This window comes from Lysobacter antibioticus (assembly GCF_000731095.1).
Lineage (GTDB): Bacteria > Pseudomonadota > Gammaproteobacteria > Xanthomonadales > Xanthomonadaceae > Lysobacter > Lysobacter antibioticus_B.
The window spans coordinates 1-46,489 of sequence record NZ_JMTZ01000026.1 but is presented as its reverse complement, the minus strand read 5'-3'; the positions used below and the strand labels follow the sequence as shown (position 1 = coordinate 46,489).

Genomic DNA, 46,489 nt, shown 5'->3' with positions numbered 1-46,489 from the left:
GACTGGCGCGAAAAGCGAGCAGGACAGCGGCGACGGCCCTTGCTCACTCCTCACTTATCCCCACTCACTTCTCGCCTTTTACTACCTGCTGGCGACTGGGGCGAAAAGCGAGCAGGACAGCGGCGACGGCCCTTACTCACTCCTCACTTCTCCCCACTCACTTCTCGCCTTTACTTGCCCTGCGCCGGCGCTGCCGCCTTCGGCGCCGCCGCCACACGGCCTCCCAGCGACTTCGACAGGAACGCCAGCAACCGCGTGTAGTACTCGCGCTGGTGTTCTTCGCGGTAGAAACCGTGGCCCTCGGTCTTGTAGTACAGCGTCTCGACCGGCGCGCCGGCCTGGCGCAAGGCCTTCTCCATCTTTTCGCTGTGCACGATCGGCGCACGCTCGTCTTCGCCGCCGGCGGCGAGGAACACCGGCACCTTGATGCGGTCGGCCAGACGCGTCGGCGACACCTTGTCGAGCGCTTCCGGCGAGCCCAGCCAGCTGCGCAGATAGGCCTCGCCGGAACCGCGGCGCTGGATGTCGCCGGTGGTGTGCATCATCGGCAGGTCGTACACGCCGACATAACCGGCGGCGCAGCGATACAACGCCGGCTCCTTCGCCACGCCCATCAGCGAGGCGTAGGCGCCGTAGCTCGCGCCGTACAGGCAGATACGCGAAGGGTCGGCGATGCCCTGCTCGATCGCCCAACGCGTCGCGTCGGTGACGTCGTCCTGCATCTTGCCGCCCCACTCGCGCTTGCCGGCTTCGAGGAAGGCGCGGCCATAGCCGCCGGAGCCGCGATAGTTCAACTGCAGCACCGCATAGCCGGCATCGGCGAGCAACTGCGAGTCGTCGTCGAAACGCCAGGCATCCTGGATGCCGAACGGACCGCCGTGCGGCATGACCACTAGCGGCAGGGACTTGCCGCTGCTGTCCTTCGGCGTGGTCAGCAGGCCCGACAAGGGCAGGCCGTCGCGCGCGCGCAGGTTGACCGCGCGCACCGGCGCACGCGTGGCCGGGTCGAACCAGGAACGGCGGCTCAGTACGTGCGCGGCATGCTTGTTGGCCTTGTCGAACAAGAACAGATCGCCGGGGCTGCGATCGTTCCAGACCTGGACCAGGGCCAGCTGGCCGTCGGCGCTCTGCGAGGTGATGCGCACCGCATCGCCGGGGAACGCCGCCTCCAGGCTGCGGTACTGGCGCGCCTCCGGCGAGGCGTTGTCGAAGAACACCGTGCGCGGCTTGCCGTCGGCGAAGAACACGCCGACCGGGATGCGGGTGTTGTTGCGATAGATGATGCGGTCCGGATCGGCGGTCTTGTCGCGCAGGACCTCCTTGCGGGTGCGGGTGGCGAGGTCGTAGGCGACGATCGCGTCCGGCCCCTGCGTCTGTTCGCTCTGGAAATACGCGACGCTGTCGTCGGCGGAGAAGCCGATCGGGTGATCCATGACCTCGTCCTGCGTATCCGAGCCCAGCAAAGCCCACTCGGCTTTTTCATCCGCACGGTAGAACAGCTTGCGTCGCAGATCGGTGCCGAAGCCGAGCGCGAAACGGACCACGCCGGCGTTGTCGGTCATGTAACGGGCATTGCGCACCGGCGCGATCGCGAGCCGGTTGCGCTGGCCGGTGATCGTGTCCAGGCGCTCGGCACGGGTATAGGCGTCGGCGCTGAACTGCTGCACCGAGATCACCACGCCCTTGTCGTCGGCCGGCAGATCGTCGACCAGAAAGCCGGCGACGTCCTCGACCTTCTTCGGCTGGATGCGCGTGCCGGCGCCGCGGCTCTGCACGCGGTAGCCGATCAGCACGTCGGCGCCGGTGCCGTTGGCGTTGATCGCGAACAGTTCGCCGGTGGGGATCGGCGCGTCGCGCGAGCCCAGCTTCTGGGCCATGCCGATCAACACACGGGTCGGGCTGACCCACCAGAAATCGTCGACGTGATTGTTCTTGCCCACCCGGAATACGCCGGTGCGTTTCATGTCGGCGCGACTGAAGATCACCAACGCGGTCTCGTCCTCCATCGGCACCGAGGCGGCGTAGAACTCGCCGGTCGGCGACAGTTTGACGTCGGTGAAGGTATCCGGTTTGACGAAGGCTTCTACATCGACGCCTTGAACGGCCGCTCCTCGAGCGGCGGCGCCTGCGCTCACCGCGTTTTCCGCGGCGCCGACATCCACGATCGGCGCAGCCAGCAGCCCCGCCAGCAACAGCGCGCTTCCCCAATGCTTCATTGCGATCCCCTGTAGTCCATGAATGGTTCCGCCGAGAACGGTTCCCTCGAGAACGGTTCCCTCGAAAGCCGGCGGCATCCGCCGCCGGTCGGCGCGGACTGCCGTCATGGAGGAACGCTCGCAAGCCGCGCACTCCCTACGTCTTCGCAGGCCGGGCTTCAGCCGGCCTGCCGGTCCGCCCTCGCCCATCCCCGCGGCGAAACGTCGGCCCGTCGCGTCCGCGACGCAGCGATCATAGAAGGCCGACGGCGCTCACACAATTGGGCCGCGGCAGTGTGCCGCGTGGCCCACGGAAGCGTGGCGATGCCGCGGACGCGCGGGTTCAGGCGGCGTCGAGCGTGGTCTTGAGAGCGTCGCGCCACTGCGGAATCGACAGACCGTACTCGGCTTGCAGACGGCTGGTGTCGAGCACCGAATAGTTCGGCCGCCGCGCGGGCGTCGGGTAGTCGGCGGTGGTGATCGGCAGCACCTGCGGGCGGCGCTCGATCAGGCCTCGGGCCTGGGCTTCGGCGAATATAGCTTCGGCGAAACCGTGCCAGCTGGTCTGCCCGCCGGCCACGATATGGCGCACGCCGGATTCGACGATGCCCTGGCCCAGCACCGTCGCCGCGGCATCGGCGAGCAACCAGGCCGGCGTCGGCGAGCCGTGCTGGTCGGCGACCACCCGCAATTCGTCGCGCTCGGCACCGAGGCGCAGCATGGTGCGCAGGAAGTTATGGCCGTGAGTGGCATAGACCCAGGCCGTACGCAGGATCAGATGAGAGGCCCCGCTGGCGCGGATCGCCTCTTCGCCGGCCAGCTTGCTCTCGCCGTAGACGCTCAGCGGGCCGGTCGGATCGCTTTCGAGATACGGACGCGTGCCGTTGCCGTCGAAGACATAGTCGGTGGAGTAATGGACCAGGCCGATGCCGTCGGCCGAGCAGAGCTCGGCCAGCCGCGCCGGCGCCTGAGCATTGACCGCGAACGCGAGCTCGCGCTCGCTTTCGGCGCGGTCCACCGCGGTATAGGCGGTGGCGTTGACGACATGGTCGGGACGCACGCGGCGCAGCAGGGGTTCGATCGCATCGGCCTGGGCCAGATCGAGGGTCTCGCAGACGCTGCCGTCGACCGCGAGCCGGCCGCTGCGGGTCGTAACGACCACTTCGCCGAGAGCGGCAAGGCTGCGGCGCAGTTCATGGCCGACCTGGCCGTCGCCACCGAGCAACAGCACCCTCATGGCGTGTAGACCGGCAGGCGGTCTTCGGCAACGTCCTTGAGCAAGGGCGCAACGGCGTCCTTGGCCGACAAGGACGGATCACCGACCGGCCAATCGATCGCCAGGTCCGGGTCGTCCCAACGCACGCCGGCATCGGCCTTCGCATCGTAGGTGTTGGTGCACAGGTAACTGAACACTGCGCGTTCGCTGAGCACGGCGAAGCCGTGCGCGAAGCCTTCCGGGATCCAGAAATGGCGCTTGTTCTCGGCGCTCAACACGACCGCGGTCCAACGCCCGAAGTGCGGCGAACCGCGGCGTATGTCCACCGCCACGTCCCACACCTCGCCCTCGATCACCGAGACGTACTTGCCTTGCGGGTTGGGCCATTGGTAATGCAGGCCGCGCAGCACGCCGCGCGCGGACGAGGAAACATTGCCCTGGACGAAGCGCGGGTTCAGACCGGCCGCCGCGAGCTTGTCCTGGTTGAACGATTCGTAGAAAAACCCGCGGGCATCGCCGAACACCTGCGGTTCGATGACGACGCAGCCGGGCAGATCGGTTTCGATAATCTTCAAGAGCGGTTCCTTTACGGCACGAAGCCACGCTCGGCCAAGCCGAGCAGATATTGACCATAGCCGTTCTTAGCCAGGGGACGAGCGAGCTCGGCCAGTTGATCGGCGTCGATCCAGCCATTGTTCCAGGCGATTTCCTCAGGGCAGCAGATGCGCAGCCCCTGGCGGGCTTCGATGGTTTCGATGAAATTGGAGGCTTCGAGCAGCGACTGGTGCGTACCCGTGTCGAGCCAGGCATAGCCCCGGCCCAGTTGCTCCAGGTGCAACGACCCCTCTTCGAGGTAAAGCCGGTTGAGATCGGTGATCTCCAGTTCGCCGCGCGCCGAAGGCTTCAGGCTCGCGGCGAAATCGCTGGCTCGGCCGTCGTAGAAATACAGCCCCGTCACCGCATAGTGCGAGCGAGGCTTGAGCGGCTTTTCTTCCAGGCCGACCACCCTGCCGTCGCCATCGAACTCGGCGACGCCATAACGTTCCGGGTCGCTGACCCAGTAACCGAACACGGTCGCGCCCTCCTGGCGCTGGTCGGCGCGCTTGAGGATCGAGGTCAGGCCGGGGCCGTGGAAGATGTTGTCCCCGAGCACCAAGCAGCTCGGCTGACCGGCGACGAACTCGCGACCGATCAGATAGGCCTGCGCCAGTCCGTCCGGACTCGGCTGCTGCGCGTACTCGATACGCATGCCCCAGCGCGAACCGTCGCCGAGCAGGGTCTTGAACAGAGCCTGCTCGTGCGGCGTATTGATGATCAGCACTTCGCGAATCCCCGCCAGCATCAGCACGCTGAGCGGGTAGTAGATCATCGGCTTGTCGTAGACCGGCAGCAGCTGCTTGCTGATGCCCTGGGTGATCGGATACAGCCGCGTGCCGGAGCCGCCGGCGAGGATGATGCCCTTACGGTTCATGCGTGGTTCCTCTTGAGCGGCCGCTTCAAGCCTGGCCGATGCGTTCCAGTCGATAGCTGCCGTCGAGCACGCGCTGCACCCAGGCCTGGTTGTCGAGATACCAGTCGACCGTACGGGCGATCCCCTCTTCGAAAGTGACCGTGGGCGCCCAGCCGAGCTCGCCCTTGAGCTTGTCGGCGTCGATCGCGTAACGGCGATCGTGGCCCGGGCGGTCGGCGACATAGGCGATCAACGATTCGCGGGCACGGCCGTCGGCGAGCGGACGACGCTCGTCGAGCAGCGCGCAGATGGTCTTGACCACGACGATGTTCGCGCGCTCGGCATCGCCGCCGACGTTGTAGGTCTCGCCGATGCGGCCGGCTTCGAGCACGCGCGAAATCGCGGCGCAATGATCGCCGACGAACAGCCAGTCGCGGACGTTGAGGCCGTCGCCATAGACCGGCAACGGTTCGCCGGCCAGCGCCTTGGCGATGATCAGCGGGATGAGTTTCTCGGGGAACTGGAATTGCCCGTAGTTGTTCGAGCAATTCGTGGTCAGCACCGGCAGACCGTAGGTGTGGTGGAACGCCCGCACCAGATGATCGGAAGCGGCCTTGGAGGCCGAGTACGGCGAGTTCGGCGCATACGGCGTGGTTTCGGTGAACTTGCCGGTGTCGCCGAGGCTGCCGTAGACCTCGTCGGTCGACACGTGCAGGAAGCGGAACGCGTCGCGGGCCGGCGCATCGAGTTGCTTCCAGTAGTCGCGCACCTGCTCGAGCAGGCTCAGCGTACCGACGACATTGGTCTGCACGAACGCCGCCGGACCTTCGATCGAGCGGTCGACATGGCTTTCGGCGGCGAAATTGACCACCGCCTGCGGCCGGTGTTCGGCCAGCAGACGCTTGAGCAGGGCAGCATCGCCGATGTCGCCCTGGACGAACACATGATTCGGGTTGCCGTCCAGGCTGCCCAGGGTGTCGAGATTGCCCGCATAGGTGAGGGCGTCGAGATTGACGACCTTGATCCCTTTGCGGACCGCATCGAGAACGAAGTTACCGCCAATGAATCCGGCGCCGCCGGTCACAAGCCAAGTAGGCACTCAGGACACTCCTTTATTGATCGACTGAGATCGAACCGGCCACGCGGAGCGCTTGTGGCCTGCAACACCGGAACGGCGCCTTGGGCGCGGCGTTCGCCAGCTTGCGCGGCAGGTTTCGACAAGTGCGGGATTGTAATGCCTATCGGGGCCCGGCCAGCAATTGAAGCAACCGGCGCTTAAGACGCCTTACAGCTTCCTAATCGCGGCCTTGCGCACGCTGCGATCGTGACGCTTGGCAGTCACCGACGACCACAAAACCATGACGCGCGGCAGTAAACGGCCCAAGCCTGCGTACGTCCCCCCTCCCTTGCCTCGCCAGGCTCGCGACCTCCGAGCGAGCCCCATGGGCAGCCCTGTTAATTTTGTTTTTTTCTTACATAGATTTTTTTATCCTCGATCTAATATGCAATAAGCACACTTGAATTATTTAGTTTCTTATGAAATCAACTGCCGCAACAAGCACACATGATCGAATTTAAATTCTTATAAAACATATACTTAATTATACAATCTGGTCAAATACCGACCTAATTACTATTGCACAATCCGCCAATGTCATCCAAAACATATATCAAAATATTCTAATAAATACTCAGGAAATTTAGCTACATTCCATCTCAACGACACGAATGTTCGCTACACGCAATCGCATCGCTGCATCGACATCAGCGATGGCCGATTCGAGATCAGGGAGATCGCCGGGCGGACAAGGTTGCATCACGAGGGGTATGGGGATGCTGGCTTTCCTGGATCACGCCGAACTGGACCACACCGAAACTCCGCGACAGCTGCGCTCTGCGCAGCCGCCCGCCTGCGTCCCAAGCGCAACTCGCTCGGACAGGGCCTGCGCCTTGCGGTTCGCAACGCCCTCACCCGTCCCCCTCGCGTCCCGTACCGCAGCGATTTACGTCCGGCACGGCTACGGCCTCCCCAGTCGGGCCTCGACGAAGCCCCTCTCCTGTTTTCGCGGGCTCGATTGGCATCGTCCCTCTCTCCCGATGCCAATCGACAGCCCGCGCTTCGACACCCGGCCCGCTCGTTACCACGCTACCGGCGCTGCCACGAGCGCATCGAGTCAGGATCGAGCGATGCGCATCTACGCGGCGAGCTCCCTGCCGCGGCAAGACGCGCAGCTACCGCACAACGAAGGGCGGATCCCTCCGGCGCCGCGTCGACTGCCCCCGACGCCCCGCGAAACCGAATCGACCGGCGCGCGAAAACGCTAGCCGCTCGACGACCGCCCTCCCCCACGGCGGTCTGCGCCGCAGTTCTTGCTCGGCGCTCCTCGGTGCCGCGCGCACCACCCCGGCCATCCGGGCACGAGAGCAAGCATTCGACGAGTCGCGCAACCAGCGCACGTCGCGAGTCTTCAACCAGGTGAAAGGGGCAGCCATGACCTATCGCGCGACCTGAGTTTCACGACCGCTTATCCACCGCACTTCGCGCGGCGCGCGGCCAGTGCGCTCCACAGCCGCCCGGAACCGCCGCGACGGATTCCATACGAATAAGAGAGAAACCCGATGCCAGCCAGAACTCCCAGCACGCGACTGATGCGCTCCGTACTCAGTCTTGCCCTCAGCGCCAGCCTGTTCTCCGGTGCCGTCATGGCCCAGAGCGCGATCGGCTCGATTTTCGGCCATGCCGCGCCCGAAGCCGTCATCAGCATCGAGAACGTCGGCACCGGCGCGAAACGCACCGTCAAGGCCGGCGGCGACGGGCGCTTCACCTTCAGCCAGCTGCCGCCGGGCGACTACCGCGTCAGCACCGGCAGCGACAAGCGCGACGTGCACGTACCGGTCGGCACCGGCGTGAATGTCAGCTTCGTCGCCAAATCGACGGCTGCCCCGGGCCAGGCGACCGATCTCGACGGGGTCGTAGTCAACGGTTCCAGGATCAACCCGATCGACGTCTCGTCGGTCGAGTCGACCACGGTGATCAGCGCCAAGGAACTGCTGAAGCTGCCGGTAGCGCGCGAACTCAGTTCGGTCGCGCTGTTGGCGCCGAGCGTGGTCAAGGGCGATGCCGGTTACGGCAACCTGGTCTCGGTCGGCGGCTCCTCGGTGGCCGAGAACGGCTACTACATCAATGGTTTCGACATCACCAACATGCGCGACATGTTGTCGTACTTCGACATGCCCTTCGAGGCGGTCAGCGAAATCCAGGTCAAGACCGGCGGCTACGGCGCCGAGTTCGGCCGCTCGCTCGGCGGCGTGCTCAGCGTCGTCACCAAGCGCGGCACCAACGATTGGAAGGGCGGTGCCAGCGTATACTGGGAACCGCGCTGGCTGCGCGAGCGCAATCCCAATCTGCGTCAGCGCGATCCGCACCTCGCCGCCGTCGGCAACGGCGACCAGGAAACGATGCCCTGGTTCAGCTACTCCAATCCGGCCAACGAAACAGAGAGCACCAAGTACAACGTCTACCAAAGCGGTCCGATCATCCGCGACAAGCTGTTCTTCTTCGCCCTGTTGCAGGGGCGCTACGACATCGACGAAAGCTATGGCTACAGAGATGCCGCCCACACGCGCAATACCAGCCCCCAAGGCGTGGTCAAGCTCGACTGGAACATCAACGATGACCACAGCCTAGAACTGACCGGAGTCTTCGCGCCCCGCGACGTCAGCAGACGCGATTATCGCGGCATCGATGCCGACGAAGACGGCTATCCCGATCGCCCCTTCGGCAGCGGACGCGATCTGGAGTTCTTCCAGAAGAAGGAAACCGGCGGCGGCGGGCGCATGGGCCTGCTCAAGTACACCGGCCGCTTCGGCGACGACTTCATCCTCTCGGCACAGGCAGGCCGACTCGATTCCATCCGCGACTTCGACAAGCAACTTCCGCGCGGCATCGAGTGCCCAGGCGCCTACGATTCGCGCGGGTTGAATCAAGGCAGCGTCAAGTACATAGGTTGCTGGAACCCTCAGTACCTGACCTACGTCGACGGCACGGTCAAGCAGAAAGACATCCGCGATGGCTATCGGATCGACGGCGAGTGGCATACCGACGACCATACTGTCCGCTTTGGCGTCGACTACGAGAAGAACTCGTCCAATACGCTCGTCGGCCAATACAGCGGCAACAACACCTACTACCGCTACCTCACCGCCGATGCCGGCGGACGAGTACTGGGCGTTTCCGGGTTCACTCCGGGCGGCGAGTACGTACGCTTGCGCAGCATGGAGACCGGCGCGGGCGGATTCAGCGCCACCAATACCGCGGTCTACCTGGAGGACAACTGGCAGGTCACCAAGAACCTGTTGCTGTACGGCGGCCTGCGGCGCGAAACCTTCGACAACAAAAACATGCGCGGCGCGACCTTCATCAAGGTCGACAACCAATGGTCGCCGCGCCTGGGCTTCTCCTGGGACATAAACGGCGACTCGAGCTTCAAGGTGTACGGCACGGCCGGGCGCTATTTCATTCCGATCCCGAACATGCTCGCGATCACCCTGTCCAACTACACCGACTTCGTCGCCTCCTACCACACCTACCAAGGTATCGATCCGGCCACCGGCGCGGCCGTCGGCCTGTCGGCTCCGCTGACGGTCAATACCAACGGGACCGTCGGCAGCCAGTTCCATACCTATAACGGCCCCCGCCCGCCCGATCCACGCACGATCACCGACACCGAACTCGAGCCGATGAGCCAGGACGAGTTCATCCTCGGTGCCCAATGGACGCTGGCTAACGACTGGACCGTAGGCGTGCGCGGCATCCGTCGCGCAGTCAACAACGGCTTCGACAACTACTGCACCTACACCCCGTATGTGGCCTGGGCCGAAGAGAACGGCTCGAGCCTGACGCGCGCCGATTTCATGCGCACCCAGTCGAGCTGCATCTTCATCAACCCGAACAAAGACGCCACCATCGGCATGCATCTGGACGGCGACATCAATGGCCCGCTGACCAACGTCACCCTGCCCGCGCGCTATTTCAATCTGCCCAGCTACAAGCGCAAGTACAACGCGATCGAGCTGATGCTGGAAAAAAGCACCCCGACGTGGTCCATCCAGGGCTCTTACACCTGGGCGCACAGCTACGGCAACGTCGAAGGCTATGCCAACTCCACCGAAGTCGACGGCGCCGTCGCCCACAGCATCGACTTCAACAACCGGAGCCTGCAGGAAGGCTCCTATGGCGATCTGGCCAACGATCGCCGGCATACCTTGAAGGTGTTCGGCAGCTATAACCTCAACGAGGAATGGCGCTTGGGCGGCAACCTGACGGTGCAGTCGGGCTTGCCGCGCAGTTGCCGCGGCCGCCTGCCCACCTTCGACCAGGACGTGCACAACGGCGAAGTGCCCTCTTACTACTCGGCCGAAGACATCATCGCCTCGCACGACGGCGGCTGGGTAACCCCGAGCACCAATTGGTGCCACGATCGGCCGTTTCAGGACAGTTGGACCGATACCTCGGGCAACGTCCACCAGTACACCAACTACGGCGTGCGTCTGAGCCAGCGCGGCGAGATGGGACGCACTCCATGGTGGTGGAACTTCGATTTCCAGGTCGCCTACATCCCGAACTGGGCGGACAAGAAGCTGACCCTGCAATTGGACGTCTACAACCTGTTCAACCGCCACAAGGCGCTGAAGCAGAACGAGGCTTTCGATCGCAGGATCAGCGTCGAAGACGATCCGAACATCCCCAGTCCCGATCCTGCATTGAACTCGGGCGACTACTTCGAGCTGTGGGGGCCGAACCCGAACTGGGGCCAGACCACCAACTTCCAGACCCCGCGCTACGTGCAGTTGTCGGCGCGTTACGAATGGTGACCTGAGGCAGCCCTTGCGGGCCACCGGCATCGCCGGTGGCCCGCGATCGCGCATACGGCCGAACACCATGTTTCCGCCCGACCTATCCGGACGGGCGCCAGAACCACAGCAACGGAGAATGATGCGATGAGAAAGCTATCCATCGGCCTGTTGGCAATGCTGTTCTGTATCAACGCCAATGCGACCGACCTCAGCCCGAATACGATCGGCGGCGGCGACATTCCCGGCAACTACGCCGCGATCGACTTCTACATGAAGAATCGCGACTGGGCGCCGACGCTGACCCTGTCCAACGACGCAGCCGATCAATCGACCGTCGCCATCCACACCACCGCCTCGATGAAGAGCAACTTGATCACAGGCAATACCGATTACCCCTTGAGTTCGTTGACCTTGAATACCGGCGACGAAGTGTCCTTCGTCTACCAAGCCTCCAAACAACAGTGGAGCATGAACGCTCCCAGCCTCAGCCCGAACAGCAACGGCGGCAGCGGCGCCATTCCCGCCTATACCAGCGGCAAGCTGCTCCGCTTCGATCTCGCCAACGGCAATTGGGCGCAGGCGGTCACGTTGCCGGCGAGCGCCCCCGATTGCAGCGTCATCGCGATCGCTTCCACTGCCACCTGGACTTCGCGGATCAATGCCCAGAACGTGATGTTCGCGGGCACCTTCAATATTCGCACCGGCGACCAGTACGTCTTCGTCTATCGCGCCAGCCTGCAACGTTGGGTCAGCGTCAAGACTCCGGAGCTCGCCTTGAACGCCGCCGCCGTCGGAGCGCAAATGGCCGCTCCGGTGGTTCCGTACACCAAGGTCAACTTCAGCAACGGCAATTGGGTTCCGGAAATCAGCCTGCCGGCCACGGCAGGCGATCGCGACCGCATCAGTCTGAGCTCCGACGCGACTTGGACGGCGAACATTTCGAATCAGAATCTGGAGGCTGCCGGCTCGCTGAAGCTGTATACCGGCGCGCGCTACGACTTCATCTTCATCAAGGAGAAGAACCGCTGGGTGCTGCAGTCGAGTCCGGAAACCGCCTACACCGCCAATAGCCTCGGCGGCTCACAGTTGCCGGACATGAAGTCGCCATCGGCCCGCTACACCGCTGCAGACGGCAACTGGACCGCGTCGCTGCGCCTGCCGGTCAATGCCTCGCCCGGCGACCGCTTGGTGGTCAAGAGCGATGCCAGCTGGGACTTCAGCGTCAGCGGCGAGAACACCGCCTTCGGCACCGTGCCGGTGCGCAAGGGCGAAACCTTGCGCTTCGTGCGCAACGCGGCCGGCGCGTGGGCGCTCGACACCCGCATCATCACCATGCTGTTGATCTACAGCGAGGAAGCCGCCGCCCAGCTCGGCGAGGTCGCGGCGCAGATGCGCCTGCACGAAGGCCTGCGGCTGACCAACGAGGCGCTGGAGAACTCGAAGGTCAATTTCTACATCAAGACAGTCGGCCTGCTCAAGCGTCAGTTTCAGGCCGAGACCCTGGGCGACATCCTCAATGTCGTGCTCAAAGACTCCGTAGTGGCGTCGATGCGCACCCAATCGGCGGCCGACGCGGTCTACTACGAAGGTACCGAAGACGGCTGCGGCCTGGCCGGGGTAAACGCCTCGAAGGAACACATGCTCGGTTCGGGATCCCTGAACTGCGGGATCACCGTGATGCGCCATGAGTTCGGCCACAACATGGGCCTCAACCACGGCGACGATTCGACCGGAGGCTCGGCGCCTTACGCCAAAGGCTACAGCCTGATCGGGGACATCATGGGCGGTAACGGCATCGCGTACTACTCGAACCCAAATCTGTACACCTCCGACTACAACGTCGCGATGGGGCTGCCGATGGGCATCGCCGATGTCACCGATTCGGCCCGCGCCTTGAACGAACGCTCGCTGGAAGTCTCGCAGTACTACTGATCGTCGGCTCGATCCGCCTGGCAGCTCGCCGCCTGGCGGATCGAGGATCAACTTGGCGGGGAAACGTCCGCATGCCCATCGGATGCGATCACTTGCAGAGCAAAGGTCAGGTCGCATACCCGATACGCCAGAAACTCGCACGAAGCAGTCGTCGAAGGAACGGGACGCATGTATGGCAGGAAGGCCGGATGCACCAGAACCAGGAACACGCGCAGCATGGCGAAACGCCAACCGGCACCCTGGAATCCCCGCAGTGGAGAACGATGAAATGAAGAGATTGTGTATCGGCTTGTTCGCGATGCTGTTCGCCATCAACGCCGCCGCCACCGACCTCAGCCCCAGCGCCGTCGGCGGCGGGGATATCCCGGGCGACTACCCGTCCATCGACTTCTATATCTCGAAGAACGATTGGGCCTCCACGCTGACGCTGTCGAACAGCGCCGCCGATCAATCCACCGTCACCATTCATTCGAGCACCACCAAGACCAGCAACCTGATTGCGAGCAACACCGACTTCCCGCTGACGTCGATGACGATCTACAAGGACGATCACGTCACCTTCGTCTATCAGGCGGCCAAACAACGCTGGGTGGTAACGGCGCCGAGCTATACGCCCAACTCCAACGGTGGCAGCGGCAGCATCCCCTCACCCGCAGTCGGCAAGTACACCCGCTTCGATATCGCCGACGGCGACTGGGCGCAGACCGTCACCCTGCCCGCCAGCGCACCGGACAACAGCGTGCTTGCGGTAAACTCCACCGCCACCTGGGGCAGCAAGATCAGCTCGCAGAACCTGCAGTTCGCGAGCACGTTCAACCTGCGCGGAGGCGACCAGTACGTATTCGTCTATCAGACCAAGTTCCAGCGCTGGTTCAGCGTCAAGACGCCGGTCACGACCTTGAACGCCGGTAGCATCGGCGCGCAGATGGCCGCTCCAGTAGTACCGAACACCCAGGTCAAGTTCGCCAACGGCAACTGGTCGCCGAGCCTCATCCTGCCGGCGACCGCAGGCGATCGCGACCGCATCGGCGTCACCTCCGACGCCACCTGGTCGGCGACCATCAGCAACCAGAATCTGGGTACGACCGGCACCTTGAAGCTGTTTCCGGGTGCGCGCTACGACTTCATCTTCATCAAGGAAAAGAATCACTGGACGCTGCAGTCGAGCCCGGATGTCGTACATACGCCCAATAGTCTGGGCAGCGACCAATTGCCGGACATGCGTACTCCGACGGTGCGTTTCAATGCGCTCAACGGCAACTGGTCGCAGAAGCTGTTGCTGCCGGTCAACGCGCAACCCGGCGACGAAGTGATCGTCAAAAGCGACGCCACGTTCGGCTTCGATGTCACCGGGCAAAGCACCACCTTCGGCTCGCTGCCGGTCAGCACCGGCGACATCGTGCGATTCGTCCGCGACAGCGCCGGGCGCTGGACGCAGGACACCCGCATCATCACGATGCTGATGGCCTACACCGACCGGGCCGTGGCCCGGGTCGGCGAGTCGGGAGAAAAGATGCGGCTGATCGAAGGCCTGCGACTGACCAACGAGGCGCTGGAGAACTCTAAGGTCAACTTCTATGTCAAGTCGGTCGGCTTCCTGAAGCATCAGCTCGCGGAAACCAGCTTGTCGGACGCCCTCAACGCGGCACAAACGGACCAGACGGTTCTGACCACCCGCCAACAACTTTCCGCGGACGCCTTCTACTACGAGGACTACTACAACGCCACCGCGGCATCGTGCGGCCTCGGCGTAGTCACGGCGACGCGCCGCGAGGTTATGGTCGGCATTGGCGCGTTGGAATGCGGGACTACCGTGATGCGCCACGAGCTGGCCCACAACATGGGCATCGCTCATGCCAACGAGAACAACGGCGCCACGGCCTATGCCAAGGGCTACCACATGATCAAGGAAATCATGAACGACAACGTGATTCCGTATTACTCGAATCCGCGTATCTACACGCCCGACCACGCTATCGCGATGGGCATCGAGAACGAAATCGATGCGGTGCGCGCGATGAATGAGCGTTCCAAGTTCGTTTCGGAATTCTACTGACTATTGCGTTCATCGCCTGCCCGGCCGGCCATCGGGGCCGGCCGGGCAGGTCCGTCAGTCAATCGCGAGGACAGTCATGCACGTTCAACGAAACCAGGCTCTGATCATGGGGCTCGTCCTGACCGGCGCGGCGACGGTCGGCCTGTTGCTGCACTTCCGAGCGGACCCGTCGACCGCGAGCGGCAGCCCGCAGGACTCGAGTTATGCCCCGCCCGGCAACACTGGGTCCGAGCAAGGCGGCGCGTCCGCCTCGCACCGCGATGGCGATATCGAACGCCTCGTGTCCAGGCGCAGCACCTTCTCCCTGGACCGGACGAAACTGCAGGCCGCACTCGGTAAGAAGGCCATCCTGCAATTGGCCGACCCCGACAAGGTGATCGCAGGCAGTTTGCGCCCCTCAGCCAAGCAGATTTCCGATGGCCGCCAATTCATCGCCTACGATCCCTACGTCGTCGAGTCCAAGGGCGTCGGCGACGATATCGAGGTCTATCTGCCGAACATCGGCCTGACCGCACACGGCGTCATCGACAACGTCGAAGTCAATGGCGACATCATCCGTTGGTCCGGACGCTTCGAAGACTTCAACTCGACCCAGAGCAGTTTCTCGATCAGCCAGACCATGATCGACCAGTACGTACTCGGCGTGTTCGAGACGCCGATGGGCACGTTCAACCTCGAAGCCAAGAACGGCCTGGGCTGGATCGTGGACCAAGGCACGGACTTCTATCTGCCGGCCGATGGCAAGGACTATGTCGAGCCCGAAGGCAAGCACTAAGCAAGCATTAAGTCCGCCTCACCGCACAGCACGTCCCAAGACAAAGGCAGGAAGCACGCTTCCTGGCTTTTCTCAGTGATCCTATGCGATGCGGGCAAACCGCGCCGACCGCCCCACAGCTAGTCCAGGTAGGCCGGAAAAACCGGCAGCGCGTTGAAATCGTCCATCGAATGCTGGATCACTACGCGGGCCCGTTGGTTTTTCACGATGCGCTCGATGCGGTCCATCGACGCCAGCGTCTCGCTACGGCTCACGTTGAACACCGGCATGCGCTTCCCGGCGCGGTTCTCGTGCGAGTGGTACAGATCGCCGGTCAACAGGACCTGGCCCGAACGCGGCAGCCGAAGCAGCAGCACCTGGTGCCCAGGCGTGTGGCCCGGCGCCTTCAGCAAACGCACGCTGCCGTCGCCGAACACGTCGTGATCGCCGTCGATAAGCATCGTGGCCGCCCGTGCCTGGGTTTCGATCAGCTTGAGGTTGGTGCGCGGCGGCGCCGGAACGGACTGGATCCACTCCAGCTCTTTTCGGTTCACGATCCAGGTCGCCTGCTTCAATGCATTCGCATTGCCGAGATGGTCGCCATGGCCGTGCGAGAAAGCGAAATAGTCGATGTCGTCGAAGCTCAGCTCCAACTGCGCGAGCTGAGCCGCAACCGGGGTATCGACTATGGCGCGGTAAAGCGGAAGCTGAGTCCCGCCCAGGGGTTCGGCGTAACGATCGCCCAGGCCCGCGTCCCACAGCAAGTCGCCCTTCGGGTGGCGAATCAGGAAGCACGGCGTCATCAGGGTACCGGGATGGCCGTCGTACTCCCCGGTATCGGCGAACGGCGCGAGATCCGCGAACTGCGCGCGGCCGCAATCCATGGCGTAAAGCTTGATGGCCGGCTCGGCCGCCGAGGCCTGCGAGAACACAGCGGACAATACGATCGGCAACACAAAGCGCTTCAACAACGAGGTCATGACGTTGATCCGAATGAGGCGACAGGTGGGGGCGATGCGATGCAACCGGCGCTTACGCGTCAGGCGCTTCGGCGTCGTTTGGCCGGACGCCGCTCGATCAGCATCCGTGCGATTTCTTTGGCGGACGAGGATGCCGCCGCCGAGCCGGTACGCAGCGCGGTCACGATCGCGCCGTCGATCAGCATCATCAGTTGGCTCGCCAGATCGCCGGCCGGGCGTATCTGCGCGTCCACGAGCAGGCGTTCGAGATAGGCGGTGACCTGTTGCTTGTGGTCGTGGGCGACCGCATGACCGGCGTGGTCGCGATCGGCCAGTTCGACGATCGAGTTGATGAAGATGCAGCCGCGGAAACCGCTGCTGTTCAAGCGCTCGGTTAGCGCGTCGAACACCGCCAAAGGGCGCGCGCCGGGGTCGTCGGACAGCCGATCGACCGCATCGGCCAACCATTGCCGCCAGGCCGCACCGAGTTGGCTCAGGACTTCGGCGACCAGATCGTTCTTGGAAGGGAAATGCTTGTAGAAGCTGGCCTTGGCGACGCCGGACTGATCGATGATCGTGTCGATCCCCACCGCACGGATGCCGTGCGCGTAGAACAGCTGCGAGGCGACCGCGAGGATGCGCTCGCGCGGAGGGGGCGGTACCGGCTCGGCGGTTTTCATGGCCGGAAATATACAGACAGGTCTGTCTATGTCAAGCGGAGGAAGCCACGCCCCTGGCCACGCCCTTCCGGGAGGGCCAGGGCAACGACCCGGGTCCTGCGTCCGCACGTGATGACGCCGAACTGTCGGCGACCCGATGCTCAATCCTCGAAACCAAGCCTGCGAAGTTCCCTTCGGCGATAGAAGGGCCGGCGGCGCCACTGCGATGCTTCGTAGCCATCGCAGCGTCGGGCTGTATCGGCGGCTGCGACCTCAAAGAGCGACAGACACCGCGTCTTCGCCAAGCTCATGCACCATGATGGAAAACGCGCCACTGAGCTCCGGCGACTTGCTCGTGGCCTGCAGATCGTACTGAGCAGGCAGTCGCGAAGGGCAAGCCTCGAATTTCTCGATGTATTCGAAAGAGCCTAGGGCGGCAAGAACTTCCAGCTCAGTCGCCGACAAACTGCGCGCGACGAGTTCCGATCCGTCCGCCGCATAGGCGGCTACCACCACCGAATCCAGATCTGCAGACTCGGGAAGCGGCTGAGTGTTGCTGATGCACACTCGGAACGCTCTTTTGCAGATCAAGCCGTCTTCCCACTCGTTGACGGGGAGGTCGTAGCAAGACTCGTCGGGCTCGGTGGGCTCCGCTGCCTCCCTCCTGATCCCCCGGTGCCTGAAACTCAGCCCCGCGTACCTTTCGAACTGTTCGACCGAACGATGTCGTCCAAGACCGTACCTGCCGAAGTCGACGGCCTCGTGATCTTCGGAAATACCCAGCAGCGACAAAGATCGCTCCAGCGCCAGAATTGCCCGGTCGGTTGCGCTTCCTTCTATCTCGCCACTCGATTTCCGCTCGTCGGTGTGGTCGTCCCACACCTTCCTGGCCCCCGAGTTGTACTGATGCCACAGCAGGGGGCGATGCGGGTGAAAGAAATCGTAGCCGTGGGTAAACGCCCTGACCGCCATGACGATTTCCTCGGTCGAGAAGAAATGCTCGGCATCGTTCATGACCTCCTCGACGAACCGGCCGTCCGAGAAGACGAAACCGCCGCTCATGAAGCGCGCCCTCATCGGTTCCGTACGTTCCTCCCAACCGGGCATCCTGGCCGCGCGATAGCTCACGATACCCAAGGTGGAGAACTTCCGGACCAGCATTTGCCCGACATGATTCTGCCGGCCCTCCGGGAAAACGGCCGGGTCGAAGGACGGGGGATAGCCGGTCAATAGCGGCTTCTCGTACCGGCCCCGCAAAGACTCGAGCATGTCGATCATGGCCGCATCCCAGTGCTCGACGAAGCGGTGATGCGCATCTATCTGCAGGTTGTAGCGCTCGCCGTCGTAATGCCCCTGGCTCGCGTTGCGCGCCCATCCGCAGCCTTTGGTGTCGAGGAAGTGGACATCGATCACTTCGACGATCGCTCCGTCCTTGTCCAACAGGTGGACGAGGTGCCCGTTACTGCGGGTGCTGCCCGAGTGGCGGAAGCCGGAATCGATGAAGTCGTCCAGGGATTCGTCGCTGTCGTGCTGCCAGCAAACCACGATGCGGAGCCCGCCGGGATCCGACGCGTTCTCCACGAGATCCGTCAATGTCGGGATGAGCTGCCTGTCGCGGTAGCTCGGCACTTGCACGAAGATCTTTCTCTGGATTTCCATATTCTGGTTTCTACAGGTTCGAATCAGGAACCCACCGTCGGCCAAGCGATCGCCATGCGACCACGCTCGCTAACGGCAGTCGTTTACGACGACGCGGTAATGCTTACAGGGCCATGACGCGAGGGGCGTCCGGCCGCAGCGCTGCCGCTCCCTCAAGTGCGCGGGCCGATACCGGGCGAGGCGTTCTTGCATCGATGCGACGTTCCCACGCGAGTGCGCTGCCGATGATCACATCGATATCGTCGTAACGCGGAACCCAGCCGAGCACACGACGGATTCTTGTTGCATCCGCGATCAGCAGCGGCACATCCCCTGGCCGTCGCGGCGCGTCGACGACCGGAATCGGGCCGCCATTGGCCCGTTCGACGGCGCGCAATACCTCGCGAACCGAATAGCCGCGCCCGTAACCGCAGTTCAACACGACCGATTCGCCGCCGCCCCTGAGGTAGGTCAAGGCGTCGAGATGCGCGCGGGCGAGATCGTCGACGTGGATATAGTCCCTGACGCCGGTGCCGTCGGGGGTCGCGAAATCGGTGCCGTAGATGGCAAGGTGCTTGCGCTTGCCGGTGGCGACTTCACAAGCGACCTTGGTCAGCAAGGTCGCGTTGCGGGTGCTTGGGCCTATGCGCCCACGCAGATCGCTTCCGGCGACATTGAAATAGCGCAGCACCGCAAAGCGCAGCCCACTGGCGGCCGCCTGATCGCGCAGCATCCATTCGCCCATCAGCTTGGATGCGCCATAGGGATTGAGCGGAGCGGCCGGCATCTGTTCGTCGGCGATGCCCGAGGCGGGCATGCCGTACACCGCCGCGGACGAGGAGAATACGAAATTGGCTACGCCGGCCTGTGCGCAGCACGACAGCAGGCTGCGGGTCGCACAGGCATTGTCGGCGTAGTAGCGCAACGGGTCTGCGACCGATTCCGACACGACGGTGCGGGCGGCCAGGTGCAGGACGGTATCGACCTGGCGCTCGCGCAACAGGCGCAGGACGCCGCGGCTGTCGGCGACATCGCCGACCACCAGTTCGGCGCCGATGACGGCATCGGCGAAGCCTGTGCTCAGGTCGTCCAGGACGACGACCCGTTCGCCTCTTTCCACCAACTGAAGTACTACGTGACTTCCAACATAGCCGGCGCCGCCGGTCACAAGTATGGAGCTCTTCATGAGCGAGAAGGAATTCCCTATTGACGCCAGTACCGACGGGACACGAAGCGTTCGCGCCTATCATCTGTGGGAAGCGGACGCAGTTCAACCAAATTTTTCTTTCGTTTTATGCCTATCGCGACAAATTAAATTTCGTTTTCTACCGCCTAAGCAGAAACACATATTTGGATTGACGCTCCAAATCGCCCCTTGCTAGTGTTCCGCGGCTGGCAAGAAGCCAGCCCATCAAACCAGTATCAAGGAGCGCACAGTGAAGTCGAAGATGATCGTCGGTCCTATGTTAGTAGGCGGATTTATTGCCGCGGCCGCGACGGCCGCAATCGCGGGGGATTCGGTAATCCTCAATGGACGCAAGTACACCTGCACGAACACCTGCAGCGTGACCACGACCTCCACTGGCTATCGCGTCACCGATTGTTGCGGTGGTCGGGTATCGATGACCATCGAACCCACCCTGCCGCCGGAGTGAGCCATAACTTCACTGGGGTGTTCGACACCCTGACGTGAAGCATCCCGCCGGGCTCCCTTGGGAGTCCGGCACTCATCCAGAGGTCGACCGTGAAACTTCATCCGGCATTCGTCGTGTTTGCGGCAACGTTGCTCGTCGGTTGTTCCGACAAGGCAAGCCAGTCCCCAACGCCCTCCTCCCAAGTCCCGGCAGCGCAGGTCGCGCCCGACTCGAAAGATCCCACCAAGGCCAACAGCGCTCCGGCCTTGGCCGATGGCACCAGCGGCACGAGCGACACCGCTGCCGCAAGCGCACCGCCATCCGCTCCTCCGCCGTCGCCCTACCTCCCTGCCGAAAGCAAGCTGTTGGCCGATGGCGGGCTGGCTACCGAAAGAGCCGCCACGCTCCTGCAGTCCGACAAACAATTTCAACAAGCGGCCCGCCTGTTCGATCAAGGCGCCGCGAACAATCCCGAGGCTCACGACCTGGCGGCTCACTACAAGGCCGCCATTTCGCGAGGCCTCGGCGACAAGGCAGTGCTGCGGGATTTCTCCTGCGGCCTGAGCCTGTGCATCGGCTCGATGCGCACGAAATCCGCCGACGACTACACCGCCTGGTCCGAACGCTTCGCCAAAGACACCGGCGCACCGACCTATAGCTTCATGGAAACCACCAAGAAATTGAGCGAGGGCGAGTACGAGAGCCGGTTCGTGTTCTCGACCGACCCTGGCGCAAATTCCATGAGCGTCCCCGGCAAACCCCGCTAAGCCCCGAAACAATGCCGCCCTGAAGCAGCAGCCCGACGGGAGCTGTTTCAGGGCGACAAGGCTATCGGGATCGGGTGTACCACGAAGATCGCGCCGGCAATGCCGGCGCGATCTGTTTCGTCAGAACTTATAGCCGACCGTGACGCTGTAGCTGCGGCCGAGGATGGTGGCGTAGTCGCTGGAGTCGCCGAGGAAGCTGTTCGGGTCGTAGAACGGCTGACGGTCGAACAGATTCTTGACGGTGAAACCGACGTTGAGCTTCTCGGTCGGACGCCAGGCCAGGCTCAGGTTAGCCGTCCACCAGGACGGCACGCCGTCGCACTGCGCTTCCGGCACCGGCAGGAACCCGGCGGTACAGGTTTCCGGGTTGTTGTCCTCGGCATCGACGCGGTCCCAGGCCCACTTGGTGTGGCCGACGTAGTTGACGAAGAAGCTGGTGGTGAACTGGCGGTAGTTCCAATCGGCGTTGATGGTGGCGCGCAAACGCGGATTGCTGTGATAGCCCACGGTGTTGCCGTAGTACCAGCCGTTTTCGTCGTCGAGGTAGGCCTCCTTGCGGCGCGCGATGGTGGCGGCCACGCCGACGTTCAGGCTGCCCCACTCGCCCAGCGAGAAGCGGCTGCGGGCATCGATATCGAAGCCATCGACCAGGGTGCGGCCGCGGTTCTTGTACTGGCCGACGACGCTGGCCACGTTGCCGGCGCTATAGCCCGGCAAGGTGCCCGGACAGCTCACGCCACTGGCCGGGTCGGCGCACATCGCCGCCAACGCCGCCTGCGCGGCGCGGTCGGAATCGGTGATCGGCGAACGGGCCATCGACACGATGTCCTGTTCCTTGCTGAAGTCCGGTGCGGCGATTTCGTTGCGGCGATAGATGAACCAGTAATCGGCCGACACCGACAGCCAATCGAGCGGCTCGAACACGAAGCCCAAGGTGGCGATCTTGGCCTTCTCCGGCTCCAGGTCCTGGTTGGGCTGGGTCATGCGCGCCACGGTGCGGCTGCAGTCGGCATTGAGCAGCGAGTTGCCCAGGTCCACATCGCCGCCGCGGCGCGACTGGCGCAACAGGTTGGCGATCGCGTTGGTCTCAGCGCAGCGCAGCTCGTCGCGGAAACCGCCGAGCTGGGCGAACACGCCGCCGGTACCGGCCTCGGCCAGGCTAGGAGCGCGGAAGCCTTCCGAGTAAGTACCGCGCAACAACAACTGCGGCAGCACCTGATACTTCAAGCCGATCTTCGGCGCCAGGTTGGCGCTGAAATTCGGGTACTTGTCCACGCGCAGCGCAGCGTCGAGCTCCAACTTCTCGGTCAACGGCGCTACGGTCTCGGCGAACAAGGCATAGGTGTTGCGCTTGCCGTCGAACCACGAACCGCCCTGCTGGGTGATCAGGCCGTTGGCCGCGTCTGCGTTGCCCGGGGTGTAGAAGGTCTCGCGGCTGATGTTGAAGCCGAACGCCGCGCGCATTTCGCCGGCCGGCAGGTTGAACAGCGGGCCTTCGATCTTGCCGTCCAGGGTATGCAGGCGAGTCCAGGACTGAATGTCGAAGGTCGGATAGGCCTCGCGCAGCAAGGCCGCGTTGGCTTCGCTGATCTCGCCGAACTTGTACGCCGGATGATCGGAGATGATCACGCGGCCGGTGCCCGGGTCGACGGTGAACGGGCCGAAGGCTTTACGGAAGCCGTCCAGGTTGACGTTGATGGTCTGGTAGGTAACCGAGTGCGTACCGGCGGTGGCGAACGCGGTTTCCCAGTTCCAGTCGCCGATCGCGCCGCGCAGGCCGAACAGCCCGCGGTAGCTCTTGTCGGTGTTGCGCTGGCCGAAGTAGTTGTCGCCGACATCCTGCAACAGATACTGCAGGCCCACGACCCCGCCGTTGATCGCCTTGAGCTGGGGGCTGGCGTGGTTGTATTCGTTGTTCGGCCCCAGGAAGGGATAGCGGAACTGGTTGACCGTATTGCCGGTATTGCGCGAGAACCAACTGGTCGGGTTGCCGGTGGTGGTGCCGAACGAACGCGGCGTGCCGCCGTTGGCGCGCAGGTCGATGTCGGTGTAGGTCAGCTCGGCGAAGGCTTCGGTGCTTTCGCCGACCAGGAAATGAGCGTTGACGTAACCGGTCATGCGCTCGGTTTCGGCGCCCGCGTCGATCTCGTTGTTCATCCAGGTCTGCCAGATGCAACGCGGGCCGGCGGCTTCGCCGGTCAGCACGTTGTTGCAGCCCGGTGCGGGTTCCTGCACGCGCGCGCCGGTCCTGGGGTTGATGGCGAAGTAACTGCCGGGATTGAACACACCCGGCTTGCTGCCGGTGCCCAGGCGCAGGTTCTTCAGATAGTTCGGGTTGTTGACGTAGTACTGATCGGGGCGCTTGTCGTAGAAGTCGCTCAACGGAATCGCATCGCGGCGATACAGGTTGACCGAGGCGTAGACGTTGTAGCGATCCTTGTCGAGGTCGCCGAAGCCGGCGGTGATGCTGGCCTGGTGCTCACCGTAGGAATCGATGCGCGAGGATTTGTCGGTGGTCACGCTGACTTCCGCGCCCTGGTAGTTGCGCTTGGTGATCACGTTGATCACGCCGGCCACTGCGTCGGTGCCGTACACGGCCGAGGCGCCGTCGGTCAGCACCTCCATGCGCTCGATCGCCGCGGCGGGAATCGCATCGATGTTGACGAACTGGGTCTGGAAGCCGGCCGGCGCGCCGTAGTACGACAGGCGGCGACCGTTCAACAGCACCAAGGTGCCCTGCGCGCCGAGGCCGCGCAGGTTGGCCTGCGAAGCGCCATCCGAACCGGTGAACAAGGAGCGCGAATCCTGCTGCGCCGGACGCGCCGCCGGCAGGTTGTCGAGCACCTGCAGCAAGGTGCGCGCGCCCATGTTCTCGATGTCCTGCTTGCTGATGACCTGCACCGGCGAGGCGGTTTCCACGTCCAGGCGACGGATATTGGAGCCGGTCACTTCGATGCGGGACAGCTCGGTGGTCTTGTCGGCGCTGTCGGTGCCGTTCGTGCTGCTCTGGCCATCCTGTGCGGCAGCGAAGGAAGCGTGGCCCAGCAGCGCGGCGGCGAGGGCCAACGACAGCGGGGTGGCGGTGATGCGGGATGGGCGATTGGCGCGTTGACGGCGCGGGCGGCGGCTTGCGGGCAACATCGGAACTCTCCTGGCGGATCTGCGGCGCGGATGGCGGACGAAAGGCAACAGCGATCCCGGGCCGCGGCCTGACGGCCGCAGTCGGTTGGAGCGGGGGGAGGAGCGGTGTACGCGTTCGGTGTTCGGCGTTACGTGTTCGGAGTTATGCGTCGGGTGTTCGGTGTACGTGTCGCGTGTTCGCTTGGTTCATGGCGGAAGGATGCTGGCGCTATCGCCCTCCTGGCCGATCAGCACGGCGTTGGCCCAGTTCGCACAGACCTGGGTGGGTTGGCTGCCTTGCGCGCCCAGCGTGCGCAGGCTCAGGGACGACAGCCCACGGATATCCAGCTCCGGCTTGACCACGCCGGGCGCTTTCACCAGGCCGCTGTCGTAGAGCAGGCGGCCGTCGCCCCAGACCTGGAATTGCAGGCCGCCGGCGGCGCGGCAGGCGTCGTCGATGCCGAGGTCGGCGCGCAGCAGGCGCCACTGGCCCTGCAGGCGCAAGTCGATGCGGCTGCTCGGGCCGACGCCGAGGCCGCGGCGGAACAACAAGCCGTTCATGCGCAGCGCATCGTCGCCGCGGAAGGCGTGATCGGCGCGGACCTGATCGGCCAGCGCGGCCGGCAACGGCAGCTCGGAGAGATAGCGTTGCTGTGCCGGCCGCTCCGGTTCCTGGTGTTCGAGGATGTGGAAACTCGACAGCGCGATCGGGCCGACATCGCGCGGTTGCAGCGCGTCGACCGCGCGCGCCGCGCCGCCCTGGGCGGCGGTGACCATCGGATCGGTGGCCGAGGCGCCGTCGCCTTCGGGGTTCTGCACGCTGAGCACGCGGAAGCGCAGCAGCCGGCCGGCGCGGGCCGGGAAGTCGATGCGTTGCAGCTCCTGCTTGAGCTGCAGACGGCCGCGCGCGATCGGCTCGCCCCACTCGCCGTTGCTGTCGCCCAGGTACACCTCGTAGTCGCGCACCTGGCCGTGCTTCCAGTTTTTGTCGTTGCGCGGCGCCAACTCGATGCCGTCGATCAACTTGCGCTCGCCGAAACCGACGGTCCACTCGTGCGCGCCGGTGCGCACGGCCTGGTTGCGCACGCTGCGAAACCACGTTTTCGCATCGTCGTCGAAAGCGTTTTCGAGCGCGTGGCCGGGCTCTTCGGCCGGGCGATTGACCACCAGCAGGCCGTCGGCCGGCAACGCGCGGCCCTGCGCCGGCGCGGCCGGGAAGGCGTCGTCGGCGAGCGCCGCGGCGGTGGCGAAGTCCAGCGCGAACTCGAGCGGTTTGCGGATATCGCTGGCGGCGCTGCGCACGTGCACGCTGCCCTTGCGCTCAGCCGCATCGAAATACCAACCCTCCGCCGCCGCTTGCAGCGCGGCGGCATCGGCCAGCTGCGGCAGCGCACGGCCGTCCAGCGAGACCGCGCGCGGCGCCTGGCGGCTGAGCACGCGCAAGGCGTAGCGGCGCTGCGGCAACTGCCCTTGGTATTGCCCCTGCACTGCGTCGATGCGCACCGTCACCGGGCCGCTGCCCTGCGCCGGCGCCGTCATCTTTATCTGTTGCGTGCTCGACTCGCCCTGCTCATGGCGACGGGTGTTGCCGTCGTCTTCGTACAACGCGTACTGCGAATCGCCCTGCGGGTACAGATCGAAGGTGACCTCGTCGAGCGGCTTTTCGCCATCGAACAGCATCGCCGGGTACATCGGCAGGATCGCACCGGCGCGCACGAACAACGGCAAGGTGGCGAGGTCGACCTGGCGATCGAGATCGCGGCCGGCCGCGTCGGCCTGCACGCTGCGCCCGTCCCAATAGTCGAACCAGCGCCCGGCCGGCAGATGGATGCCGCGCCGCCAACCGCGGCTCGCGGCCTGGCTGCGGTAGACCGGCGCCACCAACAGGTCGCGACCGAGCAGGAACTGATACTTGTAGGCCTCGTCCTGCGCGTGCGGGTCCTGCGGGTAATCCCACATCAGCCCGCGCACCGGCGGTGCGCCGGTCTGCGCGGCCTGCTGCGCCAGGCCGTACATGTACGGCGTCAGGCGCATCTTCAATTTCAGGTAATCGCGGTTGATGCTGCGGTACGGCTCGTCGAACCACCACGGGTGCTTGCGCGCATTCGACGACCAGCCCGACATGCCCATCAACACCGGCGTGAAGGCCTTCCACTGCAGGTCGCGGGTGTAGGTCTCGGCGCTGCCGCCGAAGATCGCGTCGACGTCGCCGGTGGCATAGGCCATGCCCGACAGGCCCGAGCCGATCAAGGTCGGCACGTGCCAGCGGATGTAGTCCCAGCTCGCGCTCTGGTCGCCGGTCCAGGCCACGGCATAACGCTGGATGCCGGCCCAGCCCATCACCGTCCACAGGAACGGGCGCGAATCGGAGTTGTGCAGGATGCCGTTGAACGCCGACTGATTCGCGTCCATGGCGAATTGATAACCCTTGCCGGTCCAGGCCACGTCGAGCTTCTGCACCCGGCTGCCGGCGGTGCCGACTTCCCAGGCGATCTTGTCGACGCCGTTCTCGGTCCACAGGCCGGTGCGGAAACCGTATTTGGCCAGGCCCTTCACCGTTTCGGGCAATTGCTTGTAGCCGCAGCCGTAGCCGTCGTTCGGCAGGATCCAGCCGCCGGGCATGTCGTGTTCGCGGTACTGGCGCGCCACGCTTTCGACCACGTCCGGCGTGGTGCCGGTGGCGCCGTCGTGCCAGCCTTCCGGCACGGTGCCGGGCTTCTTGCCGTTGTCGCCGTCGTTGTAGCAATCGGCGTCGCCGTACGACAGCGCCCAGCGCGCCAGCAGGCCGGGACGGCCGGTCAAACGGGTGTAGCGCTCGAGCAAGCGCGGCAACTCGCCGACGAAGTAATAAGCGTCGAAGCGGTCTTCGCGGTGCAACAAGGTGGTCTGATCGGGTTGCCGCAGGTCGTAACTGCCGTCGCTCCAGGTATTGCGCAACATGCCCCAGCCGCGCGAGCTCAGCAGCATCGGCGCCGGGCTGGGGCGGTCGCCCTCCTCCCAACCGCCGGAGTAAGACACTTCCAACTCGCGGCCCTTGAACTGATAGCGGCCGTTCTGCTGACCGCCGCCGTAGAAAGCTTCGTCGGCCTGCGAAGACAGCACTTGCACGCTTTGCGCCGCGTCCAGATCGAGCGGCTGCAATTCCTGCCACAGCGGCGTACTGCGCTCGCCGTCGATCCGCTCCAGCCGCAGCTTCAGCGGTTGCCGCTGCACATGCAGCACCAGCGCGCCGGTGCGCACCCGCACTTCGGCATCGTCTTCTTCCAGGCTGGCGGCGATCTTGGCTGCCGGCTGCGGCAACACGATCGGCGCGGCCTTGTCGCCGGCCGGCGCCAACTTGCCGCGGCGCCCCGCCTGCACGCGCACGATGTCGTCGGCCAGCACCTCGATGCGCAGCAGGCTGCCAGTGTCGGTGCTCAGCTCCCAGCTCGGCGTCGCGCCGGTGCCGGCGCGGACCGCGCGCAGGTTGCCGACGGGCTCGGCCACGGCCGGCAACGCCGACGCCATCAGCGCAGCCAGGATCGCAATCGACAGTCGCGGACGACACACGCGGAATTCCACCTTGCCCCCAGGCCCGCTCGGCGGGCTTCGAAATGTGCTGCGGCCGACTCTAGGGCAGGCTTTCGAAAGCTGTCAATGAATTGAAAGAAAAAAGGAAGAATTTATTTTATAAAACGAAAGTTTGTGCGATGCAATACTTTCTAAACTAGCCAAAAACCCCTGTTAATACCGCAACGAAAGCCAATAAAACTGAATCTTTCGTTTTGATTCCGTGTCACCGATCACTACACGAACTTGGTCTATTTCTTTTGTTTTACTTTCGATAATTGACTTTCCGAAAGAAAACACAGATCGTGCCCTCGCTCAACAGGAATCATCCATGGACGTCACCCCGCTCTCCGACTCCTCCGCCTGGCAGCGCCTGGGCGGAGCCGACACCGCCGCCGAGATCGCCCAGCAACCGGCCCTGTGGAATCGCCTGGCCGAGGATCTGGCGCAGGCCAGCGAACGCGTGCAGGCCTTTCTTGGCGACTGCTTGAACGATCCGCGCCAGCGCGTGCTGTTTACCGGCGCCGGCAGCTCGGGCTTCATCGCCGACCTGGTCGCCGATCGCATCAACGCGCAGTGGCCGGCCGAAACCCGAGCCGTGCACACCACCAGCCTGCTCACCCATCCTGCGCTGTACCTGCAACGCGACCGCCCGACCCTGCTGGTGTCCTTCGCCCGCAGCGGCTCCAGCCCGGAGAGCGTGGCCGCGGTCGAACTGGTGCGCGCCGAAGTCGAGCACGCGCGCTTTCTCGACATCACCTGCAATCCCGAGGGCGAACTGGCCCGTCGCGGCGCCGGCCGCGACGACACCTGCACCCTGCTGATGCCGGCCGACAGTTGCGACCGCGCCTTCGCCATGACCAGCAGCCTGAGCTGCATGCTGTTGACGGCGCTGAGCGTGTTCGACACCGCGCCCTGGCCGCAGCGCATCGAGCGCCTGCCGCAACTGGCCGCGTTGGCGCACGAGGGCCTGGCGCAATGGGACGCGCCCGCCGCGGCGCTGGCGCAACGCTCGTTCAACCGCGTCATCTATTTGGCCAGCGGCCCGCTCGAAGCGCTGGCGCGCGAAGCCGCGCTGAAGCTGCTCGAACTCACCGCCGGCCGCGTGCTCGCTTTGGCCAACACGCCGCTGGGCTTCCGCCACGGCCCCAAATCCACGCTCGACGGCGACACCCTGGTGGTGGTGGTGCGCAGTGCCCACGCCTTGGCGCGCCGTTACGAGCAGGACCTGCTGGACGAACTGCGCCGCGACGGCATCGCCGGACAAGTGCTGGCGATCGGCCCGCATTCCGACATCGGCGCCGACGACGACCACAGCTTGCGCGTGCCGCCGTTCGACGACACCTGGCTGGCGCCGGTGTGGCTGACGTTCGCGCAGATGTACGCGCTGCAGCGTTCGGCCTCGCTCGGCCTGACCCCCGACAATCCCTTCCCGGACGGCACCGTCAACCGGGTGGTCAAGGGCGTCACCATCCACCATGGCTGAAGCGCCCATGGCTGAAACTTCGGTCCCCGCGATTTGCTACGGCATCGACATCGGCGGCACCAAGATCGAACTGGTCGCCTGCGATGCCGCGCTGGAGGTGCGCCATCGCCGGCGCATCGCCACGCCGCAAGGCGATTACGCCGGTTTCCTGGCCGCACTCGAAGCGCTGATCGCCGCGGCCGACGCCGAGCTCGGACTCGTCGACACTCCGATCGGCATCGCCCTGCCCGGCGTGCGCGACCGCCGCAGCGGCCGCCAACTCAGCGCCAACGTACCGGCGCTGACCGGCGAAAGCGTCGCCGCCGACCTGCAAGCGCGGCTGCGCCGGCCGCTGCACTTCGGCAACGATCTGCAATGCTTCGCTTTATCCGAAGCCCACGGCGGCGCCGCCGAGGGGTACCCGAGCATGTTCGGCGCGATTCTCGGCACCGGCGCCGGCGGCGGTTATTGCCTGCACGGCCGGCTGGTGGTCGGTTTCAACGGCCTGGCCGGCGAATGGGGCCACTGGAGCGTGCCGGCGCATCTGCTGCAGCGCCACGGCCTGCCCGTGCTCGACTGCGCCTGCGGCCTGCGCGGCTGTATCGAACGCTATGTCTCGGGCAGCGGCCTGGTCGCACTGCATCACCACTTCGGTGGCGAGGCCGTCGATGCCGGCGCGGTAATCGCCCGGGCCGAAGCCGGCGATACACGTGCGCGCGAAGTGCTGGCCATCCATCTGGACCTGCTCGGCCACAGCCTGGCGGCCTTGGTGCTGGCGCTGGATCCGCACGTGATCGTGCTCGGCGGCGGCCTGTCGCAGCACGCCCCGCTGTACGACGTGCTGCCGTCCGCGGTCGCCGCGCATTTGTTCATCGGAGTGCAGGTACCGCCGATCGTGCCGCCGCGCTTCGGCGATGCCGGCGGCGCCCGCGGCGCCGCCCTGCTCGCCTGGCCGTCGGCGCTGTCCTGAGTTCGCTTGCCTGAGTGCTGGTTTGTTTGAGTGCTGGTTTGTTTGAGTGCTGGTTTGTCTGAGTGCCGGTTTGTCTGGGTGCCGGTTTTTCTAAGTTCTGGCTTGTCTGAGTTCCGCCTCGTCCTGAGTCGCGTTGGAGTTACCCCATGTCGCCCGTGCAATCGCTGATCGCCTCCCACCGCCAGGGCCGCAACGTCGGTCTGTACAGCGTGTGCTGCAGCAACGAACTGGTGCTGCGCGCCGCCATGGACGTGGCCCATCGTCACGGCACTTTGCTGCTGATCGAAGCGACCTCGAACCAGGTCGACCAGTTCGGCGGCTACACCGGCATGACCCCGCCGCAATACCGCGACTACGTGCTGGCACTGGCGCACGAAGAAGGCTTCCCGGCCGACCGCCTGGTGCTCGGCGGCGACCACCTCGGCCCCAACGCCTGGCAGAAGCGCCCGTCCGAGGAAGCGATGGCGCATGCGCGCGTGCTCATCGAAGCCTACGTGGCCGCCGGCTTCCACAAGATCCATCTGGACTGCAGCATGTCCTGCGCCGACGATCCCACGCCGCTGCCGGACGCCACCGTCGCCGCGCGCTCGGCCGAACTGGCGCGCATCGCCGAACGCACCGCCGCCGAACACGGCCTGCCGCCGCCGGTGTACGTGATCGGCACCGAAGTGCCGGTGCCCGGTGGCGAAGCCTCGCTCGCAGGCGGTCTCGCGGTGACCACGCCGCAAGCGGCCGAACAGACGCTGGCCATCCATCGCCAAGCCTTCGCCGCACCGGATTTGGCCGCCGCCTGGGAGCGGGTAATCGCGATGGTGGTGCAGCCCGGCGTCGACTTCGACCACAGCAGCGTGCACGACTACGACCCGGTCGCAGCCGAAGCCCTGGCCGACTTCCTCGAACGCCAGCCGCGCATCGTGTTCGAAGCGCACTCCACCGATTACCAACGCGAAGACGGCCTGCACGCGCTCGTGCGCGACCACTTCGCCATCCTCAAGGTCGGCCCGGCCGCCACCTTCGCCTACCGCGAGGCGCTGTTCGCGCTGGCCGCGATCGAGGCCGAACTGCTGCCTTCGGAGCAATGCTCGGAGCTGCCGCAGGTGTTGGAGCGCTGCATGCTCGACAACCCGAAGCACTGGCAGCAGCACTACCACGGCGACGAACGCGACTTGCACCTGCTGCGCCTGTACGCACTCAGCGACCGCTGCCGCTACTACTGGGGCGAGCCGGCCCTGGTCGCCGCCGTGCAGCGCCTGTTCGACAACCTGCGCGCGCATGCGCCGCCGGCGTTCCTGCTCAGCCAATACCTGCCCGAGCAATACCGCGCGGTGCGAGCCGGCACCCTGGCGAACACTCCGGAAGCGCTGGTCCGCCACCGCATCGGCCTGTGCCTGGACGAATACGCCCGCGCCTGTTCGGCGAACACTGCCGGCGAGCGTGCCGTCGGCGAGCGCGCGCCCGCCAACGCCGTCGCTGCGGCGAACGGCTAATCTTCGGTTTTTTCCTGCGGATCGAGAGATGGCCATACGCAATACCCGCTCCCGCCGACAGCAGATCCTGCAGTGCCTGATCGAACGCGGGTCGGTGCAGGTGGCCGAGTTGGTCGAGCGCTTCGACGTGTCGGCCGTGACCATCCGCGCCGACCTCAGCCATATCGAATCGCAGGGCTTGGCGACCCGCACCCACGGCGGCGCCAACCTGGTGCGCACGCCGCCGCAGGAACAGGACATCCACGAGAAGGACGCGCTGAACCTGCCGCTGAAGGAATCCATCGGCGCGCGCGCCGCGCAGCTGGTGCAGGCCGGCGACAACATCATCATCGACTCCGGCTCCACCACCATGACCCTGGCCCGCCACCTGCGCGGCCATCGCGACGTCACGGTGATGACCAACGGCCTGAACATCGCCTGGGAACTGGCCAACGCCCCCGGCGTGGACGTGCTGCTCACCGGCGGCCTGCTGCGCAAGCAATCGCTGTCGCTGCAGGGCAGCCAGGCCGAGGCCAGCCTCACCGCCTACAGCTTCGACACCTTGTTCCTCGGCGTGGACGGCCTGGACCTGCAGTTCGGCCTGACCACCCACGATGAAGCCGAAGCGCGCCTCAACCATCGCATGGTCGAGCGTGCGCGCCGCATCGTGGTGCTGACCGACGCCTCCAAATTCGGCCGCGTCAGCCTGCACCGCATCGCTCATCTCAACCAGGTCCACGCCATCATCACCGACGCCGGCATCGACGACCGTTACCGCGAAGGCCTGCAGCAACTGGGCATCGAATTGATCATCGCCGAGCCGCCACCGTGACCGAACTGCACCGCCTGCAAGGCCGCATCCTGACCCCCGAGGGTTGGCGCCGCGGACGCATCAGCTTCGACCATAAGATCCGTGCGATCGAAGAGGCTGTTGTCGAAGCAGGTGCGATCGATGGCATCGGCGGCGACGAAGCCATCGTCCTGCCCGGCTTCATCGACCTGCACGTGCACGGCGCAGCGGGCGTCGACCTGATGCAAGGCGGCGACGCCGCGCGCACCATCGCCCGCACTCACGTGCGCCACGGCACCACTGCCTTGCTGGGCACCACGATGACCGCCGCCGAGGCCGACATCGTCCACGCGCTGCGCGGCCTGGCCACGGCCATCGCCGAGCCCGACCCGGACGCGGCGCAGATACTCGGCGTGCACCTGGAAGGCCCTTTCATCAGCCCGCAGCGCCTCGGCGCGCAACCGCCGCTGACCGTCGAAGCCACCTTCGAGTCCGTGCAACGCCTGCACGCGCTGGCGCCGATTCGCGTACTGACCTTGGCGCCGGAAATCGGCCGCCACACCGAACTGATCCCGCTGTTGAACACGCTCGGCATCCGCGTCCAGATCGGCCACAGCGCCGGCACCTACGAAGAAGGCCTGGCCGCACTGCGCGCCGGCGCCGCCGGCTTCACCCATCTGTTCAACGGCATGACCGGCGTCGACCACTACAAACCCGGCATTGCCGCGGCCGCCCTCGCCCACGCCGAATACGCCGAACTGATCCCCGACCTGCAGCACGTGCACCCCGGCGCCATCCGCCTCGCCGTGCGCGCCATCCCGCGCCTGTACGCCGTCACCGACGCCACCGCCGCCACCGGCATGCCCGACGGCGAATACGCACTCGGCTCCCAACGCGTGCACAAATGCCTAGGCTGTGTGCGCCTCGCCAGCGGCTCGCTCGCCGGCAGCGCACTGACCATGGATCAGGCGCTACGCAACCTGGTCGAAGTCGGCCTGGACCTCGCCGATGCCGCGCATCGCGTCTCGACTTTCCCTGCCGATTACCTGGGCCTGACCGACCGCGGCCGCCTGGAGCCCGGCGCTTGCGCGGACTTGGTGGTGCTGGATGCGCAGTTGCGGGTAGTGCGGGTGGTGGTTGCCGGGCGGACTGTCGGGCTGGCTTGATTCGATCTCCCTGCTGCCCAACTGCTTCGCGTTTCAAGCGGGCGTCTCCAGCGGCAGCGCGAAGTTGATTACTTGGCGACCGATTGCTGCGAGCGAGCGAAACTGAGGCAGGTCGCGCAAACAATCCGGCGTGGGAGGATCGTCTTAGAAGACAGAGACTTCTGGTTGTGGCCGGAGTGCGTTTACCGGGAGGCGACACAAAAAATCGGCGCCCACCAAGGGCGCCGAGTAAGGAGGAGTTGGAGGGCGGGCAAAGCGTCGCCCGCCCTCGACTTTTTCGCTGCCGGTCAGGGCAAGGTGTTCAAGGTCGCCCGCACCGGCCTTGAGAAGATGAAACCATCGTGCCGGTCCCAATTGATCGACCAAGTCATGACGCCGCGGAAGCTGGGATAGGCCTGCTGGGGCCGGATGGTTCCGCAACTTTGCAGCCGTGTCAGGCAATTCAGGGCATTGGCGATCGTGGTCTGCGACGCCAGCCCGCTGTTGGCCGAGGAAGGTCCTGAGGGCAGTCCGAACGCCACCTGGTCCGGCCGCAGGCCGTTGAACACGACGCCGGTGTTGTTGTTGGTCCTGAAGCCCTCGATCAGCATCAGGCTGGCACCGACCAGCATGTCGACCGAACCCTCGGGCAAGCCGTTCTGGCTGTACGGCGAATACAGCGCGCCGTTGTTGTAGTACTGCACGTGGATCAGGTCCAGCTCCTGGCGCAGTCCGTCGATGATCGGCAGATAGGCGCCCCAGATCCCGCTGTACGCAGCAAAGCCGCCCTGGACATACGGGTGCTCGGGCGCCATCGACAGGTAGAACGAGGGACCGATGCGCGTATTGAGCTGCTTGATGGCCGTGACCAGGTTGGTCTGCACAGCCGCGCCGTGGTAGACGCCCGCGCCGCTTTCCAGGTCGATGTCCACGCCGTCGAAACCGTAGTAGCGGATCAGGTCCTCCATGCTGTTGACGAAGTTGGCGACCTGCGTCGCATTGTTCAAGGTCACCGTGCCGTTCTGGCCGCCCAGCGACAGCACGACCTTCTTGCCACGCGCGCGCGCCGCGGCCACGTCGGCCCTGAACTGCGCTTCGGTTCCGGCGCCCGGATCGACCGTGAAACTGACGGCGCCGTTGCCCGCATCGTCGCCGAAGGCAACCACGATGACGTCGAAGTCATTGGAGACCTGGCTGATCGGGAAGGTAGGGCCGGATGGATTGCTGAAGTTGTGCCAGTAGCCCACCAGCGCATGGCGCGGCAAGCTGTTGTCGCCACCGGCGCTGGTGGTCGCGCTGATCTGCGTGCCTTGCGCCGAGGCGTTGCCGGCGTTGTCGCGGGCGCGCACGCGGAAGGTGTAGGCCGTGGACGCGGCCAAGCCGGTGTTGCTGAAGGACGTACCGGCAGGCGAGCCGACCAACGTGCCATTACGGTAGACATCGTAGCCGGCGATGCCGCTGCCGCCCGCGTTGTCGGTGGAGGCGTTCCAGCTCAGGTTGACGCTGGACGACGTCACCGACGTCGCGGCCAGTCCGGCCGGCACGCTGGGTGCGGTGGTGTCGGGCGTCCCGGAATTGACGGTGATATTGGCCGCGGCCGACGTAGTGGTGGCGCCCTCGTTGTCGGTAGCGACCGCAGTGATCGCGTAGCTGCCCGCGGCCGCATTGGTCCAGATCGCGCTGTAGGGGGACGTGGTATCGATGCCCAACGAGGTGCTGCCACGGAAGAACTGCACCTGGGCGACGGTGCCGTTGGCATCGGCGGCATTCGCCGTAGCGGTGATGGTGGCACCTGCGGTGAAGGTCGCGCCGTTCGCCGGTGCGGTCAACACGACCGTTGGCGGCGGGTTGCCGCCCGCGCTGCAGGCACCCAGATCCTGGTAGTAACCGCAACTGGGGCAGTGCGTGGGCGGTGTATTCCAGATCGACATAGTCGCCTGGTACAGCCGCCCCTGATAGACGAGCTTGCTGCCTGCGTTATAGATGGTGGCCGCATTCCATTCGGCGATCCCCGCGCAGCTGACGCTCTGCGCGTGCGCGGGCGACAGCCCGGCCGCCAGCAAAAAGCCGGACAGCAAGATTCCTGTCAATCGGATGCTCATTAGGTGTGTTCTCCAGGTACCTGGTGGATAGAGAAGGAGGCGGGCGCGGAAGCGCCGACCTTTTCGAGCCACGCGGCAAACCCGTTGCGGCGCGGCCGTTCCCCCCAGAGAACAATGACGATCGTTGTGCGGTCAGTTGCTGATCCGCGCAGTGCGCTGCATGCATGTGCAGCGCTATAGGACGCTGCCGACTGTGGTGCGCGACGCCCCGCGTGTCAAGTCGTCCATTTCCGATTAATGCGGTGGTCGTCACGGTGATGACAACGGCTTGACCACCGCCTGGGAACTGGCCGATCCCCCTGGCGTAGACGTGCTGCTCGCCGGCGGACTGCTGCGCAAACAATCGTTGTCGCTGCAGGGTAGCAAGGCCGAAGCCAGCTTCACCGCTTACAGCTTCGACGGGCATGACCGGCATCGACCACTACAAACCCGGCGTCGCCGCGGCCGCCCTCGCCCACGCCGAATACACCGAACTGATCCGCGAGCTGCAACAGGTGCACCCCGGCGCCATGCGTCAGGCGAACCGATGACTGGGCACAGCGCCTAGAGATTGAACGCGTCGCTCAATGCTGTCTGAGCCCTTATGGGTCAGCCCATAAGAGCGCAACTGCGAAGCTGCACGGGCATGAAGAGGGTCGCTACACAAGGCTTGATTGTTTCGATGGCTGGAGCCACGGAAACCGGGTTCGAACCCTCTTGATGGGCTGATGGGGGCGTTTGGGAGCAGATGAAGGCAGTTGGGGGCCTATGAGGGTTATTGAAGGCGTCATCGAACTCGTCAAGCCACCAGCGGGCGAGTTCAGTCGATCATCCCCAGACCTTCTCGTATCCGCGGGATAGCTAAGGAAACGGTAGCTCGTCCGCGAGCTTGGGCCTCAATCGGCATCATCGGGATGACCTTGCTCGACGATGACCGCAAGGGGTCGAGCCGCGTCATCGAAGCACGAGTACATCGGGTCATCAACCAGTATTCGGAGATAGCTTAGCCGCGCCAGTCTGGAAGCGGCGACAGGCAAAATTGGCGAGGAGCCAGCCGATCTGCGCCGCTCCGGCAACCGTCGCTTCGGTCGCCAAGGCCAGCTAGGGCGGCAGGTAGAACAGGCGCTGCTCGCCGCCGTCCGGGCCGGCCTGGAGCGCGAGCCGGGCGGTGTCGCCGCCGATGCTGCGGGGAAAGAACAGCAGGCCAGGGTCCACGGCAGGATCGGGGCCGATCCAGGTGCCCCCGGTACTGATCAGCCAGAACTCGCCCGCGATTAGGTCGACGAGTACACCAAACCGCATCACACTGAAGCTAAGCGAGCCAACCCCGGGTATGGTCGCAACCGCGGCGCCGTTGTGCCAGATCTCCGAGTTCGCGAGATTGTCGGGCCTGCGGACGCCCATGCTGTTGGTGTCGTTGCCGAGTTGGCCGCCGATCCCGCCTGATCTTCGCGAATCCAAAGGTTCCGTTGGCAGCGTGCGCATTGGTGAGCCATGCGCACGGGAATCCGATCATCGTCGACGACGTAAAGCTGGTGTTCGACGTCGGCCGCAGCCCGGTCGGCCGATCCGGCCCGGTTCAGGCGTTAACTCAGTACCGTTGACCGAAATGGGAGGAGGAAATGGCTACGTTCTGGCTTTCTTTCAGAATCGCGTATGAAACTGTAGGCGGAAAAACTTACGAGACGCGCTACAACGACTTCACCAACACTCTTGCTGGTCTCCGCACGAAGTATTGGGAGGAGACATCCTCCTTCATGATCTTCGAGTCGGCTTTCAGCATCGACCAGATCGCAACTAAGGCAAAAGCCGCGTTCGCGCCCTCAACTGACATCTTTGTCATTCGTGATCTCAATCGTCAGACAGCGAGAGCGTGCGGCAACATCAAGGATCAAGACTTGTTCGTCTTGGCGCCATACGCAAAGAAGGTCTGATACACGTCCACCGGCACACGCAATTGAGGCGCTTTGTTACCGAAGATCGATCACGCTAACCAGATCGTGCCGAATTGGGCAACGCTCAACCACAGGGCGAAGACCTGGAAGATTGTCCAGACCACATAGAACGCTACAACCCAGCCTCGTTTTCGTCCACCCAGCGCGATGGACAGAAAAATTATGGCCTGTCAGACCAGCCCCCTCGATCGTCCCCTAACTCAGTCCCGCGCCCCCAGTCTGCTTTGGAACATCTTGCCACGGCGCCTTGCCGGCGGCCGATCCGGCCTACCTGCGCCGGTTGCGCTTGGGTCCGGGGCTGAACTTCGAGTCCAAACCCTTCCGCTCGCCGGCCACATCCGGGAAGACCTCCACGATCCTGTCAGTGGCCGCTTCCAGAATGCCGGCGCAGATAAGCATGGCTACGGCCAGGTACATGCGGTCGGGGTCGCACTCTAAGCCTGTTCCTCGACCATTGGGCTCCATGCGCAGGAACGAAACGGGGTGGATGTGGGAGTGCTGTGACCAAAGGTCCCACAGAATATCGAAGCCCGCCTTGTCCATTCCTACCAGCTCCACCAGCTGAGCTCGGTCTAGGAACCAGGCCTTCTTGCCGGCCAGGCACTGAGCCTGCACAGCCGGCGACAGTTTCAGGAAGAATGGAATGGAGCGCAGGCGGACTTGTAACTCGTCGCGCTGCTGCTCGAACCACGATCGCTGCAGCTCACTGCCGGCAAACATTTTCAATCGGCTGCAGCAGTCGTTGAGTTGAAGTAGCGTGATCCGCGCCCTGCCCTCGTCTAGGGACTCGTCCGTCCGCTGCATGAAATAAAAAAAGTACAAGTTGCCTTCCAGCAGGGCGCGGGCATGGCAGGCTAGGACATTGAACCCCCACTCTTGGTGGTCGGTTTTGACCCAACGAGAATGAGGTACAGCCCGCATCGCAGCTATGCCATGCGAACACATGCGCGCGAATAGATACGTCCCGTAGCCCACGCAAGGCGGCGCCATGCGCCCGGCTTGAGCTTGGCCCACGGCACTAGCCTCGCACACAGCCTTATCAAGGCATTCGAGTGCCAGCATGTAATCCTCTCGCGTCGACGACTTAGTCGTCATCAGACGCTGGGCTAGTGCATCAACGTCACTCATCCAGCCGCGCCTCCCGGTACTGCTTTGCCAGATCGCTGCCGCACAATGGCGTGTTCTTGGGGTGGGTATTGGCCACGGCGAAGGCCGCCACCTTCGTCATCTGCTTCAAGGCCTGCTTGGTCATGCTGTCCTCCGTCCAGTCCACGTGCAATGCGGCTGTCGCCGCCAGCGCTTCCTTGCCGGACAGGTACTGCATGCAGGTCCGCAATGACCATTGAGTGCCGGTAGCTTCGCGAAGGAAGCGGCCGGCGTCCTTGTCAGTCATGCGGTCAAACAATACGGCCGCCAGCGCTACCGACGCCAGCTTGACCTTGACTAAGGGCGGGAGCTTCTTCTTCGGCGGATTGAGATTGTGGTCCCTCACGGCTGACAATTCTCCGCTTAACCCGAACTCAACAGGTCGCTGTTCTCCAAATACTGCCGCAAGACCGACTCGGGCTGCTGACCATGAAATAGAGCTCGGAAGATCACACCCGCTAGCAACATTGTTTCCTTGCCAGCGAGTGAGAACATCAATCCCTTGCCCCGATGAACGATCGGCTCGACACCGGCGGCCTTCGCTCGCCCAAGCTCTTTTCGTGTCGCGTAGCGCACGTCCATCCCCGCCATCTCACACACTTCGATCAACCGTGGAATAGAAACAGCAACGCAGACATTCATGCGCCCGAAGACCAGATCCATCTTGACCTCATCCGCCAGAGCCCCGGAGAACACCGGCGGCGCCAAGGGGACATGCATGCAATCTGTCAATCGAATGATTTGGTAGTCCTGCTCCACATCCCCCTCAAGACTCAATGCCATGAGGAACATCATATGTCCGCGTGAAGCCAAATCGCCTGCGTAGGCGCCTAAGAAGATGGGCCCCTGCACGTCATAGGCCCAGCTCTGCGTCTCTTTCGCCTTCTCAGTGAGGTTTACCAGCGCCTCATCCCAAATTGCCATCTCAAAGAACGGCTCTGGAATTCGGACTTCCTCTCCTGTGTCTGGATCCTTCGCTCTACCCGTAGCCATGACATCTCGCAAGTGAGTCATGCGGGCTTTCTGACGTAACATACGCCTCATCTGCTTTACGGTCTTGGGGCTCTCCGTTTTCTCGACAATCTCGCGAAAATGCTCACAACCTGAGGCCTCGTAGAACATCGCTAGGTCCAGCACGTGCTTGTTGTGCTTCCCTTCCTTGACCTCGATGAACGAAGTACGCCGGTCCGCCGACACGCTCATGATGTCGCCCACCTGGACAAAGGAGGTCAGGTCGGTGATAAGCGGCATGCAGCCAGGGTCCTGCTCCCGAAGCTCCCGGGCCACACGAAGGACAGACTCGAAATTCGACTGGGACAGATCGGGCTGCCTCTGGGACTTGTAGATACGGCGCGCATAGCACAGCTGGCCGCCCAGCATTCCCCACGCGACGGTATCAGCGACTGCCCGGAACAACAGTTCCTCAGAAACATCCAAGGGTTCTCCCGTGGCGATACGAGCAGCCATCCTTTCCTGAGCCGCAAACATCCCCTCGTGGGCCAACTCGTGAAACTTGCGCCGAAAGTCCGCGTCCGCCTTGAGCCGCTCGGAGTTCAATTCATCCCACAGTTCGCGGCTACCTGCACACGCGAGCTCTAACAACTCGCACGCAAAGGGCTCCAAGTCCTTCCGAAGCGTCTTGAGCCTGAGACGTTTCTCGATCTTCTCTGGAATCTTGGGCTCGCTCATGTCATTCCCGCTCAGACGTCCAATGGCGTCCCATCCTCAACTCGCTATCGCCTTTCCGTTGCGCAGCACAGCGACGTCGTCAAAGTGCTCCACTGCGACAACATCTTTGCCAGATGTCGCCGCGGCAAGATGATGAAGCGCTCGGTCGAGTGCAGGATGGACCCGCGCTCTGAGGCCCCCTCCGTATTGTCTCTGGTCTTGACCAAATTGACTGATCCATCAACCCCAGGGCTCATCCTAAGGATTTAGCTCTCAAAACTTCAAGCTATCTATTTGGCTCTTAGATTTGCGAAAAAATCCGTAAATAACATCGGCTGCCTGCAGATCCGAGGGACATGACAACGGCAAAAGCACGAGCCGCCGACCACGCCTCAATCTCGCCGCTGCTAGTTTTGAAATGAAGAGCAGACTATGGATTTCGCAGAGTCTCGCGTTATGTCCAACCACCCATTCAGCACAGGGCAACTAAGCAGGAGCCTTAGGGCATCACCACCTCCGGCGCCGAGCTCTAGCCCCTAGCGGCCACACAAAAAAACGGGAGGCCGAAGCCTCCCGTTTTTCGATTAAAGCTATCGAGCGCGCCGACTCAGAACGGAATGTCGTCGTCCGCGAAATCGTCGCCGAAGTCGTTCGACTTGGCCGGGGGCGCTTCGCGACGCGGGGCGGAGTCCTGGCGACCGCCGCCGTAACCGCCGCCACCGCCGCCGCCGGACGGGCGTGCGGAACGCTCGCCACCGCCGCCGGAGGAACGCGCGGGGCGTTCGCCGCCACCGCCGCCCGCATCGCCACCGCCGAGCATCTGCATCTCGTCGGCGATGATGTCGGTGAAGTACTTCTCGACGCCGTCCTGACCGGTGAACTTGTCGTAGCGGATCGAGCCTTCGATGTAGACCTGGCGGCCCTTGCGCAGGTACTCGCCGGCGATCTCGCCGAGCTTGCCGAACAGCTTGACCCGGTGCCATTCGGTGCGTTCCTGGGTCTGGCCGTCCTTGTCCTTGCGGACGCTGGTGGTGGCCAGGCTGAGGGTGGTCACGGCCATGCCGCCCTGGGTGTATTTGGTCTCAGGATCGTTGCCGAGGTTGCCGACCAGGATGACCTTGTTGATGCCGCGTGCCATGGGATTCCTTACATATTGCCGGGGGTACGGCCGGGATGATGGATTATAGCGGCCTCCCCGGCCATCGGCGCCGGGCGCGGTTTGGGGTGGGGTTTGTCCGATGGTGGTGTCCGGGGGATGCCCTGACCGCAGGCGAGCTGAGCGGGCTGAGCGGGGCTGGAGGCTTGGCTGGCTTGGGTCTGTGGCTTGTGAGGTATGGATCTGGGCCAAACGGGGAGCCTGGGTTGGCCAGGATTCCGGTGGCCGTCGGGGCGTTGCCGGGATGGGAGCCTAGAACGGGCCTGGCTGGCGGAGGTGTGCGCGTGCGCCGTCGCGGGGCCTGTCTGTCAGAGGCCCGTCTCAGGGGCCGCCGTCCTTACGCAGTGGGTCGGGCATGGCGGTCGCGGCTTGCGGCGCTCCTACCCCGCGATAGTTCGCGGCTTCGATCAGTGACGTCGGGCAAGGCGATTTCTGCGCGTCCCTTGGTCGCGGCTTACGCCGCTCCTACAGGAGGCGACCGGGGTCGCCGCAAGGTTGAGACGGCGCGGTCGCGGCTCGTGACCGCAGGAAATCCAGTAGGACGCCGCTCCTACCCTGTGGACGTCGGCACGGCCCGGGCCACGCTTCAGTGCGCGGCTTCGGCCTTGGCCGTCAATGCGGTCTTGTCGACGCTGAGTTTGCCGGCGGCGTCGAGGGTAGCGGTCACCCGATAGGTGGTGCTGCGTTCGTAGTCGTTGCTGTAGAAGGTCAGCACCTTGGTGTTGCCGTTGGGCTGCAGGGTGGGCGCGTACGAGCTGACGCCGGACTTGCGGATGCGGCGGATCGCCGAGGGCGCGTTTTCGTCGACCATGACCCCGCCGACCGCCGCGAACCGCGAGACGACCTGGGCCCACCATTCGGCCGGGGCGTTCTGGCCGCAGCTGCGCAGCACGGCTTCGGCGCCGTTGGCGCCACCGGCCTGGGTGCCACTGACCAGCGAACCGTCCGGCAGGACCGCGTAATCGGCCGGCTGCTGGCCGGCGCGGGCGCGGTTGGAGACGCGGTAGAAACGGCAGCCGGCCAGGTCCAGGGCCTGGGTCGAGCCGACTTCGATCTGGTCCTTGCTCCAGCCGTGGTCGCGCAGCGCGGCGGCGCTGACTTCGGCAACTACATCGGCGCTGGTATTGGCGTCCATCGCAATCTCCTTGCTGCAAGCGGAAGTAGCGGTCGCAACCCACCCCAGGAACAGTACCTGGAGGATGCCACCGGACAGACTCAGTTGTCCCGGTCTCCGGGCGGCACCGAGGCGGCAGGATCGGACGGCTTGGTCTTCCATTTGCTCGTATCGCTCAGGACGGACTGATAGTTGCTCGCATCGACCTTGAGGCCGGTCAGCTGGCTCAGGGTATCGAAGATCTTGGCGGCTTCCTCGGGCTTGTCGAGCGCGCCGTCGGTGTCCCACCACCAGTCTCTCTGGATGCCGTGAGCATAGTCGGCATAGCCGCCGCTCGGGTTAAGGAAATATTCCCAACGGTCCGCCGCCTCTTCGTTGCTCGGCGGCTTGCCGTTCTCGGCCATGTAGCCGACGTACCAGGCGCGGTATTCCTCGTTGAGGTAGTCGAAGGTCTGGTTGGTCTCGTCGCCGTTCACCAAATGGCTGACCTCGTGCGCGGTGGTGTTCTCGATCACCGCTTCGGCGTCGCTGCCGCTGACCCGGTTGTTGTCGGCCGGCACCTTGTTGGCGTTCAAGGTCAGGGTTTCGTCGTCGGCGTAACCGTAGGTGGTGTTGCCGCCCTCGTCCGGGATGGCCTTCCACTCGAGCTCATAGTCCGAATCCGGGGAGAGGAAACGGTTCAAGGTGTTGTCGATGATCGCCCGATCGCCGCTGTCGTGCTGCGACAGGTGCGCGACCAGCTTCAGCGAACGCTGTTTGTCGCCGCCGTCCTGGTCCTGGAACCACTCCTTCTGCAGGGTGCGCTCCATGTTCGAGACTGAGCGCGAATCCGGATAGTTCTTGGCCTGGCTCAGCACCGCGGTCTTGTCGCCGGCCGAGAGTTCGGAGAATTTCTTGTCCTCGATCAGGTCGTGCAAAGCCTTCGGCAAGGCCGTGTCGGTGGACTTGCGGCCGGCCAGTGCGTCGGTGATGTTCTTCTGGTCGGCGGCCGGCAAGGCCTTGAATTCGGCCGAATGGGTCAGGGCGAATTCTTCGAGCTTGGCGCTCTTCTGCGGCGCGGTCAGCGCCTGGAACGAGGGGTCCTTGATCTGCTTGAGCAGGTCGTTGGTGGTCCCCGCGTCGCCCTTGGCGTCGCGGAAGACCTCGGCCGCCAGCTTCTTGTCCTCGGGCGACAGGGCTTTGAACTCGGCGGAGTTGTACAACTCGCTGCCGGCCTTGTAGCCGTCTTCCTTCAAGCCCTTGATCAGGTCGTTGAGCTCGCCGGGGTCGCCGGTGCGGGCCAGTTGCAACGTGTCCTTGACCTGCTGCGGCACGCCCGGGTCGTTGAGCGCGGCGATGACGTCGTCCTTGCTCGCGAACCCGTCCGAGCGCCCGCGGCCGGCCGCGGTGTCGAGCAATTCGCTGGTGTAGTTGCCGTTCTTGATCGACTCCATCGCGCCGGTGACGTCGCCGCGGCCGATGGTGCCGTCGACTTCGCCCTTGCCGGCGCCGACGTCGAGGAAGCTGCGCACGGCCAGGCTGCCGAGCACGTCCTTCGCCGCCTGCTGCTGCTCGGGCGTGAACTTGTTGTCGACGTTGTCGGCGACCGCCTGCAGGTCTTCCTGGCTGATCTTGCCGTCGGCCTTGCTCGGGTCGCCCTGCCTGGCGGTATCGAACACACCGAAGTCGCGGTCGAGGACTTGCGTGGTCTTGACGCCATCGATGGCCATGATCGTTCTCCGACGCGGGGGATAGGCGGGCCCTTCGAGGGAGTCGCCACGAATGCACGCAGCCTAGTCCGCGCTCCCGGCCCGGTTCCATTAGGGCTGACCCTAGAAATGGCCTGCCGAACGGGGCCCAGACCAGGGAGCCAATGTCGACAACGTGGTCGTTGTCGCGGTCGCGGCCGGCGCATTCGATGGGCGTCCGGCCCGATCCGGCCGCTGCGGTGGTGAGTCCGGTTGTCGCAGGCGCGCCGGCGCCATCGGCCCGCGGGCCGGCGACCAAGCCGGCGGATCGGATGAACGAGGTTCGGCACGACAGCGCTCCTGCTGGGCCGCCCAGGCCGACGAAGGTGCGGCGAACGGATGCGGGGCATACGAGCATCGCCACCCAGCATGTGGGGAGCCTCGGGCGAGGGCCGGCAGCCAGACCCCTGCGGCGGCCGCCGCCCAATCCCTGCCCTATCAGGCACTTAAATCGTCTCGCCGGGCCAGGCCCGCCGCGGCATCCGATGGCGTGGCGACCGAGAGGCAGGCCTGGGAACGCCTCCAAGCGCCGCGTCCCGGCCGCAGGATCGAGCGAAGATCGCGGCGAATCCAGGCCCCTGCCGGCTCCGCTGGGCATTCGGCAGTGCCTGCCGGACCACGGCCAAGATCATTGGGAACTTCTCCGGGACTTCGCGGCCTGCGACGCAGGCTTAAGCTCGACGGCGCTCACACTCTATAATCGCGATTCCAACCACTCGGCCGTCCCATGCCTCCCAGCGCCACGACCATGTCCGTCGCCGATTTGGCGACTATCCAATCCCTGGCCCGTGACGACATGGCAGCCGTCGATGCGCTGATCCGCCGACGCCTGTCTTCCGACGTGGTACTGATCAACCAGGTCGCCGAATACATCGTCGGCGCAGGCGGCAAGCGCCTGCGGCCGATGCTGTTGCTGCTCGCCGCCGGCGCCCTGAATCACCGCGGCCCGGACGCGCACCAGCTCGCCGCGGTGGTCGAATTCATCCACACCGCCACCCTGCTGCACGACGACGTGGTCGACGAGTCCGACCTGCGCCGCGGGCGCAAGACCGCCAATGCGGTCTGGGGCAACGCCGCCAGCGTGCTGGTCGGCGATTTCCTGTATTCGCGCAGCTTCCAGTTGATGGTCGAACTCGACCGCCTGGAAGTGATGAAGATCCTCGCCGACACCACCAACCAGATCGCCGAAGGCGAAGTGCTGCAGCTGCTGCACGTGCGCAACCCCGACACCGACGAAACCGCCTACCTGCGCGTGATCGAGCGCAAGACCGCGGTGTTGTTCGCCGCCGCCACCCGCCTGGGCGCAGTGCTGGCCGGTGCCGACGCCGAAGTGCAGCAACGCATGCACGACTACGGCATGGCCCTGGGCTATGCCTTCCAGATCGCCGACGACGTGCTCGATTACGCCTCCGATGCCCAGACCCTGGGCAAGAACCTCGGCGACGACCTCGCCGAAGGCAAGGCCACCCTGCCTTTGATCCATGCGATCGCCCACAGCGACGACACCACCCGCGCACGCCTGCGTGCCGCGGTCGAACACGGCGACACCGAAGCCATGCCGGAAGTGCTGGCGGCGATCCACGCCACCGGCGGCCTCGACTACAGCCGTAAGCGTGCCTGCGATTACGCCGCCGCGGCCGAAGCCGCATTGGACGCGCTGGAAGAGAACGACTACACCGTCGCCCTGCGCGGTTTGGCGCGGTATGCGGTCAGCCGCGATCACTGAGTCGCGGTAGTTGCGCTATCGCAGTATTTGCATTGGAGAGGTGCCCCCTTCCCCTGTAGGAGCGGCGTGAGCCGCGACCGCGGGACGCGCAAAGGCGACAACGCCGACGTCGCTCATCGAAGCGGCGTACTTACGCGGGGGTAGGAGCGGCGCAAGCCGCGACCGCGCTGCAACGGTCTCGCGGCGTGTCGCTCAAGCAACATCAAGATCAAACGCCAAAAGCTTCCGCCACTAAAGCAGCGGGTTACTTTCTTTTGTCATAAGCAACAAAAGTCCGTCTGGATTCCCTTCGGTC

32 protein-coding genes and 2 pseudogenes are annotated in these 46,489 nt (G+C 64.5%); 15 read left to right on the top strand and 19 right to left on the bottom strand.

Annotated elements, in window-relative coordinates; all coding sequences use genetic code 11:
• Window positions 1-170 precede the first annotated feature (170 nt).
• The 5 genes from EX88_RS0110225 to rfbB all read right to left on the bottom strand — a co-directional run bounded on the left by EX88_RS0110225 (window position 171) and on the right by rfbB (window position 5,960).
• Entirely contained in the window at window positions 171-2,216 is a 2,046-nt protein-coding gene (locus EX88_RS0110225; RefSeq protein WP_081930839.1) for an alpha/beta hydrolase family protein, read from the bottom strand.
• 322 nt (window positions 2,217-2,538) lie between these two features.
• Window positions 2,539-3,432: a dTDP-4-dehydrorhamnose reductase gene (gene rfbD / locus EX88_RS0110220; protein WP_031371897.1), complete on the bottom strand. Its 894-nt coding sequence runs from the start codon at window positions 3,430-3,432 to the stop codon at window positions 2,539-2,541.
• Window positions 3,429-3,986, bottom strand: coding sequence for a dTDP-4-dehydrorhamnose 3,5-epimerase (gene rfbC / locus EX88_RS0110215; protein ID WP_031371896.1), 558 nt, complete (start codon window positions 3,984-3,986; stop codon window positions 3,429-3,431). Before rfbC ends, rfbD begins: the two co-directional genes overlap by 4 nt.
• Window positions 3,987-3,997: 11 nt before the next feature.
• A complete protein-coding gene (gene rfbA / locus EX88_RS0110210) occupies window positions 3,998-4,882 on the bottom strand; it encodes a glucose-1-phosphate thymidylyltransferase RfbA (RefSeq protein WP_031371895.1) in 885 nt (294 codons plus the stop codon).
• A gap of 25 nt (window positions 4,883-4,907) precedes the next feature.
• Complete coding sequence (rfbB, locus tag EX88_RS0110205) at window positions 4,908-5,960, bottom strand: dTDP-glucose 4,6-dehydratase (protein WP_031371894.1); 1,053 nt, start codon at window positions 5,958-5,960, stop codon at window positions 4,908-4,910.
• A 1,550-nt stretch (window positions 5,961-7,510) separates the two neighbouring features.
• Here rfbB and EX88_RS0110200 point away from each other — a divergent pair.
• The 4 genes from EX88_RS0110200 (at window position 7,511) to cpaB (ending at window position 15,480) form a co-directional block, all read left to right on the top strand.
• Window positions 7,511-10,735, top strand: coding sequence for a TonB-dependent receptor (locus EX88_RS0110200; protein ID WP_161786106.1), 3,225 nt, complete (start codon window positions 7,511-7,513; stop codon window positions 10,733-10,735).
• A gap of 126 nt (window positions 10,736-10,861) precedes the next feature.
• On the top strand, window positions 10,862-12,649 hold the full coding sequence (gene cpaA, locus EX88_RS0110190) for a metalloendopeptidase CpaA (RefSeq protein ID WP_081930837.1): 1,788 nt from the start codon (window positions 10,862-10,864) through the stop codon (window positions 12,647-12,649).
• A 268-nt stretch (window positions 12,650-12,917) separates the two neighbouring features.
• The gene (gene cpaA, locus EX88_RS0110185; RefSeq protein ID WP_161786105.1) at window positions 12,918-14,705 is read left to right on the top strand and encodes a metalloendopeptidase CpaA; all 1,788 of its coding nucleotides are present in this window, start codon (window positions 12,918-12,920) and stop codon (window positions 14,703-14,705) included.
• Between the two features lie 76 nt (window positions 14,706-14,781).
• A complete protein-coding gene (gene cpaB / locus EX88_RS0110180; protein ID WP_161786104.1) occupies window positions 14,782-15,480 on the top strand; it encodes a metalloprotease secretion chaperone CpaB in 699 nt (232 codons plus the stop codon).
• A 119-nt stretch (window positions 15,481-15,599) separates the two neighbouring features.
• On the opposite strand, the gene EX88_RS0110175 is transcribed toward cpaB, so the two are convergent.
• The 4 genes from EX88_RS0110175 to galE form a co-directional block, all read right to left on the bottom strand.
• A complete protein-coding gene (locus EX88_RS0110175; RefSeq protein WP_051884892.1) occupies window positions 15,600-16,439 on the bottom strand; it encodes an N-acyl homoserine lactonase family protein in 840 nt (279 codons plus the stop codon).
• Window positions 16,440-16,498: 59 nt separating this feature from the next.
• Window positions 16,499-17,098, bottom strand: coding sequence for a TetR/AcrR family transcriptional regulator (locus EX88_RS0110170; protein WP_031371888.1), 600 nt, complete (start codon window positions 17,096-17,098; stop codon window positions 16,499-16,501).
• A gap of 252 nt (window positions 17,099-17,350) precedes the next feature.
• Window positions 17,351-18,736, bottom strand: a complete 1,386-nt coding sequence (locus EX88_RS0110165; RefSeq protein ID WP_031371887.1) for a GlcNAc-transferase family protein — start codon at window positions 18,734-18,736, stop codon at window positions 17,351-17,353.
• 103 nt (window positions 18,737-18,839) lie between these two features.
• Window positions 18,840-19,883: a UDP-glucose 4-epimerase GalE gene (galE, locus tag EX88_RS0110160; protein WP_235186235.1), complete on the bottom strand. Its 1,044-nt coding sequence runs from the start codon at window positions 19,881-19,883 to the stop codon at window positions 18,840-18,842.
• Window positions 19,884-20,151: 268 nt separating this feature from the next.
• Between galE and EX88_RS25900 the strand changes: the two genes are divergently transcribed.
• Entirely contained in the window at window positions 20,152-20,370 is a 219-nt protein-coding gene (locus EX88_RS25900) for a hypothetical protein (RefSeq protein ID WP_144436320.1), read from the top strand.
• Between the two features lie 89 nt (window positions 20,371-20,459).
• Window positions 20,460-21,116, top strand: coding sequence for a hypothetical protein (locus tag EX88_RS0110150; protein ID WP_152566208.1), 657 nt, complete (start codon window positions 20,460-20,462; stop codon window positions 21,114-21,116).
• 120 nt (window positions 21,117-21,236) lie between these two features.
• Here EX88_RS0110150 and EX88_RS0110145 read toward each other — a convergent pair whose 3' ends face one another.
• Complete coding sequence (locus EX88_RS0110145) at window positions 21,237-24,188, bottom strand: TonB-dependent receptor domain-containing protein (RefSeq protein WP_235186236.1); 2,952 nt, start codon at window positions 24,186-24,188, stop codon at window positions 21,237-21,239.
• A 255-nt stretch (window positions 24,189-24,443) separates the two neighbouring features.
• A complete protein-coding gene (locus EX88_RS0110140; RefSeq protein WP_152566211.1) occupies window positions 24,444-27,743 on the bottom strand; it encodes a TIM-barrel domain-containing protein in 3,300 nt (1,099 codons plus the stop codon).
• Window positions 27,744-28,116: 373 nt separating this feature from the next.
• On the opposite strand from EX88_RS0110140, the gene EX88_RS0110135 reads away from it, so the two are divergent.
• The 5 genes from EX88_RS0110135 (at window position 28,117) to nagA (ending at window position 33,642) form a co-directional block, all read left to right on the top strand.
• Window positions 28,117-29,271, top strand: a complete 1,155-nt coding sequence (locus tag EX88_RS0110135; protein ID WP_031371882.1) for an SIS domain-containing protein — start codon at window positions 28,117-28,119, stop codon at window positions 29,269-29,271.
• 7 nt (window positions 29,272-29,278) lie between these two features.
• Window positions 29,279-30,220, top strand: coding sequence for an ROK family protein (locus tag EX88_RS0110130; RefSeq protein ID WP_031371881.1), 942 nt, complete (start codon window positions 29,279-29,281; stop codon window positions 30,218-30,220).
• Between the two features lie 146 nt (window positions 30,221-30,366).
• Window positions 30,367-31,707 carry a D-tagatose-bisphosphate aldolase, class II, non-catalytic subunit gene (locus EX88_RS0110125; RefSeq protein WP_031371880.1) on the top strand — a complete coding sequence of 447 codons (1,341 nt, stop codon included), beginning with the start codon at window positions 30,367-30,369 and terminating at the stop codon, window positions 31,705-31,707.
• A gap of 34 nt (window positions 31,708-31,741) precedes the next feature.
• Window positions 31,742-32,518 carry a DeoR family transcriptional regulator gene (locus tag EX88_RS0110120; RefSeq protein ID WP_031371879.1) on the top strand — a complete coding sequence of 259 codons (777 nt, stop codon included), beginning with the start codon at window positions 31,742-31,744 and terminating at the stop codon, window positions 32,516-32,518.
• Window positions 32,515-33,642 (top strand): N-acetylglucosamine-6-phosphate deacetylase, encoded by a 1,128-nt coding sequence (gene nagA, locus EX88_RS0110115; protein WP_031371878.1) that lies wholly within the window; start codon window positions 32,515-32,517, stop codon window positions 33,640-33,642. Before EX88_RS0110120 ends, nagA begins: the two co-directional genes overlap by 4 nt.
• A gap of 287 nt (window positions 33,643-33,929) precedes the next feature.
• Here nagA and EX88_RS0110110 read toward each other — a convergent pair whose 3' ends face one another.
• On the bottom strand, window positions 33,930-35,711 hold the full coding sequence (locus EX88_RS0110110; protein WP_161786103.1) for an Ig-like domain-containing protein: 1,782 nt from the start codon (window positions 35,709-35,711) through the stop codon (window positions 33,930-33,932).
• Window positions 35,712-35,985: 274 nt separating this feature from the next.
• Between EX88_RS0110110 and EX88_RS27095 the strand changes: the two are divergent.
• Window positions 35,986-36,123, top strand: a pseudogene (locus tag EX88_RS27095) (DeoR family transcriptional regulator); the annotation flags it as partial.
• A gap of 1 nt (window position 36,124) precedes the next feature.
• Window positions 36,125-36,250, top strand: a pseudogene (locus tag EX88_RS25895) (N-acetylglucosamine-6-phosphate deacetylase); the annotation flags it as partial.
• A gap of 553 nt (window positions 36,251-36,803) precedes the next feature.
• Here the strand turns inward: EX88_RS25895 and EX88_RS0110100 are convergent.
• A complete protein-coding gene (locus EX88_RS0110100; RefSeq protein ID WP_031371876.1) occupies window positions 36,804-37,187 on the bottom strand; it encodes a hypothetical protein in 384 nt (127 codons plus the stop codon).
• A 137-nt stretch (window positions 37,188-37,324) separates the two neighbouring features.
• Between EX88_RS0110100 and EX88_RS0110090 the strand changes: the two genes are divergently transcribed.
• Window positions 37,325-37,636, top strand: coding sequence for a hypothetical protein (locus tag EX88_RS0110090; RefSeq protein WP_031371875.1), 312 nt, complete (start codon window positions 37,325-37,327; stop codon window positions 37,634-37,636).
• A 288-nt stretch (window positions 37,637-37,924) separates the two neighbouring features.
• Here EX88_RS0110090 and EX88_RS0110085 read toward each other — a convergent pair whose 3' ends face one another.
• From EX88_RS0110085 to EX88_RS0110060, 6 genes are all read right to left on the bottom strand, one after another.
• Entirely contained in the window at window positions 37,925-38,719 is a 795-nt protein-coding gene (locus tag EX88_RS0110085) for a hypothetical protein (protein ID WP_152566206.1), read from the bottom strand.
• 58 nt (window positions 38,720-38,777) lie between these two features.
• Window positions 38,778-39,149 (bottom strand): hypothetical protein, encoded by a 372-nt coding sequence (locus tag EX88_RS0110080; protein ID WP_031371873.1) that lies wholly within the window; start codon window positions 39,147-39,149, stop codon window positions 38,778-38,780.
• 17 nt (window positions 39,150-39,166) lie between these two features.
• Complete coding sequence (locus EX88_RS0110075) at window positions 39,167-40,492, bottom strand: hypothetical protein (RefSeq protein WP_031371872.1); 1,326 nt, start codon at window positions 40,490-40,492, stop codon at window positions 39,167-39,169.
• 586 nt (window positions 40,493-41,078) lie between these two features.
• Window positions 41,079-41,609, bottom strand: coding sequence for a single-stranded DNA-binding protein (gene ssb, locus EX88_RS0110070; RefSeq protein ID WP_031371871.1), 531 nt, complete (start codon window positions 41,607-41,609; stop codon window positions 41,079-41,081).
• A gap of 604 nt (window positions 41,610-42,213) precedes the next feature.
• Window positions 42,214-42,762, bottom strand: a complete 549-nt coding sequence (locus tag EX88_RS0110065) for a hypothetical protein (protein WP_031371870.1) — start codon at window positions 42,760-42,762, stop codon at window positions 42,214-42,216.
• Window positions 42,763-42,842: 80 nt separating this feature from the next.
• On the bottom strand, window positions 42,843-44,450 hold the full coding sequence (locus tag EX88_RS0110060; RefSeq protein ID WP_031371869.1) for a hypothetical protein: 1,608 nt from the start codon (window positions 44,448-44,450) through the stop codon (window positions 42,843-42,845).
• A gap of 745 nt (window positions 44,451-45,195) precedes the next feature.
• On the opposite strand from EX88_RS0110060, the gene EX88_RS0110055 reads away from it, so the two are divergent.
• Window positions 45,196-46,194 carry a polyprenyl synthetase family protein gene (locus tag EX88_RS0110055; RefSeq protein ID WP_031371868.1) on the top strand — a complete coding sequence of 333 codons (999 nt, stop codon included), beginning with the start codon at window positions 45,196-45,198 and terminating at the stop codon, window positions 46,192-46,194.
• Window positions 46,195-46,489 lie beyond the last annotated feature (295 nt).

Coding starts and splice junctions, on each gene's coding strand:
- EX88_RS0110090 (WP_031371875.1), top strand. CDS start 37,325: ATGGCTACGTTCTGGCTTTCTTTCAGAATCGCGTATGAAACTGTAGGC.
- EX88_RS0110060 (WP_031371869.1), bottom strand. CDS start 44,450: ATGGCCATCGATGGCGTCAAGACCACGCAAGTCCTCGACCGCGACTTC.
- cpaA (WP_081930837.1), top strand. CDS start 10,862: ATGAGAAAGCTATCCATCGGCCTGTTGGCAATGCTGTTCTGTATCAAC.
- EX88_RS0110170 (WP_031371888.1), bottom strand. CDS start 17,098: ATGAAAACCGCCGAGCCGGTACCGCCCCCTCCGCGCGAGCGCATCCTC.
- EX88_RS0110175 (WP_051884892.1), bottom strand. CDS start 16,439: ATGACCTCGTTGTTGAAGCGCTTTGTGTTGCCGATCGTATTGTCCGCT.
- EX88_RS0110085 (WP_152566206.1), bottom strand. CDS start 38,719: ATGCTGGCACTCGAATGCCTTGATAAGGCTGTGTGCGAGGCTAGTGCC.
- EX88_RS0110055 (WP_031371868.1), top strand. CDS start 45,196: ATGCCTCCCAGCGCCACGACCATGTCCGTCGCCGATTTGGCGACTATC.
- EX88_RS0110075 (WP_031371872.1), bottom strand. CDS start 40,492: ATGAGCGAGCCCAAGATTCCAGAGAAGATCGAGAAACGTCTCAGGCTC.
- EX88_RS0110135 (WP_031371882.1), top strand. CDS start 28,117: ATGGACGTCACCCCGCTCTCCGACTCCTCCGCCTGGCAGCGCCTGGGC.
- EX88_RS0110065 (WP_031371870.1), bottom strand. CDS start 42,762: ATGGACGCCAATACCAGCGCCGATGTAGTTGCCGAAGTCAGCGCCGCC.
- EX88_RS0110100 (WP_031371876.1), bottom strand. CDS start 37,187: ATGCGCACGCTGCCAACGGAACCTTTGGATTCGCGAAGATCAGGCGGG.
- EX88_RS0110140 (WP_152566211.1), bottom strand. CDS start 27,743: ATGGCGTCGGCGTTGCCGGCCGTGGCCGAGCCCGTCGGCAACCTGCGC.
- EX88_RS0110225 (WP_081930839.1), bottom strand. CDS start 2,216: ATGAAGCATTGGGGAAGCGCGCTGTTGCTGGCGGGGCTGCTGGCTGCG.
- cpaA (WP_161786105.1), top strand. CDS start 12,918: ATGAAGAGATTGTGTATCGGCTTGTTCGCGATGCTGTTCGCCATCAAC.
- EX88_RS0110165 (WP_031371887.1), bottom strand. CDS start 18,736: ATGGAAATCCAGAGAAAGATCTTCGTGCAAGTGCCGAGCTACCGCGAC.
- cpaB (WP_161786104.1), top strand. CDS start 14,782: ATGCACGTTCAACGAAACCAGGCTCTGATCATGGGGCTCGTCCTGACC.
- ssb (WP_031371871.1), bottom strand. CDS start 41,609: ATGGCACGCGGCATCAACAAGGTCATCCTGGTCGGCAACCTCGGCAAC.
- EX88_RS0110200 (WP_161786106.1), top strand. CDS start 7,511: ATGCGCTCCGTACTCAGTCTTGCCCTCAGCGCCAGCCTGTTCTCCGGT.
- rfbD (WP_031371897.1), bottom strand. CDS start 3,432: ATGAGGGTGCTGTTGCTCGGTGGCGACGGCCAGGTCGGCCATGAACTG.
- EX88_RS0110125 (WP_031371880.1), top strand. CDS start 30,367: ATGTCGCCCGTGCAATCGCTGATCGCCTCCCACCGCCAGGGCCGCAAC.
- rfbA (WP_031371895.1), bottom strand. CDS start 4,882: ATGAACCGTAAGGGCATCATCCTCGCCGGCGGCTCCGGCACGCGGCTG.
- EX88_RS0110130 (WP_031371881.1), top strand. CDS start 29,279: ATGGCTGAAACTTCGGTCCCCGCGATTTGCTACGGCATCGACATCGGC.